Here is a 57360-nt window from a genome sequence, read left to right as displayed (position 1 = left end):
ACACCCAGCTCTTCTACCTGATGGCGCGCGGCGTCCCGGAGAACAAGGCGCGGGGAATGCTCGTCAACGCCTTCGTCGCTGAGATCGTCGAAGAACTGGAAGAGCACGAAGCGCTGGTCGAGGCACTCGAAGACGTCATCTCGACCTGGCTCGAAAAGCACGCCTAAGGCTATTGCGTAATTCCTTATTTCGGAAGCGATTTAGGGATAGAATTATGCAGCAGTTCAACATGTTACAGCGACCTTAGCGCGAGTTGAATGACGCGCGGCGCTGTAGCGAAATTGGATTGAAAGACATGGAACACTCCGTACCGGTGCCTGCCTACGACGTCGAAGCGATCCGCAAGGATTTCCCGATCCTGTCGCGAACCGTTTATGGCAAGCCGCTTGTCTATCTCGACAACGGCGCATCGGCGCAGAAACCACAGGTCGTGATCGACGCGGTGGCCCATGCCTATTCCAACGAATATGCCAACGTCCATCGCGGCCTGCATTTCCTGTCGAATGCCGCGACGGAAGCCTATGAGGCGGCGCGCGATAAGGTGCGCCGCTTCCTGAACGCCCCTTCGCCCGACAACATCATCTTCACCAAATCCTCGACCGAAGCGATCAACACGGTCGCCTATGGCTACGGCATGCCGAAGCTCGGCGAGGGTGACGAGATCGTGCTGTCGATCATGGAGCACCACTCCAACATCGTTCCCTGGCACTTCATCCGTGAGCGTCAGGGCGCCAAGCTTGTCTGGGCGCCGGTGGACGAGAACGGCGCGTTCCACGTCGAAGACTTCGTCAAATGCCTGACGGACCGCACCAAGCTCATCGCCATCACCCATATGTCGAATGCGCTGGGTACGGTGGTTCCGGTCAAGGAGATCTGCCGCATCGCTCGCGAACGCGGCATCCCGGTTCTGGTCGACGGCAGCCAGGGTGCCGTGCACATGCCGGTCGACGTCCAGGACATCGATTGCGACTGGTACGTGATGACCGGCCACAAGCTTTACGGCCCCTCCGGGGTCGGCGTGCTCTACGGCAAGATGGACCGACTGAAGGAGATGCGGCCGTTCCTCGGCGGCGGCGAGATGATCGAGGTGGTGACCGAAGATTACGTCACCTACAACGATCCGCCGCACCGCTTCGAGGCGGGCACGCCGCCGATCGTACAGGCGATCGGGCTTGGCTACGCGCTCGACTACATGGAAAAGCTCGGCCGCGCAGCGATCCAGGCGCATGAGGCAGACCTGACGGCCTATGCGCGCGAGCGTCTTTCGGCGGTCAATTCGCTTCGGATTTTCGGCGACGCGCCCGATAAGGGCAGCATTTTTGCCTTCGAGATCGCCGGCATCCATTCCCACGACGTCTCGATGGTCATCGATCGCGCCGGGGTCGCTGTTCGCGCCGGCACGCATTGCGCTCAGCCGCTCTTGAAACGCTTCGGTGTTACCTCCACATGCCGTGCATCTTTCGGCCTCTATAATACCAGGGCCGAAGTGGACGCGCTGGCGGACGCGCTGGAGCATGCACGCAAGTTTTTCGCCTAAGAAATTGGTAAAAGGTTCAAAGAGTTCTCGTAGTCTTTTGAACCAAAAGAGAAAGTCCAGGAGGCCGATATGAGCCTTGATGCAACGGAAGAAAAGGTCGATGTCCGCGAGGGCATCGTGCATTCGGCGATCCCGACCGAGGAACTGGCGCGCCTCAGCGACGATATCATCGCCGCACTGAAGACCGTCTACGATCCGGAAATCCCGGCCGACATCTTTGAGCTTGGCCTCATCTACAAGATCGACATCGAAGACGACCGGATGGTCAAGATCGACATGACGCTGACTGCACCGGGCTGCCCGGTTGCCGGCGAAATGCCGGGGTGGGTCGAGAATGCCGTCGGCGCCGTCGAGGGCGTATCGGGCGTCGAAGTCTCGATGACCTTCGATCCGCCATGGACACCGGACCGCATGTCCGAGGAGGCGCAGGTCGCTGTCGGCTGGTATTGAGCCGGCGCCGCATATTGATCCGTTAAGGCACGGATACTACATTTGATTCTGTAAGGCGCCGGGCCTTTACCCCGGTGACGACAAGGAGAATGAGCCCATGGGCTTTGCCGTAATGAGCCTGACCGATTCTGCCGCCGACCGCGTCCGTTCGATCGTCGAAGGCGCCGGTGCCGATGCCAAGGGCATTCGCGTCGGCATCAAGAAGGGTGGCTGCGCCGGCATGGAGTATGCCGTCGACCTGGTGACCGAGCCCAACCCCAAGGACGACCTGATCGAACATCAGGGCGCCAGGGTCTGGGTGGCGCCCGAAGCCGTGCTCTACCTGCTTGGCACGCAGATGGATTTCGAAGTCACGACGCTGCGCTCCGGATTTACCTTCAACAATCCGAACCAGACGTCCGCCTGTGGCTGTGGCGAATCGGTCGAACTGAAGCCCGCCGACCTCGCGGCTCTGGCCGCACAGGGCGATGCGGTGGTGCGCGCCAACTAAATTTCCTCCATTCTTTCAAACGGATAGGTTGGCCCGGTTTTCGCCGGGCCATTTTTCTGCTGAGATGCTTGAACATGGAACGGGGGATTGGGCATGGCGGCGTTCAATGAGGATCTCGTCTTCAAGGCGCTCTACGAGACGTTTCCCGATCCGGTGATCATCATCGACGCCGAGCGCGTCATCCGCTCCGCAAACAATGCCGCCCTGCGCCAGTTCGGCTATCCCGCCGAAGAATTCATCGATCGCTCGGTGCGGCTGATCTACGCCAACGACGCGGAATACGAGAAGCGCCTGCGGAACCGCGCGGCACGCGTGGACGAAACCGCGGCCCGGACGTCGAACTATCTCTATGTCAGGCGCGACGGATCGACATTTTCCGGCCACCTTCGCACGACGCCGCTGCTCGACGATCAGGGCGCGGAACTGGCGCTCATCGGCATCATCCGCGACGTTTCCGATCTCACGGAGGCTGTGAGCGAGCGGCAGAAGGCTTCCGATATGCTCAAGGCAGCGCTGGAAGCGATGCCAGAGGGCTTTGCCATTTTCGACCGGCAAGAGCGGCTGGTCGTTTATAACAGGGCGTATCAGGCAATTTGCGGGCCGGCCGGCGCGGCGCTGAAGCCCGGCATCACGGCCGAGGAGATCCTGCTTCTGGCGCGACAGGGCGGTCATTATCCCGATGCCTTGCCGGGCACCCGCGAGGGCGACGAATGGATCGCTTCGCGCCTGCGCGATTTCCGTCACCCCGATGGTCGCCCCAGGATATACCGCTATGCCGACGATCGTTGGCTGCGCGTGGAGAATATCAAGGCGAAGGACGGTAACACCGTCGTCGCGCGCGTGGACGTCACCGATCTCAAGCGCGCCGAGCTCGCGCTTGAGCGCCAGCGGCAGGAACTCGAGCACAAGAACGAGGCCCTCGATCAATTCACCGCGACGGTCTCCCATGACCTCAAAGCGCCGCTCAGACACATCTCCATGTTCTCCGAAATGATCGAGGACGATCTGGCGGCAGGAAGCCAGGCTGAACTCGCCGAGAATGCGCGTCATCTGCGCGACAGCGTGAAACGCATGAACCGGGTGATCGACAGCCTGCTCGACTATGCGCAGATCGCGCACCGGATCACCCATTGGACGGAGGTGCGGCTCACAGACATTGTTGCCGAGACGCTGACCATACTTGCCAGCGACGTACAGGACGCGCAGGCAACCTTCGAGGTTGGCGACCTGCCGGAAGTGGAAGGGGACCCGGAGCTTCTGCGCCGCCTGGTCCAGAACCTGATCGGCAATGCGATCAAGTATCGGCATGCCGACCGCCAACCGGTGATCCGCATTCACGGCGGCGTCGCCGATCAGATTGTTGAGCTGGTGGTTGAAGACAATGGCATCGGCATCGACCCGCGCTTTTCGACGCGGATCTTCGAAGTGTTCCAGCGGCTGCACAAGGACGAGACCGTCTATGGCGGCACGGGAATCGGTCTGGCACTTGCCAAGCGCATAGCCGAAAGCCACGACGGCTCGATCCGCCTTGACACCACCTTCCGCGAAGGCGCACGTTTCATCGTGCTTCTTCCGAGGCGGCTACGGAAGGCAAACTAGGGCGGAACAGGTGGTCTCGACGCCAAAGCGACTGCTCTTGGTGGAGGACGACGCGCACGACGCGCGCTTCGTCATGCGTGCCTTCGCACAGGTCGACGAGACCATCGATCTGGTGCTGGCGGCGGATGCGGACGACGCGATCTCCCGGCTTGCCCGCACCCATTTCGACTATGTGCTTCTGGATATCAAAATGCCCGGCAGCGACGGCATCGAGCTTCTGCGGCGCATCCGCAGGGGGCAGGCGACCGTCCTGATCCCGGTCATCGTGCTGACGTCATCCAGCAATCCGACCGACGTCCTCCATTGCTACCGCGCCGGCGCCAATGCCTATGTTGCCAAACCTGCTTCGGTCGCCGGCTACAGGCACTTTGCCGAGGCCTTCGTCCGCTTCTGGATTGAAAACACCATCCTGCCTCCCGGAATGACCACGCGTCGGTAAGTGCGCGCCTCCAAAAAACGCGGGCGGACGAACGCGTCACGTCCTGGTGTCGATCCTTGTAGATTTCGGGAATCAATCTGGATGAGGGCAGGCGCTGCGCGGTGCCACGGGCGCCAGAAGGCGCTGAGGAAACCGGCGGAGCGAGCGCCCCGCCGGCTTTATTGACGTTACTCTGCCGCTTCCGCGTAGCTTTCCAGCGGCGGGCAGGTGCAGACGAGATTGCGGTCGCCAAAGACGTTGTCGACACGGTTGACCGGCGACCAGTACTTGTCGACCCGGAAGGCGCCCGGCGGGTAGCAGGCCTGTTCGCGCGAGTAGGGACGATCCCATTCGCCGACCAGGTCTTCGACCGTGTGCGGGGCGTTCTTCAGCGGGTTGTTGACCTTGTCCATTCGGCCTTCCTCGATGGCGCGGGCTTCCTCGCGGATTGCCAGCATCGCATCGCAGAAGCGGTCGATCTCGGCCTTGGTTTCCGATTCCGTCGGCTCGATCATCAGCGTGCCGGCAACCGGCCAGCTCATGGTCGGCGCATGGAAACCGCAGTCGATCAGCCGCTTGGCCACATCGTCAACGGTGACGCCGGCGCTTTCGACCAGCGGACGGGTGTCGATGATGCACTCATGCGCCACGCGGCCCTTCGACGACTTGTAGAGCACTTCGTAGGCACCCTTCAGGCGGGCAGCGATGTAGTTGGCGTTGAGGATCGCCACCTTCGTCGCCTGGGTCAGGCCTTCGCCGCCCATCATCAGGCAGTAGCTCCAGGAGATCGGCAGGATCGAAGCCGAGCCGAAGGGAGCCGCCGAGACCGCACCCTCATGGCCGTCCGTTTCCGGATGGCCCGGCAGATAGGGTGCCAGATGCGCCTTGACGCCGATCGGGCCCATGCCGGGACCGCCGCCACCGTGCGGAATGCAGAAGGTCTTGTGCAGGTTCAGGTGGCTGACGTCGGAGCCGATGTCGCCGGGGCGGGCAAGGCCGACCATGGCGTTCATGTTGGCACCGTCCAAGTAGACCTGGCCGCCGTGCTTGTGCACGATCTCGCAGACCTCACGCACGTTCTCCTCGAACACGCCGTGGGTCGACGGATAGGTGATCATGCAGCACGAGAGGTTTTCCGCGTACTGCTCGGCTTTCGCACGGAAATCATCCATGTCAATGTCGCCGTTTTCGCTGACCTTGATGACGACCACCTTCATGCCGGCCATCTGCGCGGAGGCCGGGTTAGTGCCGTGCGCCGAGGTCGGGATCAGGCAGACGTCGCGATGCTCGTTGCCGTTGGCGATGTGATAGGCGCGGATCGTCAACAGACCGGCATATTCCCCTTGCGCACCCGAGTTCGGCTGCATCGAGATCGCGTCGTAGCCGGTGACGGCACAGAGCTTTTCCGACAGGTCCTCGATCATGTGCTGGTAGCCAGCCGCCTGATCCTTCGGCACGAAGGGATGGATCTCGGAGAATTCCGGCCAGGTGATCGGCAGCATCTCCGCGGTCGCATTCAGCTTCATCGTGCAGGAGCCGAGCGGGATCATCGCCCGGTCGAGCGCGAGGTCGCGGTCCGACAGACGGCGGATGTAGCGCGTCATCTCGCTTTCTGCGCGGTTCATGTGGAAGATCGGGTGCATCAGATACTCGCTTGTGCGCAGCAGCGGCTGCGGCAGGCGGTAACCCGGCTCGAACTGTTCAACCTTGAAGTCGCCGCCGAAGGCGCGCCAGACGGCTTCCAGCGTGACGGGGCGCGAGCGCTCGTCAAGGCTGATGCCGATCTTGGTCTCGCCGATCTTGCGCAGGTTCACTTCCTCGGCGACCGCGGTCTTGAGGATGATGCCCTGCAGCTTGCCGACTTCGACCGTGATCGTGTCGAAGAACACGTCTGGCTCGACGGTATAGCCGAGCTTTTCAAGGCCCATGGCGAGACGCACGGTCTTCTGGTGAACGCTCTGGGCGATCGCCTTGATGCCCTTCGGTCCGTGGAACACCGCGTACATCGAGGCCATGACGGCGAGCAGCACCTGGGCGGTGCAGATGTTCGACGTCGCTTTCTCGCGGCGGATGTGCTGTTCGCGGGTCTGCAGAGACAGGCGATAGGCGCGGTTGCCGCGCGCATCGACCGATACGCCGACGAGGCGGCCGGGCATGGAGCGCTTGTGCGCGTCCTTGACCGCCATATAGGCCGCATGCGGACCACCGTAGCCGACCGGCACGCCGAAGCGCTGGGTACAGCCGATAGCGATATCGGCGCCCATCTCTCCGGGCGACTTCAACAGCGCCAGCGCCAGCGGATCGGCGGCGACGGTGGCGATCGCGCCGGTCTGGTGCAGACGGGCGATCAGGCCGGTGAAATCGTTCACGTGGCCATAGGTGCCCGGATACTGGAAGATCGCGCCGAAGACGTCGACCGGATCGAGATCGGTGAAGGGATTGCCGATGACGATCTGCCAGCCGAGCGGCTCGGCGCGGGTCTTCAGGAGAGCGATCGTCTGAGGGTGGCAGTTCTCGTCGACGAAGAAGGTCTTGGCCTTCGACTTCGAGACGCGCTCGGCCATCGCCATGGCTTCGGCGGCAGCCGTGGCCTCGTCAAGCAGAGAGGCGTTGGCAACGTCGAGGCCGGTCAGGTCGCAGACCATGGTCTGGTAGTTGAGCAGCGCCTCGAGGCGGCCCTGGCTGATTTCCGGCTGGTAGGGCGTGTAGGCCGTGTACCAGGCCGGGTTTTCCAGGATGTTGCGCTGGATCACCGGCGGCGTGATCGTGCCATAATAGCCCTGGCCGATCAGCGACACGAGCTTCTGGTTGCGGTTGGCCGTTTCGCGCATCTTGTCGAGCGCCTCGCGCTCGGTCATCGGCGCGGCCCAGGCGAGCGGCGTCTTCTGGCGGATCGACGGTGGCACGGTATCGTCGATGAGCGCGTCGAGTGACGGGTAACCGACGACCTTCAGCATCTCGTCCATTTCGGCCGGCGACGGGCCGATATGACGCCGGTTGGCGAAGTCATACGGCTTGTAGTCGGTAAAGGTGAAATCCTTGGGCATGCTCATCAGGCGACGAGCTCCTTGTAGGCCGCTTCTTCGAGAAGGGCGTCGGCTTCGCTGGGATTGGCAAGCTTCAGCTTGAAGAACCAGGCAGCACCCTGCGGGTCGCTGTTGACGAGCGACGGGTCGTCGACGATCGCCTGGTTCACTTCGACGATTTCGCCGTCAAGCGGACAATAGACGTCGGAGGCTGCCTTGACGGATTCGACGGTGGCGGCGGTATCGCCCTTGGCGAAGGTCGAGCCGGTTTCCGGCAGCTCAACGAAGACGAGGTCGCCAAGCTGGCCGGCGGCGTGCTCGGTGATGCCGACGGTTGCGACACCAGCTTCGATCTTCAGCCACTCGTGTTCCTCAGTGAACTTCAACATGTGCGCTCTCTCCTGATCAGCGTTTGTAGGTTTGTTTGACAAAGGGCAGGGCGGCGACCGCTATGGGCAGGTACTTGCCGCGCACTTCCGCAAAGAGGGTGGTGCCGATTTCGATGTGGCCGGCATCGACGTAGCCCATGGCGACGGGGCCATCGACGGAGGGGCCGAAACCACCCGACGTCACCTGGCCGACAGGCGTCTTGCCCTCGGCATCGGCGAACAGATTTGCGCCGCCGCGCACGGGCGCGCGTCCTTCCGGCTTCAAACCAACGCGGCGGCGCGAAGCGCCATCGGCCAGCTGGCCGAGGATGCGATCGGCACCGGGGAAGCCTCCCTCACGGGCGCCGCCGGCCCGCCGGGCCTTCTGCATCGCCCACTCGATGGCGCCCTCGACCGGCGTGGTCGTGGTGTCGATGTCGTTGCCATAAAGACAAAGACCCGCTTCCAGACGCAGCGAATCACGCGCGCCAAGGCCGATCGGCTTGACATCGGGATGCTCGAGCAGCCGCTGTGTGACATCCACTGCGGATGCGACGGGAATGGAGATTTCGAAACCGTCTTCGCCGGTGTAGCCGGAGCGGGAAATGATGCAGGCAACATCATGCAGATCGGCTTCGGCGACGTCCATGAAGCGCATGGCCGAGACATCGGCCCACAATTCGCCCAGCACGGCTTCGGCATGAGGACCCTGCAGCGCGATCAGCGCGCGGTCGTCGAGCATGGTGACTTCGCAGGTGTCGGCAAGCCCCTTTTTCAGATGCTCGAAATCCGCATCCTTGCAGGCGGCGTTGACGACGAGGAACAGGTGGTCGCCACGGTTGGCGATCATCAGGTCGTCGAGGATGCCGCCTTCGGCATTGGTGAAGATCGCATAACGCTGCCGGCCTTCGCCAAGGCCGAGCACATCGACCGGCACCAGCTTTTCAAGCGCAAGCGCTGCGTCTTCGATCTTGCCGGACTTCGGCCGGACAATGACCTGGCCCATATGCGAAACGTCGAAGAGACCGGCGGCAACACGGGTGTGCTGGTGCTCCTTCATCACGCCATCGGGGTACTGCACCGGCATGTCGTAACCGGCAAAGGGCACCATGCGCGCGCCGAGTGAAAGGTGCAGCGCATGCAGCGGCGTATGTTTCAAATGGGGATTCTGTTCCAAATCCGGCCTCCAGGTCTGGCGCTCCCGCGCCGGCTCACACTTCCGGCGTCAATCGCCGTCGATTCGAGCCCCCTCTGTCCCTTTGCCTGAGATTGTTATCCCTTCGGCGAGCGTTGAAACGCTTCTCTCCAGAGTCCTACCGGCACCTTGCTGGTCCTTTGGCCTGAGAGTTTCCGGGGCGGTTGCTCCTTCGGCACCGGTTTGAACCGGCTTCTCCCAACAAGATCGTCTCCAGATAACGGCGAAGGCGGGAGCTTGGCAAGGGGGCGGTGTCGCGGTGAAACACATTTTTGTCGCACGACCAAAAGACGCAGCCAAGGCGGGTGCGGCAATTCTGTCTTTGCATTCTTCTCCGGTTGAGGATAACCCAAGTGAAATACCGGGGATGACCATGACAGGGCGCGAAGGCAAATTCGGGATAGCAGTGCGGCTGATCGCCGTATTCGCGCTCGTGTTTCTGACCTTTGCCCACAAGCCGCTCATCGCCAAAACGCTGACGCCGGACGAGATCGCCGCCTATCAGCTGCCTGACGGTTCGATCGCCGAAATCTGCTTCGGCATGAACGGCGTCGACCACCAGAGCGGCAAGGGCCAATCCATGGCCCCGGTTTGCGAAGCCTGCCGGCTCTCAGGTTCGATCCTCCTGCCAGTTCCGCCGACCGAGAGCGTTCGCGCCGGTGCCGGCGAATGGCAGTTATCGCCGGTTCTCGCTGAGAACGCCACGCCCCATCAGCATCTGCGCTTGCTGCCGCCTTCGCGCGGGCCGCCTGCGCATTCGTAATCCTCCTCTCGCATTCCCACTACAATTCGCCGCCTTCAAGCGGCTTGGACCACCGGAAACCGGGCAAAGGCCCGCGCGTGGTCAGGAGATTACGACATGAACACGACCAGACTGGCTTCGCTTTCGCTCGGCCTTACCCTTGCCGCAAGCGGCATTGCCCACGCGCACGCCACCTTCGAAAACGACACGGCGCCGGTGGAGAGCACCTTCAAGGCGGTGCTGCAGGTGCCACACGGCTGCGACGGCAAGCCGACGACGGAAGTGCAGATCAAGCTGCCCGAAGGCTTCGTCTTCGCCAAGCCGCAGCCGAAGCCCGGCTGGGAGCTCGAGGTGATCAAGGGCGATTACCAGAAAACCTATGACAATCATGGCGAGAAGGTCTCGTCCGGCCCGGTGGAAATCCGCTGGAAGGGCGGCAACCTCTCGGACGACTACTACGACACCTTTGTCGTACGCGGCAAACTCTCGGGCTTCGACAAGGAAACCGTGCTTGCGTTCCCGACCACGCAGCTTTGCGGAACCGAAGGCAAGGTCGTCTGGGATCAGGTTGCTGCCGAAGGCCAGAACGCGCATGACCTGAAGAGCCCGGCGCCGACCGTGACGGTAACCATGGCCGACGCTGCCGATCCTCATGCCGGCCATGGCGGGCACATGGCTGCTGCCGACGGGGCAGCGAAACTTGGCGACCTCGAGATATCAGGCGGCTCGGTTAAGGCCATGTTGCCGGGCGCCAAGGTCGGCGGCGGCTTCCTGACGATCAGGAATGGCGGGGCAGGCGAGGATCGGCTCGTGGCCGTCGAAAGCCCCGCGGCTGCTCGCGTCGAGATCCACGAGATGAAAATGGAAAACGACGTGATGAAGATGCGCAAGCTCGATGACGGCGTTGCAGTACCGGCCGGTGAAACGGTCGAGCTCAAGGCCGGCGGCCTGCATCTGATGTTCATGGACGTGAAGACGCCGTTCAAGGAAGGTGATGCCGTTCCCGTCACGCTCGTCTTCGAAAAGGCTGGCAAGGTCGATGCGGCATTCCCGGTTGGCTCGGCCAAGGGCGGCGAGGCGGCCGGCGGCCACAAGCATCACTGATTGAGATATTGCGACGCTCGCCTCAGGCGGCGTCGCTTTCATCCTCTTGGCCGGCCGGTTCATCCTGCCGGCCTTCGTTTTCGCGGCTCTCGGATCCGTCGTCGTCATCGCGCATGAATTCGAGATAGCGGCGCAGCGCTTCGGCTTCCGAACGTTCCGGCAACCGGCCATCGGCGCTCATGAGCATGAAGGAGAGGGGCAGGGCGCCCTTGGTCTTGGGGATCGAGACCGGCGTCAGTGCGGGCTCCTCGGCGCGCCGGATCGAAAGCAGCGTGATCGCTTCGTCGGTCGGACCGTCACCCCGCACGCGTGCAGACGGCTTCAGCGCTTCCGCTGCATAAGCCGCTGTCGTCGCGGATACTGTGACGACCTGTGTCACGTCTTTCCTGCTTTCCCGTCGTTCAATCCTTTCTTGTCGCTCAACTCCACTTGCAGGCGTGTAAAAGCCAGCACCTGCCTTTTAATAAAATCCTAACGACAGCCAGATTCGTGGCACTTGCGGTGAACGAATCCCGAAGCGCGAACCTGTACTTGCGATATCACTAAAGTTCGCGCACACTCGCCCAGATAGAAACGGGGAGGCTTCAAATGACCGAGCGAAGCGTGTTGGAAACCAGGATTCGGGCCCTCTACCTTGCCCGCAACGTCAACGACCTCGACACCATGATGGCGCAACTCGATCCAGACTTCAGCTTCCGCATCGTCGGAAACGGCAGGCTCGGCACGATGGCGCTCGGGGTCAACACGCCGGAAACGGTGCGCAGCAGTTTCCAGGCCCTCGTTGAGAACTGGGACCTGAGCGAGATGGAGATGGTTGGCGCTTACGCTGACGGCGATACTATCGTCGTCCACCGCGCCGGCGTCGTTTGCTTCATTCCATCGCAAACCCGTCAACGGACCGAAATCATCGACAAGTTCACGTTCCGTGACGGGTGGATCGTCGATCTGACGGAGTTCGTTGACACCTTGTTCGTCGCCGAAACGATCGGGCTACTGGACGCGCGGGACAGAGACTATTCGTCCTCAACTCTGGACAGGATGAGCCTTTGAACTTCCGGTTCCTGGGATCGGATGGCGTTCATCAACACGGCGAGGCGGCTGCGCAGGCCGTGGATCTGGTCGAGCAGCCGCATGGCGACATCAACGCCGTCGTCGTTGACGCCCATTGGACCTGTCAGATCCTGGATCAGACGGGCGCGGGCGAGGTCGGCGTCTTCGAAAAGCCAGCCGGAGTCGGCCTCGCGCGGCATCAGCCAACGCTGTTCGATCCAGATGCGCAAGACCTTCACCTCGATGTCGAGGTGTTCGCAGAATTCGCGGTCGTTCATGCTTGCCCTCCCATGCCTTTGCGCGGGTCTTCCGTCTTTCCGTCTGCCCAGCTTTCAACGAAGGCGGATAGCGCCGGATCGGGGGTCTGCGGCAGCACGATCTTCAGGCTGACATAGGCATCGCCATGGCCGCCGCCGGACTTGTGCAGGCCCTTGCCCTTCAAACGCAATGTCTTGCCGGTGTTGGAGTGCGGCGGGATCGTGACATTGACCGCCCCGTCGATCGTCGGAACCCGGATCTTGCCGCCGAGCACCGCTTCACTCAGTGAGATCGGCACCTCGTAGCGAACGTCGTCACCATCGGTTGCAAAAAGAGGATGCGGCCTGACGCGGATATCGATCAGCGCGTCGCCGGCCGGCGCACCGTTGAACCCGGGTTCGCCCTTGCCACGCAGCCGCAGCGTCTGGCCGTCGCGCGTGCCGGGCGGGATGGTGAGATCAAGCGCCGGTCCGCCGCCCGGCAGGCTGATCTCGGTCTTGGTGCCGTTGGCCGCGTCGAGAAAGCCGATCTCCATGGAAAAGTGCTGATCACGGCCGCGCTGGCGTTGCTGCTGGCCGCCGCTGCGACGGGAAAAGAAACTCGAGAATATATCGTCCGCATCCGCGAAATCCGAAAAGCCATGTGCGCTCTCGTAGCGTCCCGCCGTATCTCCAGACGAGGCATAGTCGCGGTAGTAGTGGCGGGGTGCAGTCTCCGCACCCGTCTCGTCAATTTCGCCGCGATCGTATTTGCCGCGTTTCTCCTCGTCACTGAGGAGGGCGTAGGCCGCCGAAACAGCCTTGAAGCGGTCCTCCGCTCCTTTGTCTCCCGGGTTAAGATCCGGGTGCAATTTCTTGGCGAGCTTGCGATAGGCGCTCTGGATGTCCTTTTGTGTCGCTTCGCGGCTGACGCCGAGCGTTTCGTATGGGCTCGTCATGCGGTCTCCCTCAGGCGGCATCGATTGAGGTCGCATCGCCGACGCTCTGCGTGCGTTGCGATCATGCGTCTTCAATCACTCGCCTAAGAGCATAGGGCGGATTTTCGCGCGCGACAGGGGCGGCGCACCATGCGTGACGCATTGTCGCCGGCGCGGCCGGTTGCGGCTCTGCACCTTCGACCATTTCGCGAATTCGCGATCTCTGATACAATCAACGCCGGGAAGTTTTCTTTGGGGTGCAACGTTGCCTCGAAGCTCGGGGAGGTCGAAATGTCCGTCCGCCTGCAACTCGCCATCATGGTCGGCCTGATGATCAATGCCATCCTGTTCGGGATCGGCATCGTAACGGTTTTGTCGATCCCGGTTCTCGCCGACAACGCGAAGTATTCGATCCCGGCCCTGGTCGTCGCCTGTTTTGTCACGACGCCGTTCGTCGCCTGGTTCATGGCGCCGCGGCTTCGCCTCAGATACTGGCAGGAGCGGGAGCAGGGGAACAAGCAGCAGCCGATCTAGCCCGCGCGCTCATCGATCATTGACCAAGATTTACACAAATTCATGGAGATTCTGGATGCGCGAGCGGCCAAGTGGTCGCCGGTACAAATTACATCTTCAACGATCAAGCGTTTTGCTATACCACCGGCCAGATGCCCCTTGTCCTGTAGGCTAATCCTTATATATCCACTAGACTCAAGGACATAGCCGCTGTTAAGGCCCGAAAGGAACCGACTTCATGAGAACGATCGTATTGCTGTTCGCACTCGTCACTCTGGCCGCCTGCTCGCAGACCGGCGGCGGTGGCACGCACTATGTTGGCGGTGACGGCGATTACTACCAGGGCATCGTCGCCCCCCGGTAACAGCGGTCGTTTTCCATCGATCACTTGGCTGCCGCGAGCGCGCCTTCGCCAGAGGGAAAAGGCTCGGCTAGTCTGGTGGGCCAGCGGCCGCCGGGCCCAAAGTGACAGGCTTTGGCCGCCCCTGCATCGCGCTTGATGTCGTCCCGAGCAAGGAGTGCGGTGCGAGGCGAAGCGGTCATGCTCGGCGATGGGTCCATGTCCAACGGCCATCCTCCTGACAATCCAGCACGGCTTCGTAGAGATCACGCGCGTCGCCTTCTTCGCCATTGTTGATGCAGGTAATCGCGTTCTTGGAGAGCAGGTTCAGCACCTTCCGAAACGTTTCATGACCGAGGGTTGCTTCAAGCCGGTCAAGAAAGACATATCGCGGTCTGGCGAGAAGCACCTTGGCGACAGCCAGGAGCTGTTGCTCGCCTAAGGACATCTCCCGGTCCTGTTCCTTCTCGAGCCCGAGCGCGTCGTGAACAAGGCCGTCGAGGCCAACGCTGCGCACGACCTCGAGCATTTGACTGTCGGAGGCATCGCCCGGGTTATCCGGAGGCAGAAGAATTTGCCGAAGCGACCCCGGCGGCAGATATGGGCGCTGCGGAAGAAACATCAGGTCGTTCGGGCGCAGGATCCGCCCGGCGCCGGCGGTCGGAATTCCGGCGGTTGCCCTGAAGAGCGCTGCACCTGCAGCCCCATGCGATCCCGATATCAACACCGGTGTTCCCGGCGGGATCGTTACCGACAGATCATGTAGCAATGCGTGGCCGCCAGCCGAGCCCAACGTCACGTGGTCGAAGGCCAAATCGCCATCTTGCTTGACCAGTTCGATGCCGGTCCCACCACCCCTTGTTCGGCTCTTTTCAATGGCTTCGAGCAGGGAACTCAGCCGGGAAACCACTGCAGCGAAATTTGAGATCGAATTGAATTGCCGAACGATCAAGGAGAACGCGCCCACGAGCATGGCAAAGGCCGCGCCTGATTGGGTGATCACTCCGAATTCGATTTCCCCCCGCATGAAAGCCGGAGCAATGATCAAGTCCGGGATGATCTGAATCATCCAATTGTAGCCGCTCGTAAAATAGGCCAGGTTCCGGTTGACCGCGGTAATGGTGAGGATGTTGGCGATCAGATCATCTAGGCGCTGCATCAATCGCGTTTTTTGCTGGCCTTCAACGCTGGCCACCATCACCGATTCAGCGTTTTCGCGCACATGCATGAGGCTGGACCTGAAGCTCGCTTCCTTGTCGAGTCGCTCATAGTTCAGGCCGATGAGAGGGCGCCCCAAAACGATCGTCATGTAGGAGCCGCAAGCCGCATATAGCACGGCTACGACAAACAGCAGGGGACTTATGGACCAAAGCACGCCTGAGAACGTCACCACCGTCAGTGTACTGCTGAACAACATGATGATGTAGGAGAGGGTGGTGACCGTGAATGCCTGGATGTCTTCGGATATCCGCTGGTCCGGGTGGCTCAGCGTCCCTGAGACCTCCAGGCGATAGTAGGCCTCATTCTCCAGATAGAGATCGACGGCGCGTCTCGTCAGGAACCCGCGCCAAAGCAGCGCCAGCCGTTCTTCGACAAAGCGCGCGATGACGCCGACAACGGTGAGGACGGCAAAGACGCAGACGTAAAAGACCGCTTGCCGAACGAACTCATCCATCTGGCGCTCGGCGATCGCAGTCATGAAATTGCGGCCGACGTAATTGTTCACCACGTTGAGGCCATTCAAGCCGAAGAGCAGAGCCATGAGCCCGGCAAACATCCACCTGGCCCTGCCGCCGACTTCGGATGTCAGGAAAAATCGGACAGCTCTTGCGAAACGAAATGCGGTCGTTCTGATCGGTACTGGCTGGCTGTCCATCTGAGTACCTTTTGTTGGTTTGGCCCTCAGAGCCAGCCGCCGGAAAAACCTGCACGCCTCAATCCCACCACCACAGGCGCGCACCGGCGCATGATGTTCCACAGCAAGCCTGTTCGGTAGTTCTCGATCATCAGGACGACCGGGCCCTGGTCGATGCCGAAGTGGTAGGGGCTGACCCACCAACCGGCTTCGGTTCCTTCCACCGGAAAGCTTCGGTTGAACGATGGCTTGAAGCCGTAAAGCCTGGTCATGCCGAGCTTCATGCGGGCGCAGTTCCAGATTGTCGGGATGACGATCTCCGGCGCGAACGGCAGCGAGGCGACGACGGCCCAGGGCGACACGGTTCCGTCATCCGGGCCGAAGGGCGCGCCGCGGGCGAGATAATCGAAAAACTCCCTTTCGCTGCCGTTCACGGTACGCTTGGTCCAACCCGGACCGTCGCTCGCCGTGAAGCCCCAGCAATGCTCGCCGTAGCCGACGAAATTCTGCGGATTGCGGATGGCATATTCCTGCTGGACGAATGTCGCGTGCCGGCTGTTCTGGAAATAGTCGCTGTTGTGCTCGCGCATGAACTCGTCACGGATCCCACGGAAATCGATCCACATATGCGAGAGCTGGTGGGTGAAGAGAGGGCCCGAATAGAGCAGCTCGCGACCATAAAGGTTCCGCCAGTCGTAGCTTTCGGTATAGGCGGCATAGGCTTCCGCCGGCAGCGGATGGGTCGGCGAGCCGAGACCGAGTATGTAGAGAAGCAGGCCCTCGTCGTAGCCGCGCCAGCGATAGGGAATGAAGCCGTTCTCCGGACGCCAGCCATGGGTCAGCGTAAGTCCATGATCGCAGGCCCAGTTCCAGTCGGCACGCTCATAGAGCGCATTTGCCGACCGTCGAATTTCAATTTCATCCGGCGTATCGCCATCAAAATAGGCGGCCACCGTCAGTGCACCAGCGAAAAGGAAGGCGGAATCGATCGTCGACAGCTCGCATTCCCAAACGCGCCTGCCGGTCTCGATATCCAGGAAGTGATAGAAGAAGCCTTTGTAGCCGGAAGCGTCCGGCTCCGGCCCCTGCGGACATTGCAGAAGAAACTGCAGCCGTCGACGCGCGATCTTTGCGGCGAACTTGCGAATGACAATGCCCCGCTCGATAAGCACGGGTATCGTCGCGAGCGCCATACCGATCGCCGCAATACTTGCGGGTGCATCTTCCTGTGTCTTGTCGCGCACCAGGCCGTTATCGGGATTGGTGCAATGCAGATAGTACAGAAGCGTCGTGAACTGGAGCCGGGCAAGATCCTGCTCGGTCGGCATCCGGTTCAGTTCGGGATCTGTCGACAACAATCCCGACATGGCTAGGCCACCACGAGGCGGACGTCGTGATCTCGTCCGTCGTCCACGAGTGGAACACTTCGGTCAGCGACCTTCCTGCCATCAAGGCTCAGCGAATAGTGCTTCTGTCCTCGTTTGGAATCTCGGCTCACCTTGATACGGTATGTTGATCTCCCATGCCGAAAATCAACATCGTATGTCGACCACCCGGTGGGAATGCACGGCTCGACAAAAAGCCGGGGCCCCTGACGGCGAATGCCGAGAATGGCCTCAAGACCAACGCGGTACAGCCAGCCCGCCGATCCCGTATACCAGGTCCAGCCACCGCGGCCGGTGTGAGGAGCGGCGCCATAGACGTCGGCGCTGACAACATATGGCTCGACCATGTAGCGGTCGGTGTCTTTGGGTGACAGGGCATGGTTGATGGGATTGAGCATGCTCCAGAGCTGAAACGCCCGATCGCCATCCCCCAGCAATGCTGTCGCCAGCGCCACCCACGTGGCCGCGTGGGTGTACTGGCCGCCATTCTCCCGAATTCCGGGCACATAGCCCTTTATGTAGCCGGGCTGCAGCGCGCCCTTGTCGAACGGCGGATCGAAAAGCTGTATCAAGCCGCTGTCGGTACGAACGAGCCGCTCCCAAACCGCGCGCATTGCCTGCGCGGCGCGCTCGGCATCTGCAGCACCCGAGATAACTGCCCAGGCCTGCGGGATCGCGTCGATCTGACACTCGTAGTTCGACTGGGACCCGAGGGGAGTGCCATCGTCGAAGTAGGCACGGCGATACCAGGCGCCATCCCAGGCGTGGGTCTCCAGGGATATGCGCAGGGTCTCGGCGCGCTCCTTGCACCATTTGGCCCGTTCGTCATCTGCCATCGCCGATGCGATGGCGGCAAAGGATCCAAGGACGGTCAGAAAGAACCATCCGTTCCATACGCTCTCGCCTTTGCCTTCCGCGCCGACCCGGTTCATGCCGTCGTTCCAATCGCCCGTTCCCATAAGCGGAAGCCCGTGGCTGCCTAGCCGCAAACCTCGGTCAAGTGCCAGACAGCAGTGCTCATAGACGGTCCCGCTCTCCTGGCTGGCCGGAGGCACCTCGTAGCGCTCCTCCTCCTCGTCCTCTAGAGGCGGCGAGACGATGAAAGGAACCTGTTCGCTGAGGACCCCGTAGTCTCCGGAGACCGATACATAGTGATGGACGACGTAGGGCAGAAAGTAGAGGTCATCCGTCATGCGTGTGCGCACGCCGGCACCCGATGGCGGATGCCACCAATGTTGAACGTCTCCCTCGGCAAACTGGCGCGAGGCAGCGCGAAGGATGTGCGTTCGCGCTTCATCGGGCGCGCAATGGACGAGGGCTGCGACGTCCTGGAGCTGGTCGCGAAATCCATAGGCGCCGCCGGATTGGTAGAACCCTGTTCGCGCCCAGATACGGCAAGCCAACACCTGATAGAGCAACCAGCGGTTCATCATGAGGTTGAAGGCCGTATCTGGCGTTCGGACCGTGACGGCGTTCAGCAAATGATCCCACTGTTGTGAAACGGCTGCCAGCGCGTTCCTGGCGCCCCTCGGTTCGGCATGTTCGCGGACGAGCCTGCGCATTTCCTCGCGGCTTTCGGCCTGCCCGAGCACGAATACCAGCTCGACGGTCACCGCCGGCGGGATTGAAACGCTGACCATGAGGGCTGCGCAGGGGTCGAGCAGAGAACCGGTTTGTCCCCCGAGATCGAAGCCTTCCAATCCCACCGGCTGAGCGATGAAACCGTTTCTGCCGAGGAACGCGCGCCGATCGCATGTGAACGATCGGACAGGCGCGCTTGAGGCGGCGAATGCGAGCGTTCCGGAAAAATCCCCTTCCCAGACGTTCCGGGCAACGATAGCACCGATCTCGCTGTCAAATTCGCATTCAACCCGGGAGCATGCGCTTTCGCGCAGCGTGCCGAGGACCCATTCAACGAAGTAGGTGGCGGTAAGGCGGCGAAGTCGTTTTCCGTCGTTGCGAATAGCAAGGCGGACAACCTTGATCGCTCCCGAGGCCGGCACGTGGACAGTCATTTCATGATGCAATGGTCCGCGACTGCTTTCGTAGCACGTGTAACCTTGACCATGCTTCGTCCTCGTCGTCGATGTCTGGCCGAGAGGCAAAGGCGTCGGCGTCCATAGCTCCGCCGTCTGCTCATCGCGCAAGTAGATAACTTCACTCGGCGGGTCCGAGACCGGGTCGTTAGACCAGGGCGTGAGCCTGTTCAGTTGGCTGTTGCCCGCCCAAGTGTACCCAAGACCGCTGTCGCTCGTCAGGCAGCCAAACGCGCTATTGGCAAGGACGTTACACCACGGCGTTGGCGTCGCATCCGCTCCGATCACATATTCGCGCCCGTCTTTGGTAAACCCTCCACGGCCATTCCAAAAAAGCAGGCCATCTCGTGGTGCCTCGTGACGCCTTTCGTGCGCGGCGGAAACATTCGTCCTGGTCTCGTTCAGCGTCGGAAAAGTGGTGGCCGATCTCGCCGAAAGTTGATCTGAAAGGGATCCTTGACTGCAGCAAAGGACGAGGCGCGCGGCGGCCGTGATCGCATTTTCTGCACTGGCCGAAACACTGGCCCTCGGTGGGAAATGAATACCCCCGGCTTTGCCGAGGGTTTGCTCCACATGGGCCGTCGCCTTGGCGCTCAACTGCAAGCTTTCGCTGGCTTCCCTTTCATCGAGGACCGCGAGATCGAAGGGAAATCCGCGACTGGCAAGGAATGCGTGGGCCTTGATGACATTGTCGACGAGAGAGTCCTCGCCTGTTTTGTCGATACGCAGCAGGAGAATTGGGATGGCTCCCGATAGTCCCGCCGATCCCAAGTCGTCGCGGTTCAGCCGCCTCGTGTCGGGCGTGCTGCCTTCCCTTAAGCCGGGAACAGAAAATGCCAGATGTGCTACGAGCCGATTGTAGACGGCCAACTCTTGAGGAGAGGGTGACCGGGGCGGGCCTTCATTGTTTTTCTCGGCATCCACCAACGTTTGGCGCGCGGCGTCGATATTGGCGAAGCGTCTTGCTATTGCGGCAGCGTCTACATCACTATCGGCTGCGCCCGTTACGAACGCGATCACTTCCGCTCCGGAGGGTTCCAGATCGACTGTCCGGCGCAGGCTGAAGATAGGGTCGAGCACGGGACCCGTCGTCCCTGATAGACGGCTCCCCGGCGCCAGGGCGTCAGGGTTTGACGCCGTCCGCCGCCGGCCAAGAAATCTGTAGCGGTCCGTTTCATATTCCACCGCATGGCCCTGGCGGCTTGACGCAGACACGTGCACCGCCCAGACGGGGCGCTCCGATGCACTGCGCGGCCGGCGCCGCGCGAACAAAGCGGTTGTTTCGGTGTCGAACCAGGTTTCGATGAAAAGCTTGGCAAATGCCGGATGTGCGCTATCGGCGCTTCGGCCATTCAGGCAGACTTCGGAATAGCTTGTCAGCTCAAGCTTTCTCGCTTTCTTACCCTTGTTGCAGAGTTTCAGCAAACGCACCTCGGCATCGCAATCCAGTGCGACCGACACGTCCCATCGAATATCGATGTCTCCGAGCAAACAGCGGTACTCGGCACGATCGCCGCGAAACGTGTGTTCGTAGATCGCATCCGGATGGCAGATCGGCTGCCGGCCAATCGACCAGACCTCACCGCTCTCAAGGTCGCGGATGTAGCAGAACTGGCCCCAGCAATCGCGTGTGCCGTCCTCACGCCAACGCGTGATATCGAGGCCGTGCCAGGTTTCATACCCGGCGCCGGCCTCGGTCAGAAGCACGTTGTAGTGCCCATTCGAAAGCAGGATCGTGTCAGGAGGCACGCCTGCCTGATGTGTCGCACTGACGTCAACCTTGCCAACTGGCCGGACCATCAGACCGATCCTTCATTGCGGGCTACACGTTGTCACCCTCGGTCGACGTCCTCGGCTTCGCCTGTTGCGCACCCTGAACGCCCCATTTCCAACCGCTGATCGACGGCATGTCGTCGCCATGCTTCTCGATATATTCCCGATGCTCGATCAGCTTGGCTTGAATTGCCTGCTTGAAATAGGCGGCGCGCGCCCCGAGTTGGGGCAGGCGGTCGATGACATCGCCGGCGAGATGGAAACGATCGAGCTCGTTGAGCACCACCATGTCGAACGGCGTCGTCGTCGTGCCTTCCTCCTTGTAGCCACGAACGTGCAGGTTGCCGTGGTTGGTGCGGCGGTAGGTGAGGCGATGGATCAGCCACGGATAGCCGTGGAAGGCGAAGATGATCGGCTTGTCCCTGGTGAAGATACCATCGAAATCACGGTCCGTGAGGCCGTGGGGATGTTCTTCCGCCGGTTGCAGTTTCATCAGGTTGACGACATTGACGACCCGCACTTTCACTTCCGGAAGATGCTCGCGCAACAATTGCACCGCGGCCAGCGTTTCGAGCGTCGGAGTGTCGCCGCAGCAGGCCATGACGACATCCGGTTCGCTGTCGGCATCGTTGCTCGCCCAATCCCAGATGCTGACGCCCATGCTGCAATGGCGCACGGCCTGTTCCATCGTCAGCCATTGCGGCCCGGGTTGCTTTCCCGCCACGACGACGTTGATGTAGTTGCGGCTGCGCAGGCAATGGTCGGTGACGGACAGCAGCGTGTTGGCGTCCGGTGGCAGGTAGACGCGGATGACGTCGGCCTTCTTGTTGACGACGTGATCGATGAAGCCGGGATCCTGATGGCTGAAGCCGTTGTGGTCCTGCCGCCAGACATGGGAACTCAGGAAGTAGTTTAGCGACCCCACCGGCCGGCGCCAGGGGATCTCGTTGCAGACTTTCAGCCACTTGGCATGCTGGTTGAACATTGAATCGATGATGTGGATGAAGGCTTCGTAGCAGGAGAAGAAGCCGTGGCGGCCGGTCAGCAGATAGCCTTCGAGCCAGCCCTGGCACTGGTGTTCGCTCAGCACCTCCATGATGCGGCCATCCGGTGAGAGGTGGTCGTCCTCCGGATAGATTTCGGCCATGTAGCAGCGATTGGTGACCTCCAGCACGTCCTGCCAGCGGTTCGAGTTGTTTTCATCCGGACTGAACAGGCGGAAGTTCTTGGCGTCCATGTTGGATTTCATCACGTCGCGCAGGAACTTGCCCATGACGCGGGCCGCTTCCACATTGGTCCCGCCGGGACGGGGAACCTCGACGGCATAGTCGCGGAAGGCCGGCATCTTCAGATCGCGCAGCAACAGGCCGCCATTGGCGTGCGGATTGTCGCTCATGCGGCGATGTCCCCTTGGCGCAAGTGCTGCGATCTCCGGCTTCAGCCGGCCTTGATCGCTGAAAAGCTCCTCGGGGCGATAGCTCTTCATCCATTGCTCGAGGATGCGGATGTGCTCGGGCTTGTCCATCTCGCCCATCGGCACCTGATGCGCCCGCCAGTAGCCCTCGCATTTCTTGCCATCGATCTCCGGGGGGCAGGTCCAGCCCTTCGGCGTGCGGAAGACGATCATCGGCCATGCCGGCCGCTTCAGATTGCCCCTCACGCGGGCATCGTCCCAGATCTGCCGGATCTCGGCCATCGCCGTATCGAGCACAGCGGCGAGTTGCTGATGCACGTTTGCCGGATCATGCCCTTCGACGAAGTAGGGCTTGTAGCCCATGCCCTCGAAGAACTTCTGCAGCTCGTCGCGCGGAATGCGGGCGAGGAAGCACGGATTGGCGATCTTGTAGCCGTTCAGATGCAGGATCGGCAGCACGCAGCCGTCGCGGGCAGGGTTCAGGAACTTGTTGCTCTGCCAGCCGGTCGCAAGCGGCCCGGTCTCGGCCTCGCCATCGCCGACGATGCAGGCGACGACAAGGTCCGGGTTATCGAAGGCGGCGCCATAGGCGTGGCTCAACGCATAACCGAGTTCGCCGCCCTCATGGATGCTGCCGGGCGTTTCCGGCGCCACGTGGCTCGGGATGCCGCCTGGAAAACTGAACTGCTTGAAGAGCCGCTGCATACCCTCGGCATCTTCACCGATGTTCGGATAGAACTCGGTGTAGGTCCCTTCGAGATAGGCATGCGCCACTAGCGACGGCCCGCCGTGCCCCGGCCCGATGATATAGATCATGTTGAGATCGTCGCGCTTGATCACGCGGTTGAGATGCACATAGAGCATGTTGAGGCCGGGCGAGGTGCCCCAGTGGCCGAGCAGGCGCGGCTTGATGTGTTCGCGTTTCAGCGGCTCGCGCAGGAGCGGATTGTCGAGCAGATAGATCTGGCCGACAGAAAGGTAGTTCGACGCGCGCCAATAGGCGTCCATCAGTCGGAGTTCGTCTGCCGATAATGGCGTTGTTGAATGCGAGCTCCCGGATGCCGTCTCTTTCATCGATACCGTTTCAGGCGAAACCATCTGAACCTCCCGATCATTAGGACATTGCCTGGATTTCTCCGACTTGCAGTCGTGCAAGCCACTGCAGTCTCTTGAATTCGCTACGGTCGTTGCTGTTTGCCGGCGACGGGCAGAATGATGGAACACCTGTCTTCGGACGACAGCGGCTGGGATCGTCTTGCCAACTCGGTGTCGCGAACACCTGCGTGTCGCGGCACAATTAAAAGGGGCGCTATTGCGGATATGGTTCCGAGAAATGCTCGACCACGCCCCGAACGCCGCGGACATTTTCGGCAACGATCCGTGCGGCCCTCCGGCACTCGGCCGTCTCCACGTTGCCCCAGAGATGAACGATGCCATCGGTCACGGCGACCTTCACATCCAGACCTTCGAGGCCGGTGTTCTCGCCGAGGCGCACAAGAATGCTGCGCCGGATCGCTTCATCACCCGCGGCCGTCTCGTCCTGCTTTGCTGACAACACCGCCTGCAACAGATCGGCGCGGCTGACGATACCGACCAGCACGCCGTTCCTGAGAACGGGAAGGCGCTTGATGCCACGTTCCTGCATCAGCGCCGCCACCCGCGCGAGCGGCGCATCCTCGTCGATGGTAACGGGATCGGCTGTCATGGCGTCGCCCACCCTCCAGGAGGATCGGCGTATATAGGCGTGGGCCCTGTCATCGGCCGCAAGCGTCACGTCCGCCAGCGGTCCGCCGCCACCGAGTTCCGTCCGCCGGATCAAGTCGCCCTCGCTGATCAGCCCAATGAGACGGCCTTCATCGTCAACGACCGGAAGGCCGCTGACGTGGCTGTCGAACATGATCCGGGCTGCCTGTCTGACGCTGTTGTCAGGCGAAAGCCCGACGATCTTTGTCGTCATCACATCTTTGACGCGCATGTCGATCCAACTCCGAAAAGGACCTTGGTACCGTCATTAGCGGGCGTAAGGTAAACCTATCGCGGCGGTTCGACAACCTGTTCGTGGGGGAGATGTTCGAGTTGGGCGCTGGCGCTGGCAGAACCCATGCTGCAGCTTCTAGTCGAGCGCAAACACTCGTGCACAGCCCGATTGGATTTAACTAGCTCTCGACGCGCGCGGTTGTGTTCTGGTGGAGCCGAAGGGAGTCGAACCCTCGACCTCCGCAGTGCGATTGCGGCGCTCTCCCAACTGAGCTACGGCCCCATTACATCCAGTCAACACGACACGCGCCGAGCATGTCAATACACTTGAGACGACGCGCCTGGTTGGACATCATTGCGCGAAGCGACGCGCTCGATCGGTTCGTCGGGCGATCCGTTTCAAAACCGTTTCTTCGAAAGTAGCGGGCAGACGCGCCATTTCCGCTCGGGGCCCTCATCGACGCGCGCCGCTGTATGTTACAGTAGGTCACGCCCCCAAGCGCGGGGAGCCATTGTCGAACTATGCTCGCGGGTTTACGCTGATGCGTAACGAAAGCACCGCCCGAACCTCGGCCGCGAACGTCCATGGCGCCCGGATGAATGTGGAATTCTTCTGTATCCGACATGGGCGCCTGCCGGCTCCGCACTTCCCTTAATGGGCCTCTCCGTAGGCCCGGCGATTTGGAGGAGGATTAGCAATGGCCCAGACGATGAAGGCCGCCGTCGTTCGGCAGTTCCGCACGCCCCTTGTGATCGAGGAGGTGGCGGTGCCGACGCCGCAACCTGGGCAGATCCTCGTCAAATATGAAGCAACGGGCGTCTGCCACACCGACCTCCATGCAGCAAATGGAGACTGGCCGGTAAAGCCTAGCCCGCCGTTTATTCCGGGACACGAGGGCGTCGGCTATGTTTCGGCAGTGGGTGCCGGTGTCAAAAGAGTGAAAGAGGGGGACAGGGTCGGCGTTCCCTGGCTTCACAGCGCATGTGGTTACTGCCCGCATTGCCGCACCGGTTGGGAAACACTGTGCGCATCACAGTCGAACACCGGATATTCCGTCGACGGAACATTTGCCGAGTATGGACTGGCGGATCCCGACTTCGTCGGCAGCCTGCCCACCGGGCTGGAGTTCGGCCCTGCTGCGCCGGTTCTTTGCGCCGGAGTGACCGTTTACAAGGGATTGAAGGAAACGGAAGTCCGCCCCGGCGAATGGGTCGCCGTCTCCGGCATCGGTGGCCTTGGCCACATGGCTGTGCAGTACGCAAAGGCGATGGGCATGCATGTCGTCGCCGCGGACATCTTCGACGACAAGCTGGCACTTGCAAAGCAGCTAGGCGCCGACATTACAGTCAACGGCAAGGCGAAGGATGCCGTAGAGCAGGTAATCAAGGCGACCGGCGGCGTGCATGGGGCGCTCGTAACTGCGGTTTCACCTGCTGCAATGGAACAGGCGTTCGGATTCCTGCGATCACGGGGCACGATGGCGCTCGTCGGCCTTCCCCCTGGGATGATCTCCGTGCCGGTATTTGAAACGGTGCTCAAGCGCATAACGCTGCGCGGATCGATCGTCGGCACCCGCCAGGATCTGGAGGAATCGCTGCAGTTTGCCGCTGAAGGCAAGGTCGCGCCGCATTTCTCATGGGACAGCCTCGAGAACATCAATGAGATCTTCCACCGGATGGAGGCCGGCAAGATCGACGGGCGCATCGTCATGAGCCTGCAGTAGCTGGCCCAGCCGTGCCCGTCCGGTCGAGAGGCCCCGCTTCGTTTCCGCCAAAGGAACGGTGCCGCATCGATCGATGGGAATAGCGGGCCCATGCCCGGAGTGGAGAATGTATTGCGCACCCAAACTGCGCGCCTCCTCAAATCGCCGTCCTCAAGGGCCGTTTGGCGAAATGCCCGGAGACCTTTTGCAGAAAGGAAATGGCAATGAGCAAGGGCATGTTCTCGGATCAGCACGGTCTGTCCAGACGAGATCTCCTGCTGGTGGCAGGGACTGCGGCGGCCACGCTCGCCACATACAGCCAGGCTGCCCGGGCAGCACCGGGCGGAGGCACCCTTGTGATCGATGAGGTGAAGCAGGGCGAGGACGTCTTTGCCTATATCAGCAGGATCAAGGGCGGTTTTGACGAGACGACCTATCGGCAGGTGCTGGGGTGTGCGAACGCGTTCAAGGAAGGAGATCAGACGATCGGGGTGGTGGCGGAAAATGACACATCGCGAACGAACGCCCGGACCCTTCTGGCAAGCACGAAGATCGGAGACCTTCACCAGCGCCCGCTGCTTGAGGACGATCTGCAAAGGCTGATCTGGCAGACAACGGACCAGGCCCAGCACGAAAAGGTCAAAGACTGGACCATGGGCCAGCTGAAGGAGTTTCTCCTGACTGCATCGGAAGAAGAGATCAAAGGCATCATGAATGGGCTGACCAGCGATACGATCGGTTGCGTGCCGAAACTGATGAGCAACGAAGAGCTTATCTCCGTCAGCCAAAAGATCTTCAACGTCATGCCCGGCACCAAGTTGGGGGCCAAGGGGTATATGGGCGCGCGTATTCAGCCGAATTCGCCAACCGACCACCCCGACGACATCATGTGGCAGGTCTTCGACGCATTCTCCTATGCGACTGGCGACATCGTCATCGGCACCAACCCGGTGGACAGTACCGTCAACAGCGTCGTCACGGTGGAACGTGCCCTCAAGGATATCGTCGATACCTTCAAGCTTGTTGACGTCATTCCCTGGTGCGTGCTCGCCCACATCGACGTTCAGGCCGAGGTGAGCGAGAGCTTCCCCGGAACGGTTTCCACGGTGTTCCAGAGCCTCGCAGGAACGGATGATTGCAACAAGATCTTCGACATCACCAATGAGAAGATCCTGAAATATGCAAGCGCGAAGGCAGGGGAAAGATATGGCCTCTACTTCGAGACCGGGCAGGGCTCGGAATTCACCAACGGCGTGGCAAACGGCGTCGACATGATGGTGCTTGAGTCTCGAAAGTATGGCTTCAGCAGAGCGGTCAGCATGGAGCTTGCGAAGGTGCAGCCCAAGGGCGCATGGCTCCATGTCAACGATGTTGCCGGCTTCATCGGGCCGGAGGTCTTCAAGAGTCGCGAACAACTCGTACGGTGCTGCCTCGAAGACATGGTCATGGGCAAGCTCCATGGGCTGACCATCGGCCTCGATATCTGCACCACCCTGCATATGACTGTCAGCCTGGACGATCTGGATTGGTGCCAGGACCAGATCATGCCGGCCAATCCGGCCTACCTAATTGCTCTGCCCACCAAAAATGACCCGATGTTGAGCTATCTCACGACCGCGTTTCAGGATCACGTGCGCGTACGGGAGAAATTTGGCTTCAAGGTCAACGATGCGATGTGGGATTTCTACAAACGCATCGGGATCGTCGGCAACGACAACAGCTACACGTCAAACTACGGGGATCCCCTCTGGGTCTACTATCAGTACCGCCTCGCCAAGGGTGACAAGCGGCCAAAGGAAACTGTCTACGCCGAAGGCAGGCAGATGATGATGGAGGTCGAAGCGAGAGGCGTCGACCTGGCGACGGGCCACGGAGAGAAGATCTGGGATCTCAACCCTGCGCTCGCGACGAAAGTAAGGGGTCTATATGACGACGCCAAACAATCTCTTTGGGCCGAACTTACGCCGGAGTTTATCGCTGCCGTGCCCGGCGTCGTCCCGGTTCGCACCCTGTCCAAGGACCGAAACGACTACATTGCGCACCCGACCACCGGTGAAACGCTGAGCCCGGATTCCATCAAGGAGATTGAGCGGGTAAGGGCTTCGTGGAAGGCCGACATGCCCAAAGGTCAGATCGTCATATCGGACGGTCTCAATGCCAAGGCCATCATGGATGACGGGCATCTAGCGCCTTACCTCGAAGAGATGCGAAGGTTGCTTGGAGACGCCGGTGTCACGGTGAGCGACAAGAACATCCTGGTGACCAGCGGCAGGGTGCGGGCCGGCTACAGGATCGGCGAGATGCTCTTTAAGGATGCCGACCCCAACAGTTTCCGCGGAATTCTCCACATCATCGGCGAGCGGCCCGGAACCATGCACCACGCCTACTCGGTCTATATCACCGTCGCCAAAGGCAAGCGTTGGGCTGAGAAGGACATCGATCACGACATGACGAAACTGGTCAGCAACGTCGCCGATACCGCGCTTGCACCTAAAGAGGCGGCGAGGGAGACCCTGACCATCATCCGGGAGATCATCGGCAAGGATGTGAACGGCAGCCGACGATATGGATGATCGCGCATCGTGCTGCAGGACAGCAGAGCGGTATCTGCCCTGGGAGCGGCAACAGCGGCGTCAGCTTTGCACACAAGCACGACAGGACGCGCTGACTGACCGAGTCACGTCCCATCCACGAAAAAACCCAGGGGCACGGCTCAAACGCCCCTGGGCAAAATTCTGGTCGGGGGACAGTCACGCGTTCCATGAAAACCGCGTGACTGATTGATACGTCACCACAACCACCACCATCTCGGTGGAGCAGGTTAGCTGCAGCCGCTCGTCGCACCGCAGGTGTCGCACTTCTCGCAGGTGCCGTTGCGCACCATCGTGAAGTTCTGGCACTCGGTGCACATGTTGCCGGTGTAGCCCTGCATGATCGAGCGGGCGCGGCGCTCGGCCTCCACCTTTTTGGCGTCCGTCTTGGCCGATGCCGCTTCGGCGGCTGCCTTGTCGGAGAAGAGAGCCGTCACTTCCGTAACCGTCTCAGCCGTTTCCTCGGCAATCTCTTCGGCCAATTCCGCCGCACGTTCTTCGTAATCGCGCTTGAAGGCGACGATTTCGGAGGTCGCGATGGCGGTTGTCGTCTCGATCTTGCGCACCGTGTTGCCGGCGATCGCCGTTACGGTTGCGCCAGAAGAGGCGCGGGCAGGAGCAGCCGTTGCCGAGCCCTTCGGCTCGCCGGCGCGTTCGGCCGTGCCACCGACGATGGTCGGCTTGTAGCCACGGGTCCAGCCTGTCGAAATCAGGTTGGTCTTGCCTTCCTGGATCCCCTTGCCGAGCGCCGTGTTGCTGAAATCGGACGTGTCGACATGGGCGAGGTCGTGGCGGCCGAGATAGGAGACGGCGAGTTCGCGGAAGACGTAGTCGAGGATCGACGTCGCGTTCTTGATCGCATCGTTGCCCTGGACCATGCCGGCCGGCTCGAACTTGGTGAAGGTGAAGGCCTCCACATATTCTTCGAGCGGCACGCCATATTGCAGGCCGAGCGAGATGGCGATGGCGAAGTTGTTCATCATCGCACGGAAGGCAGCGCCTTCCTTGTGCATGTCGATGAAGATCTCGCCGAGGCGGCCATCACCGAATTCGCCGGTGCGCAGATACACCTTGTGACCACCGACAACGGCCTTCTGGGTGTAGCCCTGGCGGCGGTTCGGCAGCTTTTCGCGGGCGCGGATCACCTTTTCGATGACGCGCTCGACGATCTTTTCGGTGATGGTCACGGCCTGGGCGGCGGCCGGCGCCTGGATCAGATCCTCCAGCGCATCCTCGTCCTTGTCGTCCTCGATCAGCGAGGCGTTCAGCGGCTGCGACAGCTTGGAACCATCGCGGTAAAGGGCGTTCGCCTTCAGCGCCAGCTTCCAGGAAAGCATGTAGGCGTTCTTGCAGTCCTCGACGGTCGCCTCGTTCGGCATGTTGATCGTCTTGGAGATGGCGCCCGAGATGAACGGCTGGGCAGCCGCCATCATGCGGATGTGGCTTTCGACCGAGAGGTAGCGCTTGCCGATCTTGCCGCAGGGGTTAGCGCAATCGAAGACCGGCAGGTGCTCGTTCTTCAGGAACGGCGCGCCTTCAAGCGTCATCGCGCCGCAAACGTGGATGTTGGCTGCTTCGATGTCCTTCTTCGAGAAGCCCATATGGTCGAGGAGGTTGAAGTCCATCGCGCCGAGCTGCTCGTCGGTGACCTTCAGCGTGCCCTTGAGGAAGTCGGCGCCCAGCGTCCACTGGTTGAAGACGAACTTGATGTCGAAGGCACTCTTCAACGCGGCGTTGACCGCTTCGACCTTCTCGTCGGTGAAGCCCTTGGCCTTCAGCGTTGACGGGTTGATTGCCGGCGCCTGGTTCAGGTTGCCATGGCCGACGGCGTAAGCCTCGATCTCGGCGATCTGGCTTTCGCTATAACCGAGCGAGCGCAGCGCTTCCGGTACGGCACGGTTGATGATCTTGAAGTAGCCGCCGCCGGCGAGCTTCTTGAATTTCACCAGCGCGAAGTCGGGCTCGATGCCGGTCGTATCGCAGTCCATGACGAGGCCGATCGTGCCGGTCGGCGCGATGACGGTTGCCTGGGCGTTGCGGTAGCCGTGCTTTTCGCCGAGTTCCAGCGCCTTGTCCCAGGCGCTCATGGCGTGGATGACGAGGTCATGGTCCGGATTGTCGCCATGGATGAGGGCGACCGGGTTGACCGAGAGCGCCTCGTAGCCGGTCGTCTCGCCATAGGCGGCGCGGCGATGGTTGCGGATGACGCGCAGCATGTTGTCGCGGTTCGGGGCAAAGCCCGGGAACGGACCCAGCTTCTCGGCCATTTCGGCCGAGGTGGCGTAGGAAACACCAGTCATGATCGCCGTCAGCGCGCCGGCGATGGCGCGGCCTTCGGCGCTGTCATAGGGAATGCCCGAGGACATCAGCAGGCCGCCGATGTTGGCATAACCGAGGCCGAGCGTGCGGTATTCGTAGGAGAGTTCGGCAATCTCGCGGGACGGGAACTGCGCCATCATGACCGAGACTTCAAGGACGACGGTCCACAGGCGGACGGCGTGCTCGTAGTCGGCGATGTTGATGCGCTTGGTCGCCGCATCCTTGAACATCATCAGGTTCAGCGAGGCGAGGTTGCAGGCGGTGTCGTCGAGGAACATGTACTCCGAGCACGGGTTCGACGCGCGGATCGGGCCGGCGGCCGGGCTCGTGTGCCAGTCGTTCATCGTCGTGTTGAAGTGCAGGCCCGGATCGGCGGACGCCCAGGCGGCGTAGGAGATCGACTCCCAGAGGTCACGGGCCTTCAGCGTCTTCATCACGCGGCCGTCCTTGCGGGCGGTCAGCTGCCAGTCGCCATCGGCTTCGACGGCGCGCAGGAAGTCGTCCTTGATCGAGACCGAGTTGTTGGAGTTCTGGCCGGAAACCGTGAGATAGGCTTCCGAATCCCAGTCGGTGTCATAGGTCTTGAATTCGAGGTCCTTGTAGCCCTGCTTGGCGAACTGGATGACGCGCTGGACGTAGTTTTCCGGAACCAGCGCCTGCTTGGCGGCGCGGATCTCGCGCTTCAGCGCCGGGTTCTGCTTCGGGTCGTAGCAGGCGTCGTCGGTGCCGTCGCAGTTGACGCAGGCCTTCATGATCGCCTTCAGATGCTTGGCGACGACCTTGGAACCGGTGACAAGCGCAGCGACCTTCTGCTCTTCCTTGACCTTCCAGTTGATGTATTCCTCGATATCCGGATGGTCGATATCGACAACGACCATCTTGGCGGCGCGGCGGGTGGTGCCACCCGACTTGATGGCGCCGGCGGCGCGGTCGCCGATCTTCAGGAACGACATCAGGCCGGAGGACTTGCCGCCGCCCGAGAGCTTTTCGCCTTCGCTGCGCAGATGCGAGAAGTTGGAGCCGGTGCCCGAGCCATACTTGAACAGGCGCGCTTCACGCACCCAGAGGTCCATGATGCCGCCTTCGTTGACGAGATCGTCAGCGACCGACTGGATAAAGCAGGCATGCGGCTGCGGATGCTCGTAGGCCGACTTCGACTTGGTCAGCTTGCCGGTGAAGGGATCGACATAGAAGTGGCCCTGGCCGGGGCCATCGATGCCATAGGCCCAGTGCAGGCCGGTGTTGAACCATTGCGGCGAGTTCGGCGCGACGCGCTGGGTGGCGAGCATGTAGGCGAGTTCGTCCTGGAAGGCGGAGGCGTCTTCTTCCGTGTCGAAGTAGCCGCCCTTCCAGCCCCAATAGGCCCAGGTGCCGGCCAGGCGATCGAAAACCTGGCGGGCATCGGTCTCGGAACCGTAGTGTTCTTCCTTGGGCAGAGCCTTCAGCGCATCCGTGTCAGGGACCGACCGCCAGAGGAAGGAGGGGACGTCGTTCTCCTCGACGCGCTTCATCTTGGCCGGAACGCCGGCCTTGCGGAAATACTTCTGGGCGAGAATGTCGGCCGCGACCTGGCTGAACTGAGCCGGAACGTCGATATCGGCTAGGCGGAAGACGATCGAACCATCAGGGTTCTTGATCTCACTCGTAGCCTTGCGGAATTCGATCTCCGCATAGGCGGATTGCCCGGCCTTGGTGAAACGACGTTCGATCTTCATTGTCCCTGGTCCTTCGTGTTGCCTAGCGCCCGCCACAGGCGCAATTGTCCCCGCCCGGCCGCGAGGGTCATCCCGCAGCCAGTCTCAGCTTCCGTCCTTGGAGAGAAACCCATAACTGGGTGACCCTGTATCTTGTGAGATAGGCTGGCTGCAAGCACTAAATATAGTGTTAACAGCATCTTTATGCCAGCCAAATATTGCCCCAGCAGGCCCAAAAAATCGCACAGAAATCCTCACGGCGACCGCATGGTGAAATCCATGACTGCCGCCTGTCAGAACCGACGATTTGGTGAGATGAACCGGGCGCTAAACAATCCGGTCCGCCGCCGTCGCAACGTGAAATCCATTAACCGTGAATCGTCCGGGGGCGTCAAGGGGTGGTTTGTGACGGAAGTTTGAGCGCTAGATGTTGTGTGGACCGACTGTGGAAAACGGGGACATCGGCCAACCCCATGAAAATCAGGCACTTCCAGAGGTTGCCTGTGAGACTAACGCAACGGTCAGCGCCAGATCAAAAAATTGACGGGTAAAAAACCGCATAAAAACCATCCCCAACGGTACCCTCGGTTGCGCTTAGGAAAACGATATGGGGTGGCCGTGGTGATTCGCGCCTTACGCCTTGAGGCCGCTCGCCTTTTGGGTCGCGAACGGAGTATCGGCACTACCTATAGTGCTCTACACCATCCCGCTCCCGGCCGACGATACTGGCGCAGGTGCAAAGACTGGCAGGTTCGTGAGGGGTGAGCGGGATCAGCGGCACGCACTGATCCCGCCTTGGAACTCAATCGACGCGCTTCTGCAACTCGCGGGCACCATTCGGCGCATTCACCTTGCCCTCGGTGATGAAGTAGGCAAACACATCGCGCGGCTCTTTCTTGGCCTTGCGGTCCGGGGCGCTCTTCTCAAGCCCACTCGGTTCGTCGCCACTGGCAAAGCTCTTGGCGCGCTCGGCCCAGAGGTCGAGCTTGTCGGCCGCATAGCAGGTCTCGATATCGTCGCTGCCCTTCTGCAGACGCAGATAGACGAAGTCGGCGGTGACATCGGCGATCATCGGATAATCCGCATGTTCGGCGAGCACCACGGCAACGCCGTATTTCTCCAGCAGCGCCACGAACTCCAGAACCTGGAAGGTGGGATTGCGGACCTCGACCACATGGCGGAGCGGCAGCCCATCCTGTTTTGCCGGCAGAAGTTTCAGAAAACCCTCGAAGTCGTCAGGTTCAAACTTCTTCGTCGGCGCGAACTGCCAGAGGATCGGTCCGAGATGAGGCCCAAGCTCGGTCAAGCCCTGCGTCAGGAATCGCTCCATGGATTCACCGGCTTCCGAGAGAACCTTGCGGTTGGTGACGAAGCGGCTCGCCTTCAACGAAAAGATGAAATCCTCGGGCACTTCGGAGGCCCACTTGGCGAAGGTCTCGGGCTTCTGCGACGAATAATAGGTGCCGTTCACCTCGATCGCGCGAAGCTGCTTGCCGGCGTATTCGAGCTGGCGCTTCTTTGCCAGCGTGCTCGGATAGAAGGTGCCCTCCCAGGGCTCGAAGGTCCAGCCGCCGATGCCAACGCGGATCTTTCCGGATTTTGCCATGCCATCCTCCTCAACAACGGTCGTCGCTTGACCGCGTGCTTTCAGTCTTTGATCGATTTCGTCATGTCCACGAGTGTCCACCCTGGACGATAGGGATTGGGTCGGCGACCCGTTTCTTGAAATCCATAGGCGCGATAGAGCGCGATGTTTCGCTCCATTCGTGAATTGGTGTAGAGCCGCACCTCCGGCAAGCCCCACTCGACCGCCTTGCTGTCCAGGAATTTCAGCAGTTCAATGCCCAGCCCCTGACCCTGACAGGCTGGCGCAACTGCAATGCTGAAAATCAGCAGGTGATCGGCGTGCCGCTCGAAAACGGCAAGGGCCGCGACAACGTCATCCTGCTCCCGAAGCCAAATCTCGCTGCGAAGAATGCGGGGCGCGTAGTCTTCGGTTACCGGGAGCGGCGGCCCGCCAAGCAGCGCCCGATAGGGCTCGTAGGCCGCCTCCGTGACGCTTTGCATCGCAGCCAGATCTTCCAAACGCGCAGGCCGCATCACAACGCGCTCACCTCTTCCGGTCGCTGATAGGCGCCGAGGCGTTCACTCCGCCGCCTCGACCTTTTTCATCGGCCGGCGATCGAGAAGTTCCTTCAGGAACTGGCCGGTATAGGAACGCTTCTCCTTGACCACCTCCTCAGGTGTGCCCTTGGCGATGACCTCGCCGCCACCATCGCCGCCCTCGGGACCGAAGTCGATGACCCAGTCGGCGGTCTTGATGACTTCGAGATTGTGCTCGATGACGACGACGGAATTGCCCTGGTTGACGAGCTCATGCAGAACTTCAAGAAGCTTGGCTACGTCATGGAAATGCAGCCCGGTCGTCGGCTCGTCGAGGATATAAAGCGTACGGCCTGTCGAACGTTTCGACAGTTCCTTGGCGAGCTTAACGCGCTGGGCTTCGCCGCCCGAGAGCGTGTTTGCCTGCTGACCCACCTTGATGTAGCCGAGGCCGACCTGGTTGAGCGTCACCAGCTTGTCGCGCACGGCCGGGACGGCGGCAAAGAACTCGACGCCTTCCTCGACCGTCATGTCGAGCACGTCGGCGATCGACTTGCCCTTGAAGTGCACATCGAGCGTTTCGCGGTTGTAGCGCTTGCCGTGGCAGACGTCGCAAGTGACGTAGACATCCGGCAGGAAGTGCATCTCGATCTTGATGACGCCGTCGCCCTGGCAGGCCTCGCAGCGGCCGCCCTTGACGTTGAAGGAGAAGCGGCCCGGCTGGTAGCCGCGCGTCTTTGCCTCCGGCAGACCGGCGAACCAGTCGCGGATCGGCGTGAAGGCGCCGGTATAGGTCGCCGGGTTCGAACGCGGCGTGCGGCCGATCGGCGACTGGTCGATGTCGATCACCTTGTCGATATGCTCGAAGCCGTCGATACGGTCATGCTCGGCCGGGTTCTCACGCGCCCCCATGATGCGGCGGGCGGCGGCCTTGTAGAGCGTTTCGATCAGGAAGGTCGACTTGCCGCCTCCGGAAACGCCGGTCACGGCGGTGAAGACGCCGAGCGGGATCGAGGCGGTGACGTTCTTCAGGTTGTTGGCGCGCGCGCCGACGACGGTGATTTCCTTTTTCTTCTTGGGCTTGCGGCGCTCGCTCGGAACCGCGACCGCAAGCTCGCCGGACAGATACTTGCCGGTCAGCGACTTCGGATTGGCCATGACGTCGGCGGGCGCCCCTTGCGCAATGACCTCACCGCCATGGATGCCAGCGGCCGGACCGATATCGACGACATAGTCGGCCGTCAGGATCGCATCCTCGTCATGTTCGACGACGATCACGGTGTTGCCGATGTCGCGCAGGTGGCGAAGGGTCTCGAGCAGGCGGGCGTTGTCGCGCTGGTGCAGGCCAATCGACGGCTCGTCGAGCACGTAGAGCACGCCCGTGAGGCCCGAGCCGATCTGCGACGCAAGCCGGATGCGCTGGCTTTCACCGCCCGAGAGCGTGCCGGAGTTGCGCGAAAGGCTGAGATATTCGAGGCCGACATCGTTGAGGAAGCGCAGGCGGTCGCGGATTTCCTTGAGGATGCGAACCGCAATCTCATTCTGCTTGGTGTTAAGATGCGCCGGCAGCGCTTCGAACCAGTCGCGCGCGATGCGGATCGACATCTCGGTGACCTGGCCGATGTGCAGCTTGTCGATCTTGACCGCAAGCGCCTCAGGCTTCAGCCGGAAGCCGGCGCAGGCCGGGCAGGGCGCCGCCGACATGTAGCGCTCGATTTCCTCGCGCGCCCAGGCGCTGTCGGTCTCCTTCCAGCGACGCTCCAGATTGGGCACGATGCCCTCGAAATTCTTGGTGGTGTTGTAGGAACGGGCGCCGTCCTCGTAGTGGAAGACGATCTTCTCTTCCGTCCCGTGCAGGATCGCATTCTGCGCTGCGGAGGACAGTTCGTTCCAGCGATTGCCGAGCTTGAAACCGAAGGCCTTGCCGAGCGCTTCGAGCGTCTGGTTGTAGTAAGGCGAGGAGGACTTGGCCCAGGGCGCAATCGCGCCGTCGCGCAGCGTCCGGTGCTCCTCGGGCACGATCAACGCCACGTCGATCTTCTGCTGGCTGCCGAGACCATCACAGGTCGGGCAGGCGCCAAAGGGATTGTTGAAGGAGAACAGACGCGGCTCGATCTCGGAGATCGTGAAGCCGGAGACCGGGCAGGCGAATTTTTCCGAAAACAGCACGCGCTCATGAGTCTCGTTGAGCGACTTGTTGGCCGAGCCGCCGGCGGCCGTTTCTTCCGGCGGCAGCGGCTTGTCGGCAAACTCGGCCACGGCAAGCCCATCGGCCAGCGTCAGACAGGTCTCCAGGCTGTCGGCGAGGCGCGAGGCAAGGTCCGGCCGGACGACGACACGGTCCACCACCACATCGATGTCGTGCTTGTATTTCTTGTCGAGCGCCGGTACTTCGGCGATCTCGTAGAAGGTGCCGTCGACCTTGACGCGCTGAAAGCCCTTCTTCATCAGCTCGGCGAGTTCCTTCTTGTATTCGCCCTTGCGGCCGCGAACGAGCGGCGCAAGAATGTACAGGCGCGTGCCTTCGCCGAATTCCAGCACGCGGTCGACCATCTGGCTGACCGTCTGGCTTTCGATCGGAAGGCCCGTCGCCGGCGAATAGGGCACGCCGACGCGCGCGAAGAGCAGGCGCATATAGTCGTAGATTTCGGTGACCGTGCCGACCGTCGAGCGCGGGTTACGCGAGGTCGTCTTCTGTTCGATCGAGATCGCCGGCGACAGGCCGTCGATCTGGTCGACATCCGGCTTCTGCATCATCTCGAGGAACTGACGCGCATAGGCAGACAGGCTCTCGACATAGCGGCGCTGCCCTTCGGCATAGATCGTATCGAAGGCGAGCGAGGACTTGCCGGAGCCGGAAAGTCCGGTCATCACGATCAGCTTGTTGCGCGGCAGATCGAGGTCGATGCCTTTCAGATTGTGCTCGCGCGCACCACGAATGGAGATGGTCTTGAGTTCACTCATCGGAAGCCAGCTTTTGCATGTCGGTTGAAAGCCCCCTATGTAATGACGCTAACGCCCATGTCGAGGCGCAATCGGCAAAACAGGCGGCCAATTCGAGTCGGTTGACAGGATCATAGCCAAATACTAGAACAAAGAAAGAACAAATCGCCCATAAAACGACCAAATCTGTTGTGGATTATGTGCGAGGCGGGGCGTATCGGCGGCATCGGACCGCTAAGATGCGCGCTCTTGAAATTCCAAGCTGGGCCGGCGGCCCGGTGAAACCACGGGAAAAGCAACATGGCTGGAAGCGTCAACAAGGTAATCTTGATCGGAAATGTCGGGGCAGACCCGGAAATCCGGCGCACGCAGGACGGCCGGCCGATTGCCAACCTGCGCATCGCAACCTCGGAATCCTGGCGCGACCGCAACAGCGGCGAGCGCAAGGAAAAGACCGAATGGCACACGGTCGTCGTCTTCAACGAGGGCCTCTGCAAGGTCGTCGAACAATATGTGAAGAAGGGCGCCAAGCTCTATATCGAAGGCGCGCTGCAGACGCGCAAGTGGCAGGACCAGAACGGCAACGACCGTTATTCGACCGAAATCGTGCTGCAGGGCTTCAACTCGACGCTGACGATGCTGGACGGTCGCGGCGAGGGCGGCGGCTCCGGCGTCAGCCGCGGTGGCGGCGGCGACTTTGGCGGCAGCAACTACGGCGGTGGTGGCGGCGGTGGTTACGACGACTACGACCAGTCGCGCCAGTCTTCCGGTGGCGGCCGTTCGGGCGGTGGCCAGGGCGGTCAAGGCGGCCAGGGCGGTGGCTTCTCGCGCGACATGGACGACGACATTCCGTTCTGATCGCCCATCGATCAGTGTCGATCAGTATTGACGCAAAACGCCATGTCCTCTGGGACATGGCGTTTTTTGTTGTCCGTTCTCTTTGTCGCTCGTTCGGCGACAAAGGCGATCAGCCGCGGCTCTAAAGCGCCATTGCCGATTTGACGCCGTCGACAACGAACTGCACCGCCAGCGCCGCCAGGATGACGCCGAGCAGGCGCGTCAGGATGGCGCGGCCGGTGACACCGAGAAACCGGTCGATGCGCTCGGCGATGACGAGCGCAAGGAACAGGCTGAGCATAGACAGCGCGATGACGATCAAGAGTTGCGTGCGCTCGACCGCCGTCGGGAACGAGCCGGCGAGCAGGATCGTCGCGGAGATCGCGCCTGGCCCGGCAATCAGGGGAAGCGCGAGGGGAAAGACCGCGATGTTATGGATGTGATCCTTGGTGGTCGCGTTCTCGCCGGTCTTTTCCTTGCGTTCCTGCCGCTTCTCGAAAATCATCTCGAAAGAGATCCAGAACAGTAGAAGACCGCCGGCGATGCGGAAGGCGCCGATCGAGATGCCGAGCAGCCCGAGGATGCCGTTGCCGAACACGGCGAAGGCGGCAAGGATGAAGAAGGCGATCAGCGAGCCGCGCGTGGCCACCTGAAAGCGCTCCTGTCGGCTGAGACCGACCGTCAGACTTAGGAAGATCGGCGCGAGGCCGGGCGGATCGAGCGTGACGAGAAGCGTGGTGAGTGCATTGACCAGGAGGTCGACATTGAACATCCGTTTCCCCTTCCGGATTTCGCCCCGGGTTTTCCCGGTGGCATGAAGGCATTGTTAGGCAAGCGGCACGGGCTTGGGAAGAGGGCGGCAAACAAAGTCTCAGCAATGACTTAATGAGCAATCCCTTGCGGCAATCGGACCGCAAATGCGCGGCGTCGCGGCGATTGGCGGCAGGGGTCTTCCGATTTCCCGCGCGATGCCCTAGAAAAGCCTGCTCCGGCGGCAAAAGACTGTTCACAACTGCCGCATGGCTCTTCGGCTCCTGATCTGGACTGTCGAACGAATCATGCAGCGAATCAAAGCGTTACAGTGACATCTTCACAGGTTGGCGGGTGAACGGCGCGAAGGGCCGCAAATTGGCGCTTCCCGTGGCAATCCGCTATAAATATCCGACTGATTCTGAACAAAGATCGTGATCACCATTGACTGAGCAAAGCACTCCCGGCGGCGGAAAAACTCCGCCAGGCATCGAGCCGATTTCCATCATCGAGGAAATGCAGCGGTCCTATCTCGATTACGCGATGAGCGTCATCGTCAGCCGCGCGCTTCCCGACGTGCGTGACGGTCTGAAACCCGTGCACCGCCGCATCCTCTACGGGATGAGCGAGCTCGGCATCGACTGGAACAAGAAATACGTCAAATGCGCCCGCGTCACCGGGGACGTGATGGGTAAGTATCACCCGCACGGCAACGCAGCGATCTACGATGCGCTGGCGCGTATGGCGCAGGACTGGTCTCTCCGCCTGCCGCTGATCGACGGCCAGGGCAACTTCGGTTCGGTCGACGGCGACCCGCCGGCAGCCGAGCGCTACACCGAATGCCGCCTGCAGAAGGCGGCCCATACGCTGCTCGATGATCTCGACAAGGAAACCGTCGATTTCCGCGACAACTATGATGGCACGCTGAGCGAGCCGTCCGTCGTTCCGGCGAAGTTCCCCAACCTGCTCGTCAATGGCGCCGGCGGTATCGCCGTCGGCATGGCGACGAACATCCCGCCGCATAACCTGGTCGAAGTCATCGACGGCTGCATGGCGCTGATCGACAATCCGGCGATCGAACTGCCGGAATTGATGGAGATCATCCCGGGCCCGGACTTCCCGACCGGCGCATTGATCCTCGGCCGCTCCGGCATCCGTTCGGCCTACGAGACCGGCCGCGGTTCGGTCATCATGCGTGGCCGTGCGCATGTCGAGCCGATGCGCGGCGACCGCGAGCAGATCATCATCACCGAGATCCCCTTCCAGGTGAACAAGGCAACGATGATCGAGAAGATGGCCGAACTCGTGCGCGAGAAGCGCATCGAGGGCATCTCGGATCTGCGCGACGAATCGGACCGTCAAGGCTATCGCGTCGTCATCGAACTGAAGCGCGACGCCAATGCCGACGTCATCCTGAACCAGCTCTACCGCTACACGCCATTGCAGACCTCGTTCGGCTGCAACATGGTGGCGCTGAACGGCGGCAAGCCGGAACAGATGACGCTGCTCGATATGCTGCGTGCTTTCGTCTCCTTCCGCGAGGAAGTCGTTAGCCGGAGAACGAAGTACCTGCTGCGCAAGGCGCGTGACCGCGCCCACGTCCTTGTCGGTCTCGCAATTGCCGTTGCCAACATCGACGAAGTGATCAAGCTGATCCGGCATGCGCCCGATCCGCAGACCGCACGCGAACAGTTGATGGAACGCCGCTGGCCCGCCCATGACGTCGACAGCCTCATCCGGCTGATCGACGATCCGCGCCACCGGATCAATGAAGACAACACCTACAACCTGTCGGAAGAGCAGGCCCGCGCCATCCTCGACCTGCGCCTCCAGCGCCTGACTGCGCTCGGCCGCGACGAAATCGGCGACGAACTCAACAAGATCGGCGAGGAAATCAAGGATTACCTCGACATCCTGTCCTCGCGCCTGCGCATCATGACCATCGTCAAGGACGAGCTCATCGCTATCCGTGACGAATTCGGCACCCCGCGCCGAAGCGAGATCATGGAAGGCGGCCCTGACATGGACGATGAGGACCTCATCGCCCGTGAAGACATGGTCGTGACCGTCTCGCATCTCGGCTACATCAAGCGCGTGCCGCTGACGACCTACCGGGCGCAGCGCCGCGGCGGCAAGGGCCGCTCGGGCATGGCGACCAGGGACGAGGATTTCGTTACCCGGCTATTCGTCGCCAATACCCATACGCCTGTTCTGTTTTTCTCCTCGCGTGGCATCGTCTACAAGGAGAAGGTCTGGCGCCTGCCGATCGGCACCCCGCAATCGCGCGGCAAGGCGCTGATCAACATGCTGCCGCTGGAGCCCGGCGAGCGCATCACCACCATCATGCCGCTGCCCGAGGACGAGGCGACCTGGGAAAACCTCGACGTCATGTTCTCGACGACCCGCGGCACGGTTCGCCGCAACAAACTGTCGGACTTCGTCCAGGTCAACCGCAACGGCAAGATCGCGATGAAGCTCGAGGAGGAGGGCGACGAGATCCTCTCCGTCGACACCTGCACGGAGCATGACGACGTCATGCTGACGACGGCGCTCGGCCAGTGCATCCGCTTCCCGGTCGACGACGTGCGCGTCTTTGCCGGCCGCAACTCGATCGGCGTTCGCGGCATCAACCTCGGCGACGGCGACCGCATCATCTCGATGGCGATCCTTGGCCATGTCGATGCTGAGCCGTGGGAACGGGCAGCCTATCTGAAGCGTGCAGCCGCCGAGCGGCGCACGACGAACGGCGAAGAGGAAGAAATCGCTCTGGTCGGCGAGGAAGTCACCGACGGTGGCGAACTCAGCAACGAACGCTTCGAAGAACTAAAGGCACGCGAACAGTTCGTGCTGACGGTCTCGGAGAAGGGCTTCGGCAAGCGCTCGTCGTCCTACGATTTCCGCACCTCGGGCCGCGGCGGCAAGGGCATCCGCGCCACCGATACCTCGAAGACGACGGAAATCGGCGTACTCGTTGCAGCCTTCCCGATCGAAGACAACGACCAGATCATGCTCGTCTCCGATGGTGGCCAATTGATCCGCGTGCCGATCAATGGCGTCCGGCTCGCGAGCCGCGCGACCAAGGGCGTCACCATCTTCTCGACCGCCAAGGACGAGAAGGTCGTTTCGGTCGAGCGCATCAGCGAGCCTGACGGCGACGAGGAAGGCGAGGAGGCGGCTGTCGAGAACGGAGCGCCGGAAACGCCAGCTGAATCCGAGGGTTAACTGCCCACGCGATAGAAGCGCCAAGGATTTTGAAAGCCCGCCATCGTGGCGGGCTTTTCTATTGGTGGCGCACGCGTCCCTTTGCGAGCGACGCAACTTGCCCACGAGATCGAAGCGCGTTACACGCGAACCATGGAAAATGTCGTCAACGCTTCGATTATTCGCACCATTCTTCGAATGGTGGGTTGACGCGCGCTCCTTTTCCAAAAGCAGCAACCCGCCGCAAGGCGGGTTTTGTTTATCCGTCTTGCGCAAACCCAAGAGACGGACATGTCAGATCACGAACTGAAACAGGTTATCCAAGCTGCCGACCGTGCAATCACGGGGGAAGATTTTGAGAGCTTGATGGATTTCTACGCCGACGACGCGACACTGGTCGTCAAACCCGGTCTCAACGCGACCGGAAAGTCCCAGATCCAAAAAGCGTTCGTGGCGATCGCCGCCCATTTCAAGAACCAGATGAAAGTCCCCCAGGGCGAGATGAAAGTGATCGAAGGTGGCGACACCGCGCTCGTCATCATGGAAACGGTGCTCGATACGGTGGACGCGGAGGGCGCCGATGTCTCCATCGTGAGGCGGGCGACCTATGTCTTCCGCAAGACGGATGCCGGCAAATGGCTTTGCGTCATCGACAATTCCTACGGCACAACGCTGCTTGATGGGTAGTCGCCGCGCTAGATCATTTCAGTGTTTCATTGAAACACTGAAATGACCTAAGTCTTTGAAATTACGCAATTCCGGACGGAAAACCGTTTCGCACTTTTCCTGGAGTTGCTCTAAGTGGAAGCATCCCCGTCCTGGGCCGCGGGTGCGACACCGCGAATGTAGTCGCGCAGCCCCTTGGCGAGCGCATCGAAAGTGACGCGGCAGCGCGGCGCCGTCTTCAGGTTCTCGTGCATCACCAGCCAGGTGTCGAGCTTCATCTCGAAGAGGCCAGGCAGCACCGGCAGAAGGTCGGGGTCGCGCGCCGCCAGTCCGTTCTGGCAGATGCCGATGCCGAAGCCGGCGCGGATCGCTGCGAACTGGGCAAGGTTGCTGTCGGCCTTGAGCGCAAACCGTGCCGTCGGCAGTTCTGGCGAACGTGCGATGATCGCCCGGATCGCCGCGGTTTCCCGGTCGTAGCCGATCAGGCTGTGATCCGCGAGGTCGGTCAGTGCCCGAGGCATGCCGCGCCGCGCGATGTAGCGGCGGTGGGCGTGAAAACTGATGGGGACGACGCCGAGATGGCGGGCGATCAATGCATCCTGCGCGGGCGCGACCATACGCACCGCGATATCGGCCTCCTGGCGCAACAGGTCTTCGACCGCATCGGAGGCGGAGAGTTCGATCATCAGCTCCGGATAGGCCTCGTGCAGCTTCGCCAGGATCGGCGGCAGGACCTCGATGCCGATGACCTCGCTGGCGCTGATGCGCACAGTACCGCTGACGGCATCACGCTGGCTGGACGCGGCACGCAAGAGTGCCGCAGATGTCGCGGAGAGCGTCTCGGCATAGGGCCGGAGCGCCAGCGCGGCATCGGTCGGCAGCAGGCCATGCGGGGAGCGCACGAAGAGCGGATAGCCAAGTGCCGCTTCCATGGCGTCCACGTGCCGGCCGACGGTCGGCTGCGTCAAGCCAAGCTCGCGGGCGGCCGCCGATAGCGACCCCTCCCGCAGCACAGCGAGAAACGTTCTGTAGAAATCCCAGCTCAAATCTATTCTGCTCATATATTTCAGTATATCTGATCAAGATTTTTTGGCAATTCCGTTTAGCTCTGCTTTGCGTGATCCTGTCTTCATCGAAACGGATGGAGCGAGACATGGCCGAGATGCAGGAAAGAACAAAGAGCGCGCTGGTGCTCGGCGCGACGGGCGGTATTGGCAGCGCCGTGGCACGCGGGCTCAGCAGGCGCGCCTGGCAGGTGCGCGCCTTGAACCGAAACGCCGAGAAGGCAGCTCAGGCGGAGCCGGCGTTCGACTGGCGGCAAGGCGATGCCATGGACGCACGCGACGTTCGCGCTGCGGCGGAAGGGGTCGATCTGATCGTGCATGCCGTCAATCCGCCCGGCTACCGCAACTGGGGAACCCTGGTGCTGCCGATGCTCGACAACACCATCGCGGCTGCGAAAGCCTCAGGCGCGCGCATCCTCCTGCCGGGAACGATCTATAATTTCGGCCGGGATGCCTTTCCCATTCTGACCGAGGACGCCCCGCAGAACCCTGACACCGACAAGGGCCTGATCCGCAAGGAGATGGAGCGTCGCCTGAAGGGCGCGTCCGAGGCAGGCATCGGCGTCATCATCGTTCGGGCAGGAGACTTCTTCGGCCCGGGAGCCGCCAACAACTGGTTTTCGCAAGGGCTGGTAAAGCCCGGAAAACCGGTGACGGCGATTTCCTATCCCGGCCGTGAAGGCACCTCCCACCAGTGGGCCTATCTGCCCGATGTCGCGGAAACCATGCTCCGCCTCGTGGAGCGTGCCGAAAGCCTGCCGCGCTTTGCCGTCTATCATATGCGCGGCTTCCTCGACCGGAACGGAACGGAGATGGTGGCGGCGATCCGCCGCGTCGTCGGCAAGCCGGAGCTACCCGTCAGGGCTTTTCCCTGGTGGCTGATCGGCCTTGTCTCGCCTTTCGTCCCGCTGTTCAGGGAACTGCGCAAGATGCGCTACGTTTGGCGCGAACCTCTGAGAATGCCGAACGAGCGACTCCTGGCGGTTCTCGGCGAAGAGCCGCATACACCGATCGACGAGGCGGTCGCGACGACGCTCAGGGGACTTGGTTGCATGCCGATAGAGGCAGAGGGCAGCACGGTCACCGGTGACCGCGTTCTCGCGTAGTGGAATTGCCCGGCGAAGCCGCTACGGCTAGCGGCACGGATGGCGCGTCGAACCGTCAGTTCCTGAAGACAAGGCAGGCGCCACCGCTCTTGCGAATGGTGGCGCAGAGCTTGTTTGCTTCCGCCTGGGTCTCGCGGCCGATGCGTGCGGCGTAGCGGATCCTGAGGCCAAAGCTGGCATTGCGCTCCCTGAGCAGGAGGGCCTTCTCGCTGCGGATCGGTTCCGGCAGGCGCTTGGCAGCACGCACAAACAATCGCTGCGCCACCGACTTCTGGAAGTGCGCGGCGAGTTGCACGCCCCAGGGCGCCCATTCGGCTTCGTCGATCACCTCGATATCGCGAAGGTTGCGGGTGCTGGCGAGCGCCACGCAACCATCGAGAAAGGTCTTGCCCTTGTCGAGCGTCAGGTCGAGCGTCTTCGGTGGATTGTCGCGCCAGTCCTCGACGCTGTAGGCGGTGATCGCCAGGACGTAGTTGCGCGTCTCAGTCGGCAGCCAATCGACCTCGAGAAAACGCTCCAGCCCGTTTTCTCCGGCATTGTAGGCGGCGGCGGCAAAGCCGAGATTGCCATAGCGCGACTTGAGCTCGTTCAGATATTCCGCGGACTTGCCCAGCGCCTCGACGACATCGAAGCTGTTGTTGAGCCCCCGCATCTTCGCCGTTCCAGGCATGAACTGCGCGATCCCTTCGGCCCCCTTGGGGCTGACCGCATTCGGCCGGAACAGGCTTTCACGCCAGATCAGGCGGGCGAAGAAGGCCGCGGGCAGGTCGTTCACCGTCGCGTAATGGTCGATCACGCCGCAAACATCGCGGGCGAAGTTCTCCTTGCTGATGCAGAGCGCCTTCGCGGGATCGATGACAGACTGCCCTGAATAGACGCATTTCGGTTGGGGGAGGAGCTCATCGATACGAGCGGCCGCGGGGACCGCTCTGTATGCCGGAAGGCTGACAAGCAGCGCCAGCGCCGCTCTCGCGACCCGTGCCCAAGCGCCCGCTCTCACCTTCCGCCGAAGACCCACGTTTAAGTGTTTCCAGAAACAGTCCTTGCGCGTTCATAGCATCTAAGACCGCCTCGACAAACGGTCATTGTCGAGACGGTCTAGCGCGGCGAACCTGTCGGGAGCACCAATTGCATGAATGTCAGATCGAGCCAGCGGCCGAATTTCGTGCCGACTTCGCGCATGCGGCCGGTGTCGACAAAGCCCAGTTGGGCATGAAGGCGGATCGAGGCCGTGTTCTCCGATTCGATGCCCGCGATCATCACGTGTTTGCCCAGCCGCTCAGCCTCGGCGATCAGCGCGACCATAAGCTTGCGGCCAATGCCACCGCCGCGCCGATCCTTGTGAACATAGACGGAGTGCTCGACCGTGTGGCGATAACCGTCGAAGGCGCGCCAATCGCCAAAGGACGCATAACCGACGACGTCGCCTTCATCGGAGACGGCCACCAGCACCGGATAGCCCGCGTCCACGCGCGCCTTCAGCCAGGCCGTCCGATTGGCGACGTCGACCAAGGTCTCGTTCCAGATCGCCGTCGTGTTTGCCACGGCGTCGTTGTAGATCTCGCAGATGACTGGCAGATCGTCTTGGATGGCCGCTCGGATCAGCATGCTTGCTCCTCACATTCGTTCACTATATGACTACGATATGGATACTAAAGTAGACAGCCTGGATCAACGGCTCAGTGAACGAATTCGGCTCGAAAGAGAAGCGCGCGGCTGGTCGCTGAGCGAGCTTTCGGAGCGCTCGGGTGTCTCGCGCGCAATGATCCACAAGGTCGAGCGGGGCGACAGCAGCCCGACGGCAACATTGCTCGCCAAGCTTGCGGGCGCGTTCGGGCTCACCATGTCCAGCCTGATCGCGCGCGCAGAAATGAGCCAGGGCAGGCTGTCGCGACGCCGGGACCAATCGGTCTGGCGCGATCCACAAACAGGATATCTCCGGCGCCACGTGTCACCGATGTCGGAGCTGCCGCTCGAACTGGTCGAGATCGAGCTTCCGGCAGGCGCCGACGTGTCGATCCCGGCATCCGCCTATGCGCTTCATCGTCGATGGATATGGGTGAAGCAGGGCAGCCTGACCTTTGTGGAAGGCCTCGATACCCATGTTCTCGGCGAGGGGGATTGCCTGGAGCTTGGCCCGCCGCAGGATTGCGTTTTCCGCAACGCCAGCGGCGAGACCTGTATCTACGCCGTCGTCCTGTTGAGGACCGGCTGAACTTAACGGTCGAGCTCGGCGATTGCGATCTGCGCCATCGCCAGGTCGCTCTCCACGCCGAAGTCGTCACCATCCTCCAGGAACCAGGCGGCGGAAAGCCCGGCATAGGCCAACACCCAATTCAGGATGCGGCGCGGGTGAAGGCCGGTCTCCTCGGCGACGATGGGCAGGTGCCGCTGCAGCCGGCCCGGCGCGGTGACCAGGGGCAGCTCCGGATTGCAGAACAGGTTGGCATAGTCGTAGCCGCGATCGCCAAGGACGCGCTTCGGGTCGATTGCCAGCCAGCCGCGGTCGCCGAAATCGAGGATGTTGGCGTGATGCACGTCGCCATGCAGCACGACAGGTGGTTCCGGATCGGCAAACAGGCCTTTCGCCGCCTCGAGCGCACGCGCAAAAAGGCCGCCTTGAGCAGGAGCGGCCGCCTCAAGTGAAGCGAACCATTTGTCGAGCGGCACGAGATCCTGGGGAACGGGTGTCGAACGCGGAGCATGAAGCTCGGCAACGGTGCGGCAGATGATGCGCGTCACGTCTTCATCGCTTCCCGTCATCGCCATGTGAAAGAGGTTGCGCTGGCTGTCCGTGCGCTCCATCAGGACGGCATCGCCATCGGACTCATAGACTTTTGCCGCACCGTGCCCGTTCCAGTAGAGCATCGGCAGGCGACCGAACTTTTCCTCGGGATCCTGCGCGACTTTCAGCATCGCCGACTGGTTGCGGTAGCGGACGGGTTGAAGATGGCTGGAAGGCGTGACGATAATTTCGCCGTCAGGCTGCAATGACCATTTTTCAAAATATCTAGAAAACATAAGGAGTTAATTTCCCAATGGACAAATGCCCCGTCGGGTGACGGGGCATCGGCCATGTGGGAGCGTCAGGCAACCTGTTCAAGGGCCGGATAGTCGGTGTAGCCCCTGGCGCCACCACCATAGAAGGTCGTCTGATCCGGCGGGTTGAGCGGCGCGTCGAGCTTCAGCCGCTCGACGAGATCCGGATTGGCGATGAACGATTTGCCGAAAGCGACGAGATCGGCTTCGCCGTCCTTGATCGTCTTCACCGCCAGCGCTCTGTCATAGCCGTTGTTGGTCATCCAGGCAGCCTTGCCGCCAGCCGCGACATAGGCGGAACGCAGAGCGTCATAATCGAAAGGCCGGTCGCCCTGCTGGTGGTCACGTGGGCCGCCCGTCGCGCCTTCGATGATGTGGATGTAGGCGAGGGGATAGCGAGCGAGATTCTTGACCACATAGCCGAAGAGCGTTTGCGGCTCCGGATCGAAAACGTCGTTGGCCGGCGTCACGGGCGAAAGGCGGATGCCGACACGTCCGGCGCCAATTTCCTTCGTCACGGCATCCATGACCTCAAACAGGAAGCGGGCTCGGTTGTCGATCGAACCGCCGTAGGCATCCGTGCGGTGGTTCGAACCGGAACGCAGGAACTGGTCGATGAGATAGCCGTTGGCCGCATGGATCTCGATGCCATCGAAGCCGGCGTCGATCGCAGCGCGCGCAGCCATGCGGTAGTCCTCGACGATACCTCCGATCTCGGCGACATCAAGCGCGTGCGGTTCGGAGGTTTCGGCAAAGGAACCGGTACCGTCAGAATTGATCAGATAGGTCTTGGACTTGGCACGGATTGCAGAGGGCGCAACCGGCTTCAAACCATCCGGCTGCAGCGAATTGTGCGAGATACGGCCGACATGCCACATCTGGACGACGATCCGGCCACCCTTCGCATGCACCGCATCCGTCACCTTGCGCCAGCCTTCCAGTGCCTCCGGCGTATAGAGACCGGGCACGTCGGCATAGCCCTGGCCCTGCTGGGTGATCGCCGTTCCCTCGGTGATCAGCAAGCCGGCCGTCGCGCGCTGCTCGTAATAGGTGACGTTCAGTGTGTTCGGAACGGCGCCGGGAGAACGATTGCGTGTCAACGGCGCCATGACGATGCGGTTCTTCAGCGCGATGTCGCCAATGGTGATGGGGTCGAAAAGCGAGGCCATGGGAGGTCCTTTCATGGAGGTCTGCTTGGGAGGAGCTGTTTGCTTTTAGAGATCGCCGATGCTTTTGAGGAAGGCGGCAATCGCCTCTTCATCGCGGCGGTAGAAGATCCACTGGCCAACCCGGCGCGTTGTCACGAGGCCGGCGCGCTGAAGCACTGCGAGATGCGAGGAAACGGTCGACTGCGACAGGCCGCAGCGTTCGAACTGACCGGCGCATACGCCGAGATCGAGCGGATGTTCCTGTGTTGGGAAATGGAGCTGAGGCTCCTTCAGCCAGGCGAGGATGTTCACCCGCACTGGATGGGCAAGCGCCTTCAATATCTCGTCTCGATCCATTGTATATCGCCATATCGTGTTTTATCGATAGATGTATCGCCAAAACTCGATATTCAAATCACAAGACCGTGAACACCATGACGGCAAAAAAAGAGGGCCTCAAGAAAACTTGGGCCCTTGTAGTTGTGAAGGTAATAAGAACCTCCAGAGGGGAACAGCTAATGCGGTGGCGGGGGAGGAGGAGCCACCAAGAATGCATCAGCTGCATTTTGATATGGGAAGCGAAGTATCGGCTTTCAATAGCCGACTGTGATTTTCGTCACGGCTCGCTCGTCTTCAAACAGTAGACAAAAAAAGAGGGCCACAAGATGACTTGGGCCCTTATAAGTTGTGAAGGTAATTAAACCTCCAGAGGGGAACAGCTGCTGCGGTGGCACTGGGAGGAGAAGCCACCAAAGATGCATCAGCTGAGTTTGGTATGCTGCTTTTTTGGGCGGGCAGCAATCATTTAATATGCATGACAGCCATGTCATGTGCGCATCCCTGCCCATTTCTGCATCGCACAAAGAAAATGCGCCGCATAAAATAGAGGGCGCATTCAAAATATCAAATTAAAAACATATAGTTACGGGAACAGCCAAGAAATGCTCACAAAAAGAGCATTTGCCGATTGAATGTCAGAAGTTCCAGTTCCGGGCCTTGGCGACGATGTAATCGCGGAAGACCTTGAGCTTGGCGGCATTCTTCATCTCGTCCGGATAGCAGAAATAGGTATCGAACGAGGGGATGTCGGCGCTGATCGGAAGCTGTATGAGGCCCGGATCGCGGCCAACGATATAGTCAGGCAGCATCGCAACGCCGATGCCCAGGAGGCAGGCCCGCTTGATCGAGGTCTGGCTGTTGATCTGCAGGTGCGACACGCGCGGATTGTCGGAATCGCGGCCGGCGATTTCGAGCCAGTTGACGTCGAGCAGATAGTTCGGCGCCGGCTCACCGAAGGTGATGATGCGGTGATTGTCGAGATCCTCGACCGACTGCGGCTCGCCGTATTTGTTGATATAGGAGGGTGCTGCATAGACGTGCATGTGCACCGTGAACAGCTTGCGCTGAATGAGGTCCGACTGCTGCGGCTGGCGCAGGCGGATGGCGCAGTCCGCATGGCGCATGTTCACGTCGAGCTCTTCATTGTCGAGGATGAGCTGGACTTGCACGTCCGGGTGCAGCGACATGAACTCCTGGATCTTGTCGGTGAGCCAGCCCTGGCCGAGGCCGACGGTCGTGGTGATGCGCAGCTTGCCGCTTGGCTTGTCCGTGGTTTCGCTCAGCTGGACCTTGACGCTTTCGAGCTTCATCAGCACTTCGTGCGCCGTCCGGTAGAGGATCTCGCCCTGTTCGGTGAGGATCAGGCCGCGCGCATGGCGGTGGAACAGCTTGATGCCGACGTCCTGCTCAAGTGAGCTCACCTGCCGGCTGATCGCCGATTGCGAAAGATGGAGCTTGTCTGCCGCATGCGTGAACGACCCAGCCTCGGCCGCCGCGTGAAAAATGCGCAGTTTGTCCCAGTCCAGCGACATGAAGTCCCCCATAAGAAACCACTCCGGAAGACGGGGTCCTGTCTTCCGGATGTGGCTGATGCGTCTGTTCCCACACGGGGCTAGGTGCCTCAGCGGCACCACCCCGATTCGCAGCTTCTATTCGGCTGCAATTGCGACGGGCATATGACCCGCCAGGTATTTCTCGGTCTCGAGCGCTGCCATGCAGCCCATGCCGGCCGCCGTCACCGCCTGACGATAGATGTCGTCCGTCACGTCGCCTGCGGCAAAAACGCCGGGCACATCGGTCGCCGTCGAATCGGCCGCAGTCCACAGATAACCGTTGGACTTTTGCCGAAGCTTGCCTTTGAAAAGTTCGACCGCCGGGGCGTGACCAATCGCGACGAACACCCCGTCGGTGACCATGTCGGAGGTTTCGCCGGTCTTGGTGTTGCGCAGCTTCACGCCGTCGACCGAGGCGGGCATCGGCGGCTTGGCCGGTGCGCCCAGATATTCGACGACCTCGTGGTCCCAGATCACCTTGACATTCGGCTTGGCGAACAGGCGCTCCTGCAGGATTTTCTCGGCGCGGAAGGAATCGCGGCGGTGCACAACGGTGACGGTCTTGGCAAGGTTCGACAGGTAAAGCGCTTCTTCGACGGCCGAGTTGCCGCCGCCGACGACGATGACATCCTTGTTGCGATAGAAGAAACCGTCGCAGGTGGCGCAGGCCGAGACGCCGAAGCCCATGAAGGTCGGCTCGGTCTCGATCCCGAGCCACTTCGCCTTGGCGCCGGTGGCGATGATCAGGGCGTCCGCCGTCCAGTCGGTGCCGCTATCGGTCTTGATGCGGAACGGGCGCACGGACAGATCGACGTCGGTCACGAGATCGTTGACGATCTCGGCGCCGACATGGGTCGCCTGCTTCAGCATCTGCTCCATCATCCACGGGCCCTGGACCGGATCGGCATAGCCCGGATAATTCTCCACGTCGGTGGTGATCATCAACTGGCCGCCCTGTTCCAGGCCGGCGATCAGCACCGGCTCGAGCAGGGCGCGCGCCGTATAGATGGCGGCCGTATAACCGGCGGGGCCGGAGCCGATGATCAGCACTTTCACGTGACGGGCAGTCATAGTCTTGTCCTTCGTTCACGGGGAGAGGGAACGCTCTCGTCCGATTCCATTGCGTCAATGGGAAATAGTTCCATAGTTTAGGTATTCCCTACCATGACTTTCAAGGGCGTCGGCCCTGATACACACAAGTGCTTGAGCGCCAAGCCTAGTTTTGCCACCAGATGACGCGTTTGTGCACCAGGTTCGGCCATCTGATCCGTCTTTACCGAGCCATGCGCCGGGAACAGTGCGACAGCGGAATGAATGCCGCATCGGGCCAAGCCGATGCCGCTTCTGACGGTGGCGGCCCATTTTTGCGGTAAGACCGGTGTCAGCCATGCCATTTTCCCGCGAATAGTCGGCGGGACTGCTTGTTGTCCAGCGGGTTTGGCGATATTTCACGCGGATTCACTTTGCTGGAGAAGCATATGGGGTTGAATGCCGGCCGTGCTTGGTTCCATCGCGCTGCGCTCGGCCACGCACCGACTCGAGACGACCTCGCCCTTTTGGGGCGCGCCTTGCCGAGAATCTCGACCGAGATGATCGCGGCTGCGCCGGGATAGGGGACGCACCAGTCAATATCGCCGGCCATCGGGGCCAGCTCAACCATCAGCAAATACAAAGTTTTTGACTTTGCCCTCGCGCAAAAAGTCACCACGCAAAAAGGACGAACGTTCATGACGAAACAAGTCGAGCTCGACGCAATCGATCTCAAGATCCTTCGCGAGCTCCAGCGTGATGGCCGGATGACCAATGTCGATCTAGCCCAAAGGGTCGGCATCTCTGCGCCGCCGTGCCTCAGGCGCGTGCGCAAGCTCGAGGAAACAGGCGTCATCAAGGGCTATCACGCGCTGCTGAATGCACCGGCACTCGGCTTCGATCTCGTCGCCTTCTGTATGGTGGGTCTGAAGCGCCAGTCGGAAGCTGACCTGAAGGCTTTTGCCGCGGCAACGGCCGAATGGCAGATCGTCCGCCAAGCCTGGACAGTTTCCGGCGAAAGCGACTTTTTGCTGCATTGTGTCGCCGAGAATCTGACGGCTTTCCAGGATTTCGTCATCGAAGTGCTGACGGCCAACGAACGGGTAGACACGGTGCGCACGATGCTGACCATTCGCCAGGTCAAGGATATCGGCCTCGTTCAGATCTAAGGCCCGCCCATGAACAAGCTTCCGCTTTCCGCCTTCATCATCTGCCAGAACGAAGAAGCCTACCTCGGCAATTGCATCGAGAGCCTCGAGCAATGCGCGGAAATCGTCATCGTCGATTCCGGCTCGACCGACGGCACGCCGGCACTCGTGCAGTCCTATATCGACGAGGGCTGGCCGATCCGTTTCCTGCATGAGCCGTGGCGAGGGTATGCCGGTCAGAAGCAGTTTGCGCTCGACCAGTGCACGCAGCCGTGGTGCCTCAACATCGATTCCGACGAGCGCCTGGACGAGCCACTGAAGGCGCTGCTGCCATCGCTGCTCGATGCACCGGCGGAGACGGTCGGCTGGCGCGTCGCCCGCAGGCCCTATCTGATCGGTTACGGCTACACGCCCGAGCGCGTCCACGAAAGGCGGAACCTCAGACTGATCCGCCAGGGCAGGGGACGCTACGACCTCAATCAGAAGGTCCATGAGGGGATCGTTCCGGACGGTGCCGTCAGTGCCGCACGCAAGGGAAGCCTGCTGCATTACCGGCCGCTGATCATCGACGAGCAGATCCTCAAGGAAAACAAATATTCGACGCTGAAGGCAGACCAGCAGTTTGCGGCCGGAAAGTCCGCGCGACCCTACAAGATGCTGTTCAGCCCACCGCTCTATTTCTACCGGCTCTATTTCCGCAATGGCCTTTGGCGCTGCGGCTTTCCGGGTTTCATCGAAGCGACGACGGGGGCGGTCTACGCCTTCCTGACCGCAGCCAAGATCTATCAGAGGCACGCGCTGAAGCGCCGTCCGAACCATGACGACATGGATCGGCGCCAGACCAGCCCGTGAGGTTCCCATGAAAATCATGCACTTTCATTTCGGCAAGGACGGCGGCGCAGAGCGCTTCTTCGTTCATCTGGTGAATGCGCTTGGCGAGCGCGGCGTCGAGCAGACCTCGGTCATCCGGCCCGGACGCATCTGGCGGAAGGATATCGAAGGTGCAACGCGCATCATCGAAAGCAATTTCCGCAACCTGTCGCTCGACCGGATCCTTTTGCCGATGAAGGTCAGCAGCATGGCGCGCCGCGAGAAGCCGGACGCGCTCTTTGCCTGGATGCCGCGCGCCAGCCGCCTCATGCCGAACTACAAGGGCTGCATCAAGATTTCCCGCCTCGGCGACTATCCGCTGCGTCTCGACTATTTCCGCAATACCGATTGTCTCGTCTGCAACACGCCCGGAATTGCCGAGCATGTGCGCAAGATCGGCTGGAAACGCGACGTCGAAGTGATCTCCAACTTCACCGGGACGGAACGCGTCGCGCCAGTCAGTCGCGCCACGCTCGACACGCCGGAGAATGTGCCGGTCGTCATGTCGATGGGGCGGTTCGTGCCGCGCAAGGGCTTCCACACCCTGATCCAGGCGATCGCCAAGGTGCCGGACGCCTATCTCTGGCTGATCGGCGACGGCGAGGAGCGGGAAAACCTCGAGAAACTTGCGGCCGACCTCGGGGTGGCAAAGCGCGTACGCTTTGCTGGCTGGCAGAAGGATACGCGGCCTTTCCTCGCTGCCTCGGACATTTTCGTCATGGCATCGAGCCATGAACCGCTCGGCAATGTCATCCTCGAGGCCTGGGCCCAGGGCACGCCGGTCGTCTCCAGCCGTTCGGAAGGGCCGCAATGGTTCATGCGCGACGGCGAGAACGGCTTGATGGTCGATATCGGCGACGCCGACGGTTTCGCCCAGGCGATCGACCGCATCGCGAGCGACGCGTCACTGGGCGAACGCCTCGCCGAACGCGGCCACGAGACCTTGATGAACCAGTTCTCAAAACAGGCGATCACTGACGCCTACTTGAAGCTCTTCGCTTCAAAACGCTGAGCTAATTTCGCTCGCGCGGCTGCCACACGAATGGCAGCCGATCAGGAACGCATCAGCCGTTCGTAGACGGCGTTGATCGCACGGGCCTCGCCCTCGATGGCGAAGGAGGCGCAGGTGAGCCCCAGGCCGTTGGCGCCTGCCATCGTGCGGCGGCGATCATCATCCATGAAGCCGGCAGTCGCCTCAACCATCGCCTGCAGATCGTTTGCCGCAATGACCGTACCGGTTTCCTGCTCGCCGACGACGACCAGTTCCGAAAACGCACCGACATCGGTCGCAATAACCGGCACACCGGTTGCCATGGCTTCGAGCGGCGTCAGGCCAAAACCTTCCCAGCGCTGCGGCGCGATGAAGAGATCAAGCGCGCGATACCAATCGGGAATGTTGGTGTGCTCGCCGACGAAACGAATGCGGTCCGTCAGCCCGGCCTTTGCGACCCGTTCCTTCAACTCGTTCTCGAACGCCACATGCGGGCCGGTCGCGCGCCCCGCGACGATGGCGCTCCAGCCCGGCCGGCAGGGGAGCAACGCGATCATGCTATCGACGAAGAGATCGGTTCCCTTCTGCTTACGCACCCGTCCGAAGCAGCCGACATATTTCTGCGCCGGATCGAGCCCGAGCGCAGACTTGGCGGCGACTGTATCCGCCGGCGGCTGGAAGCGTTTCGTGTCGATGCCGTGCAGGATGACCGTGTTCGGCACTTCGAGATAGGCGGCGGTCTTGCCGCTCGTCGCAATCACCGCATCCATCCTGGAGATCAGGAACTTGCTCCAGCCGGTGTGGCGCCGCTGCGAAGCCGAGGTGAAGACGATCTTCAGCTTCATACCGAGCAGATCGCGCAGCACGATTGCCGGCAGCATCTCGACGTTACGGCGTGCATGCCAGACCCGGCAGGGGCGGCCATCCGGTGCGCTCCACAAGCGCAGGAGATCGCGGAATCGGATCGAGGGCAGGGTGTCCGGCAGCCCCGGGCCAAGCACGGCGACCTTTTCGCCAAGCGCGCGCTGGATCGGAACCAACTGGATAATGGTGGACGTCACGCCCGAGAGGCGGCGCTTGAAATTGGGAGCGATGACCTCGACGTTCCGGATATCGGCCACGAAAGCGCACTCCTTGCGCGAGCAACGTTCGTCTTTTGGAAAGAGAGAAATGGGGCGAAGGGAGGCTTCGCCCCTGCCGGGGCTGATCAGCCCCAGTTGACCGCGAGAATTTCGTAGGCCTTGGAGCCGCCGGGGGCGTTCACTTCGATGGAATCGCCGACTTCCTTGCCGATCAGGGCGCGCGCGATCGGCGACGAGATCGAGATGCGGCCAGCCTTCACGTCGGCTTCCTGGTCGCCGACGATCTGATAGGTCTTTTCTTCTTCGGTGTCTTCGTCGACCAGCTTGACCTTGGCGCCGAACTTGATCTTGGAGCCGGACATCTTCGAGAGATCAATGACTTCCGCGCGGGCGATCAAGTCTTCGAGCTCGGTGACGCGGCCTTCGTTGTGGCTCTGCGCCTCCTTGGCGGCATGGTATTCGGCATTTTCCGACAGGTCGCCATGTGCACGGGCTTCGGCAATCGCCTCGATGATTCGTGGTCGTTCTTCCTGCTGGCGCCAGCGCAGCTCCTCCTGCAGGTTGACGAATCCACCCTGTGTCATCGGCACTTTTTCGACCATTTCATTGTCCTTCATCAAGCACGAGGCGCCGCCCTTTGGGCGGCGCCAACGCAAAAGAAAACGGTCTCCGGCGCGTAAACACCGGAACCGTCCGAAACTTCGAACCTTCGTTATAGCAGAAACGGAAGCGCGAAAG

47 protein-coding genes, 1 tRNA gene and 1 riboswitch (1 of these 49 only partly in view) are annotated in these 57360 nt (G+C 61.4%); of the genes, 21 read left to right on the top strand and 27 right to left on the bottom strand.

What is annotated here, in order from left to right:
• From sufD to ACN9MO_RS07670, 6 genes are all read left to right on the top strand, one after another.
• A protein-coding gene (gene sufD, locus ACN9MO_RS07695; protein ID WP_057250220.1) for a Fe-S cluster assembly protein SufD crosses the window boundary here: on the top strand, positions 1–167 show its end. It extends 1114 nt beyond the left edge of the window; only the last 167 of its 1281 coding nucleotides appear in the window; its start codon lies off the left edge, out of view; its stop codon occupies positions 165–167.
• A gap of 128 nt (positions 168–295) precedes the next feature.
• Complete coding sequence (locus ACN9MO_RS07690; protein ID WP_057250222.1) at positions 296–1537, top strand: cysteine desulfurase; 1242 nt, start codon at positions 296–298, stop codon at positions 1535–1537.
• Positions 1538–1606: 69 nt separating this feature from the next.
• Entirely contained in the window at positions 1607–1987 is a 381-nt protein-coding gene (locus tag ACN9MO_RS07685) for an SUF system Fe-S cluster assembly protein (protein ID WP_057250224.1), read from the top strand.
• A 97-nt stretch (positions 1988–2084) separates the two neighbouring features.
• Positions 2085–2477: a Fe-S cluster assembly scaffold SufA gene (gene sufA / locus ACN9MO_RS07680; RefSeq protein WP_057250226.1), complete on the top strand. Its 393-nt coding sequence runs from the start codon at positions 2085–2087 to the stop codon at positions 2475–2477.
• A gap of 93 nt (positions 2478–2570) precedes the next feature.
• The gene (locus ACN9MO_RS07675) at positions 2571–4076 is read left to right on the top strand and encodes a sensor histidine kinase (protein WP_057250228.1); all 1506 of its coding nucleotides are present in this window, start codon (positions 2571–2573) and stop codon (positions 4074–4076) included.
• Between the two features lie 10 nt (positions 4077–4086).
• Positions 4087–4515 carry a response regulator gene (locus ACN9MO_RS07670; protein WP_113132341.1) on the top strand — a complete coding sequence of 143 codons (429 nt, stop codon included), beginning with the start codon at positions 4087–4089 and terminating at the stop codon, positions 4513–4515.
• Positions 4516–4682: 167 nt separating this feature from the next.
• Here ACN9MO_RS07670 and gcvP read toward each other — a convergent pair whose 3' ends face one another.
• The 3 genes from gcvP to gcvT are packed head-to-tail and all read right to left on the bottom strand — an operon-like array spanning position 4683 to position 9065.
• Positions 4683–7547 carry an aminomethyl-transferring glycine dehydrogenase gene (gene gcvP, locus ACN9MO_RS07665; protein ID WP_057250233.1) on the bottom strand — a complete coding sequence of 955 codons (2865 nt, stop codon included), beginning with the start codon at positions 7545–7547 and terminating at the stop codon, positions 4683–4685.
• The gene (gene gcvH, locus ACN9MO_RS07660) at positions 7547–7909 is read right to left on the bottom strand and encodes a glycine cleavage system protein GcvH (protein WP_057250234.1); all 363 of its coding nucleotides are present in this window, start codon (positions 7907–7909) and stop codon (positions 7547–7549) included. Before gcvH ends, gcvP begins: the two co-directional genes overlap by 1 nt.
• Positions 7910–7925: 16 nt before the next feature.
• Positions 7926–9065 (bottom strand): glycine cleavage system aminomethyltransferase GcvT, encoded by a 1140-nt coding sequence (gcvT, locus tag ACN9MO_RS07655; protein ID WP_057250236.1) that lies wholly within the window; start codon positions 9063–9065, stop codon positions 7926–7928.
• Positions 9066–9206: 141 nt separating this feature from the next.
• A riboswitch (glycine riboswitch) is annotated at positions 9207–9294 on the bottom strand.
• A 162-nt stretch (positions 9295–9456) separates the two neighbouring features.
• On the opposite strand from gcvT, the gene ACN9MO_RS07650 reads away from it, so the two are divergent.
• Both ACN9MO_RS07650 and ACN9MO_RS07645 read left to right on the top strand, forming a co-directional pair.
• Complete coding sequence (locus ACN9MO_RS07650) at positions 9457–9846, top strand: hypothetical protein (RefSeq protein ID WP_057250347.1); 390 nt, start codon at positions 9457–9459, stop codon at positions 9844–9846.
• A gap of 96 nt (positions 9847–9942) precedes the next feature.
• A complete protein-coding gene (locus ACN9MO_RS07645) occupies positions 9943–10929 on the top strand; it encodes a DUF1775 domain-containing protein (RefSeq protein ID WP_057250238.1) in 987 nt (328 codons plus the stop codon).
• A 22-nt stretch (positions 10930–10951) separates the two neighbouring features.
• On the opposite strand, the gene ACN9MO_RS07640 is transcribed toward ACN9MO_RS07645, so the two are convergent.
• Positions 10952–11308, bottom strand: a complete 357-nt coding sequence (locus ACN9MO_RS07640) for a hypothetical protein (RefSeq protein ID WP_057250240.1) — start codon at positions 11306–11308, stop codon at positions 10952–10954.
• 209 nt (positions 11309–11517) lie between these two features.
• Here ACN9MO_RS07640 and ACN9MO_RS07635 point away from each other — a divergent pair, with 209 nt between their 5' ends.
• Positions 11518–11979: a nuclear transport factor 2 family protein gene (locus ACN9MO_RS07635; RefSeq protein ID WP_057250242.1), complete on the top strand. Its 462-nt coding sequence runs from the start codon at positions 11518–11520 to the stop codon at positions 11977–11979.
• On the opposite strand, the gene ACN9MO_RS07630 is transcribed toward ACN9MO_RS07635, so the two are convergent.
• A complete protein-coding gene (locus ACN9MO_RS07630; RefSeq protein ID WP_057250244.1) occupies positions 11943–12257 on the bottom strand; it encodes a chaperone modulator CbpM in 315 nt (104 codons plus the stop codon). The two genes, ACN9MO_RS07635 and ACN9MO_RS07630, sit on opposite strands and share 37 nt — an antisense overlap.
• A complete protein-coding gene (locus ACN9MO_RS07625; protein WP_057250246.1) occupies positions 12254–13174 on the bottom strand; it encodes a DnaJ C-terminal domain-containing protein in 921 nt (306 codons plus the stop codon). The genes ACN9MO_RS07630 and ACN9MO_RS07625 overlap by 4 nt, the downstream gene beginning before the upstream one ends.
• A gap of 270 nt (positions 13175–13444) precedes the next feature.
• Between ACN9MO_RS07625 and ACN9MO_RS07620 the strand changes: the two genes are divergently transcribed.
• Together ACN9MO_RS07620 and ACN9MO_RS07615 are read left to right on the top strand one after the other, a co-directional pair.
• Positions 13445–13687, top strand: a complete 243-nt coding sequence (locus ACN9MO_RS07620; RefSeq protein ID WP_057250349.1) for a hypothetical protein — start codon at positions 13445–13447, stop codon at positions 13685–13687.
• 217 nt (positions 13688–13904) lie between these two features.
• The gene (locus ACN9MO_RS07615; protein WP_255571446.1) at positions 13905–14030 is read left to right on the top strand and encodes a hypothetical protein; all 126 of its coding nucleotides are present in this window, start codon (positions 13905–13907) and stop codon (positions 14028–14030) included.
• Positions 14031–14205: 175 nt separating this feature from the next.
• Here the strand turns inward: ACN9MO_RS07615 and ACN9MO_RS07610 are convergent, their stop codons facing one another.
• The 6 genes from ACN9MO_RS07610 to ACN9MO_RS07585 all read right to left on the bottom strand — a co-directional run bounded on the left by ACN9MO_RS07610 (position 14206) and on the right by ACN9MO_RS07585 (position 24729).
• Complete coding sequence (locus ACN9MO_RS07610) at positions 14206–15882, bottom strand: ABC transporter ATP-binding protein/permease (RefSeq protein WP_057250248.1); 1677 nt, start codon at positions 15880–15882, stop codon at positions 14206–14208.
• Between the two features lie 26 nt (positions 15883–15908).
• A complete protein-coding gene (locus tag ACN9MO_RS07605) occupies positions 15909–17228 on the bottom strand; it encodes a glucoamylase family protein (protein ID WP_057250250.1) in 1320 nt (439 codons plus the stop codon).
• A 2-nt stretch (positions 17229–17230) separates the two neighbouring features.
• The gene (locus ACN9MO_RS07600) at positions 17231–21082 is read right to left on the bottom strand and encodes a GH36-type glycosyl hydrolase domain-containing protein (RefSeq protein ID WP_113132340.1); all 3852 of its coding nucleotides are present in this window, start codon (positions 21080–21082) and stop codon (positions 17231–17233) included.
• Positions 21083–21104: 22 nt separating this feature from the next.
• Positions 21105–23567: a phosphoketolase family protein gene (locus tag ACN9MO_RS07595; protein WP_082615814.1), complete on the bottom strand. Its 2463-nt coding sequence runs from the start codon at positions 23565–23567 to the stop codon at positions 21105–21107.
• Between the two features lie 211 nt (positions 23568–23778).
• Positions 23779–24444 (bottom strand): CBS domain-containing protein, encoded by a 666-nt coding sequence (locus ACN9MO_RS07590; protein WP_057250254.1) that lies wholly within the window; start codon positions 24442–24444, stop codon positions 23779–23781.
• A gap of 209 nt (positions 24445–24653) precedes the next feature.
• Positions 24654–24729: transfer RNA gene (locus ACN9MO_RS07585), tRNA-Ala, on the bottom strand.
• Between the two features lie 415 nt (positions 24730–25144).
• Here ACN9MO_RS07585 and adhP point away from each other — a divergent pair.
• Together adhP and ACN9MO_RS07575 are read left to right on the top strand one after the other, a co-directional pair.
• On the top strand, positions 25145–26170 hold the full coding sequence (gene adhP / locus ACN9MO_RS07580) for an alcohol dehydrogenase AdhP (RefSeq protein WP_057250256.1): 1026 nt from the start codon (positions 25145–25147) through the stop codon (positions 26168–26170).
• Positions 26171–26373: 203 nt separating this feature from the next.
• Complete coding sequence (locus ACN9MO_RS07575; RefSeq protein ID WP_057250258.1) at positions 26374–28722, top strand: ethanolamine ammonia-lyase; 2349 nt, start codon at positions 26374–26376, stop codon at positions 28720–28722.
• A gap of 248 nt (positions 28723–28970) precedes the next feature.
• Here the strand turns inward: ACN9MO_RS07575 and ACN9MO_RS07570 are convergent, their stop codons facing one another.
• From ACN9MO_RS07570 to uvrA, 4 genes are all read right to left on the bottom strand, one after another.
• Entirely contained in the window at positions 28971–32774 is a 3804-nt protein-coding gene (locus tag ACN9MO_RS07570; RefSeq protein ID WP_425987011.1) for a vitamin B12-dependent ribonucleotide reductase, read from the bottom strand.
• Between the two features lie 781 nt (positions 32775–33555).
• Positions 33556–34359 (bottom strand): DUF72 domain-containing protein, encoded by an 804-nt coding sequence (locus ACN9MO_RS07565; protein ID WP_057250261.1) that lies wholly within the window; start codon positions 34357–34359, stop codon positions 33556–33558.
• Between the two features lie 41 nt (positions 34360–34400).
• Positions 34401–34853 (bottom strand): GNAT family N-acetyltransferase, encoded by a 453-nt coding sequence (locus tag ACN9MO_RS07560; protein WP_057250263.1) that lies wholly within the window; start codon positions 34851–34853, stop codon positions 34401–34403.
• 45 nt (positions 34854–34898) lie between these two features.
• Positions 34899–37820, bottom strand: a complete 2922-nt coding sequence (gene uvrA, locus ACN9MO_RS07555) for an excinuclease ABC subunit UvrA (RefSeq protein ID WP_057250264.1) — start codon at positions 37818–37820, stop codon at positions 34899–34901.
• Positions 37821–38099: 279 nt separating this feature from the next.
• Here uvrA and ACN9MO_RS07550 point away from each other — a divergent pair, with 279 nt between their 5' ends.
• The gene (locus ACN9MO_RS07550; RefSeq protein WP_057250266.1) at positions 38100–38657 is read left to right on the top strand and encodes a single-stranded DNA-binding protein; all 558 of its coding nucleotides are present in this window, start codon (positions 38100–38102) and stop codon (positions 38655–38657) included.
• A 121-nt stretch (positions 38658–38778) separates the two neighbouring features.
• On the opposite strand, the gene ACN9MO_RS07545 is transcribed toward ACN9MO_RS07550, so the two are convergent.
• Positions 38779–39408 (bottom strand): MarC family protein, encoded by a 630-nt coding sequence (locus tag ACN9MO_RS07545; RefSeq protein WP_057250268.1) that lies wholly within the window; start codon positions 39406–39408, stop codon positions 38779–38781.
• Between the two features lie 422 nt (positions 39409–39830).
• Here ACN9MO_RS07545 and gyrA point away from each other — a divergent pair, with 422 nt between their 5' ends.
• Together gyrA and ACN9MO_RS07535 are read left to right on the top strand one after the other, a co-directional pair.
• Positions 39831–42608 (top strand): DNA gyrase subunit A, encoded by a 2778-nt coding sequence (gene gyrA / locus ACN9MO_RS07540; RefSeq protein ID WP_057250270.1) that lies wholly within the window; start codon positions 39831–39833, stop codon positions 42606–42608.
• A 270-nt stretch (positions 42609–42878) separates the two neighbouring features.
• Complete coding sequence (locus tag ACN9MO_RS07535) at positions 42879–43274, top strand: YybH family protein (RefSeq protein ID WP_057250272.1); 396 nt, start codon at positions 42879–42881, stop codon at positions 43272–43274.
• Between the two features lie 110 nt (positions 43275–43384).
• On the opposite strand, the gene ACN9MO_RS07530 is transcribed toward ACN9MO_RS07535, so the two are convergent.
• Positions 43385–44314 carry a LysR family transcriptional regulator gene (locus tag ACN9MO_RS07530; RefSeq protein WP_093235863.1) on the bottom strand — a complete coding sequence of 310 codons (930 nt, stop codon included), beginning with the start codon at positions 44312–44314 and terminating at the stop codon, positions 43385–43387.
• A 92-nt stretch (positions 44315–44406) separates the two neighbouring features.
• Here ACN9MO_RS07530 and ACN9MO_RS07525 point away from each other — a divergent pair, with 92 nt between their 5' ends.
• Positions 44407–45423, top strand: coding sequence for an NAD(P)H-binding protein (locus tag ACN9MO_RS07525; protein WP_082615815.1), 1017 nt, complete (start codon positions 44407–44409; stop codon positions 45421–45423).
• A 55-nt stretch (positions 45424–45478) separates the two neighbouring features.
• On the opposite strand, the gene ACN9MO_RS07520 is transcribed toward ACN9MO_RS07525, so the two are convergent.
• Together ACN9MO_RS07520 and ACN9MO_RS07515 are read right to left on the bottom strand one after the other, a co-directional pair.
• Positions 45479–46441: a lytic transglycosylase domain-containing protein gene (locus ACN9MO_RS07520; RefSeq protein ID WP_058324173.1), complete on the bottom strand. Its 963-nt coding sequence runs from the start codon at positions 46439–46441 to the stop codon at positions 45479–45481.
• Positions 46442–46521: 80 nt separating this feature from the next.
• Positions 46522–47031 carry a GNAT family N-acetyltransferase gene (locus ACN9MO_RS07515; protein ID WP_058328215.1) on the bottom strand — a complete coding sequence of 170 codons (510 nt, stop codon included), beginning with the start codon at positions 47029–47031 and terminating at the stop codon, positions 46522–46524.
• 37 nt (positions 47032–47068) lie between these two features.
• Between ACN9MO_RS07515 and ACN9MO_RS07510 the strand changes: the two genes are divergently transcribed.
• The gene (locus ACN9MO_RS07510; RefSeq protein WP_058328306.1) at positions 47069–47638 is read left to right on the top strand and encodes a helix-turn-helix domain-containing protein; all 570 of its coding nucleotides are present in this window, start codon (positions 47069–47071) and stop codon (positions 47636–47638) included.
• 2 nt (positions 47639–47640) lie between these two features.
• Here ACN9MO_RS07510 and ACN9MO_RS07505 read toward each other — a convergent pair whose 3' ends face one another.
• The 5 genes from ACN9MO_RS07505 to trxB form a co-directional block, all read right to left on the bottom strand.
• Positions 47641–48444, bottom strand: a complete 804-nt coding sequence (locus ACN9MO_RS07505) for an aminoglycoside phosphotransferase family protein (protein WP_113132339.1) — start codon at positions 48442–48444, stop codon at positions 47641–47643.
• A gap of 65 nt (positions 48445–48509) precedes the next feature.
• Positions 48510–49631: an alkene reductase gene (locus tag ACN9MO_RS07500; RefSeq protein WP_057250282.1), complete on the bottom strand. Its 1122-nt coding sequence runs from the start codon at positions 49629–49631 to the stop codon at positions 48510–48512.
• 45 nt (positions 49632–49676) lie between these two features.
• Positions 49677–49967: an ArsR/SmtB family transcription factor gene (locus ACN9MO_RS07495; RefSeq protein ID WP_057250285.1), complete on the bottom strand. Its 291-nt coding sequence runs from the start codon at positions 49965–49967 to the stop codon at positions 49677–49679.
• Positions 49968–50584: 617 nt separating this feature from the next.
• On the bottom strand, positions 50585–51481 hold the full coding sequence (locus ACN9MO_RS07490) for a LysR family transcriptional regulator VtlR (RefSeq protein ID WP_034791460.1): 897 nt from the start codon (positions 51479–51481) through the stop codon (positions 50585–50587).
• A 117-nt stretch (positions 51482–51598) separates the two neighbouring features.
• Positions 51599–52573: a thioredoxin-disulfide reductase gene (gene trxB, locus ACN9MO_RS07485; RefSeq protein ID WP_057250287.1), complete on the bottom strand. Its 975-nt coding sequence runs from the start codon at positions 52571–52573 to the stop codon at positions 51599–51601.
• Positions 52574–53229: 656 nt separating this feature from the next.
• On the opposite strand from trxB, the gene ACN9MO_RS07480 reads away from it, so the two are divergent.
• Genes ACN9MO_RS07480 through ACN9MO_RS07470 form a run of 3 tightly spaced genes read left to right on the top strand, consistent with a single transcriptional unit; the run spans position 53230 to position 55561 of the window.
• Positions 53230–53700 carry an Lrp/AsnC family transcriptional regulator gene (locus ACN9MO_RS07480; RefSeq protein ID WP_053247447.1) on the top strand — a complete coding sequence of 157 codons (471 nt, stop codon included), beginning with the start codon at positions 53230–53232 and terminating at the stop codon, positions 53698–53700.
• A 9-nt stretch (positions 53701–53709) separates the two neighbouring features.
• A complete protein-coding gene (locus ACN9MO_RS07475) occupies positions 53710–54531 on the top strand; it encodes a glycosyltransferase family 2 protein (protein WP_057250288.1) in 822 nt (273 codons plus the stop codon).
• Positions 54532–54538: 7 nt separating this feature from the next.
• Entirely contained in the window at positions 54539–55561 is a 1023-nt protein-coding gene (locus ACN9MO_RS07470) for a glycosyltransferase (RefSeq protein WP_057250290.1), read from the top strand.
• 41 nt (positions 55562–55602) lie between these two features.
• Here ACN9MO_RS07470 and ACN9MO_RS07465 read toward each other — a convergent pair whose 3' ends face one another.
• Together ACN9MO_RS07465 and greA are read right to left on the bottom strand one after the other, a co-directional pair.
• Positions 55603–56661 (bottom strand): glycosyltransferase family 4 protein, encoded by a 1059-nt coding sequence (locus ACN9MO_RS07465; protein ID WP_057250291.1) that lies wholly within the window; start codon positions 56659–56661, stop codon positions 55603–55605.
• Between the two features lie 86 nt (positions 56662–56747).
• Positions 56748–57224, bottom strand: coding sequence for a transcription elongation factor GreA (greA, locus tag ACN9MO_RS07460; RefSeq protein ID WP_058324180.1), 477 nt, complete (start codon positions 57222–57224; stop codon positions 56748–56750).
• Between the last annotated feature and the right edge of the window lie 136 nt (positions 57225–57360).

Source organism: Ensifer sp. R-19 (assembly GCF_049905105.1).
Lineage (GTDB): Bacteria > Pseudomonadota > Alphaproteobacteria > Rhizobiales > Rhizobiaceae > Ensifer.
The sequence above is the reverse complement of the archived record's forward strand: the minus strand, read 5'-3'. Positions and strand labels throughout refer to the sequence as shown.

What these genes read in the sequence shown, in the direction of transcription:
- ACN9MO_RS07690 (WP_057250222.1), top strand. Translation starts at nt 296, where the DNA reads ATGGAACACTCCGTACCGGTGCCTGCCTACGACGTCGAAGCGATCCGC.
- ACN9MO_RS07685 (WP_057250224.1), top strand. Translation starts at nt 1,607, where the DNA reads ATGAGCCTTGATGCAACGGAAGAAAAGGTCGATGTCCGCGAGGGCATC.
- sufA (WP_057250226.1), top strand. Translation starts at nt 2,085, where the DNA reads ATGGGCTTTGCCGTAATGAGCCTGACCGATTCTGCCGCCGACCGCGTC.
- ACN9MO_RS07675 (WP_057250228.1), top strand. Translation starts at nt 2,571, where the DNA reads ATGGCGGCGTTCAATGAGGATCTCGTCTTCAAGGCGCTCTACGAGACG.
- gcvP (WP_057250233.1), bottom strand. Translation starts at nt 7,547, where the DNA reads ATGAGCATGCCCAAGGATTTCACCTTTACCGACTACAAGCCGTATGAC.
- gcvH (WP_057250234.1), bottom strand. Translation starts at nt 7,909, where the DNA reads ATGTTGAAGTTCACTGAGGAACACGAGTGGCTGAAGATCGAAGCTGGT.
- ACN9MO_RS07650 (WP_057250347.1), top strand. Translation starts at nt 9,457, where the DNA reads ATGACAGGGCGCGAAGGCAAATTCGGGATAGCAGTGCGGCTGATCGCC.
- ACN9MO_RS07645 (WP_057250238.1), top strand. Translation starts at nt 9,943, where the DNA reads ATGAACACGACCAGACTGGCTTCGCTTTCGCTCGGCCTTACCCTTGCC.
- ACN9MO_RS07635 (WP_057250242.1), top strand. Translation starts at nt 11,518, where the DNA reads ATGACCGAGCGAAGCGTGTTGGAAACCAGGATTCGGGCCCTCTACCTT.
- ACN9MO_RS07630 (WP_057250244.1), bottom strand. Translation starts at nt 12,257, where the DNA reads ATGAACGACCGCGAATTCTGCGAACACCTCGACATCGAGGTGAAGGTC.
- ACN9MO_RS07625 (WP_057250246.1), bottom strand. Translation starts at nt 13,174, where the DNA reads ATGACGAGCCCATACGAAACGCTCGGCGTCAGCCGCGAAGCGACACAA.
- ACN9MO_RS07620 (WP_057250349.1), top strand. Translation starts at nt 13,445, where the DNA reads ATGTCCGTCCGCCTGCAACTCGCCATCATGGTCGGCCTGATGATCAAT.
- ACN9MO_RS07615 (WP_255571446.1), top strand. Translation starts at nt 13,905, where the DNA reads ATGAGAACGATCGTATTGCTGTTCGCACTCGTCACTCTGGCCGCCTGC.
- ACN9MO_RS07610 (WP_057250248.1), bottom strand. Translation starts at nt 15,882, where the DNA reads ATGGACAGCCAGCCAGTACCGATCAGAACGACCGCATTTCGTTTCGCA.
- ACN9MO_RS07605 (WP_057250250.1), bottom strand. Translation starts at nt 17,228, where the DNA reads ATGTCGGGATTGTTGTCGACAGATCCCGAACTGAACCGGATGCCGACC.
- ACN9MO_RS07600 (WP_113132340.1), bottom strand. Translation starts at nt 21,082, where the DNA reads ATGGTCCGGCCAGTTGGCAAGGTTGACGTCAGTGCGACACATCAGGCA.
- ACN9MO_RS07595 (WP_082615814.1), bottom strand. Translation starts at nt 23,567, where the DNA reads ATGGTTTCGCCTGAAACGGTATCGATGAAAGAGACGGCATCCGGGAGC.
- ACN9MO_RS07590 (WP_057250254.1), bottom strand. Translation starts at nt 24,444, where the DNA reads ATGCGCGTCAAAGATGTGATGACGACAAAGATCGTCGGGCTTTCGCCT.
- adhP (WP_057250256.1), top strand. Translation starts at nt 25,145, where the DNA reads ATGGCCCAGACGATGAAGGCCGCCGTCGTTCGGCAGTTCCGCACGCCC.
- ACN9MO_RS07575 (WP_057250258.1), top strand. Translation starts at nt 26,374, where the DNA reads ATGAGCAAGGGCATGTTCTCGGATCAGCACGGTCTGTCCAGACGAGAT.
- ACN9MO_RS07570 (WP_425987011.1), bottom strand. Translation starts at nt 32,774, where the DNA reads ATGAAGATCGAACGTCGTTTCACCAAGGCCGGGCAATCCGCCTATGCG.
- ACN9MO_RS07565 (WP_057250261.1), bottom strand. Translation starts at nt 34,359, where the DNA reads ATGGCAAAATCCGGAAAGATCCGCGTTGGCATCGGCGGCTGGACCTTC.
- ACN9MO_RS07560 (WP_057250263.1), bottom strand. Translation starts at nt 34,853, where the DNA reads ATGCGGCCTGCGCGTTTGGAAGATCTGGCTGCGATGCAAAGCGTCACG.
- uvrA (WP_057250264.1), bottom strand. Translation starts at nt 37,820, where the DNA reads ATGAGTGAACTCAAGACCATCTCCATTCGTGGTGCGCGCGAGCACAAT.
- ACN9MO_RS07550 (WP_057250266.1), top strand. Translation starts at nt 38,100, where the DNA reads ATGGCTGGAAGCGTCAACAAGGTAATCTTGATCGGAAATGTCGGGGCA.
- ACN9MO_RS07545 (WP_057250268.1), bottom strand. Translation starts at nt 39,408, where the DNA reads ATGTTCAATGTCGACCTCCTGGTCAATGCACTCACCACGCTTCTCGTC.
- ACN9MO_RS07535 (WP_057250272.1), top strand. Translation starts at nt 42,879, where the DNA reads ATGTCAGATCACGAACTGAAACAGGTTATCCAAGCTGCCGACCGTGCA.
- ACN9MO_RS07530 (WP_093235863.1), bottom strand. Translation starts at nt 44,314, where the DNA reads ATGAGCAGAATAGATTTGAGCTGGGATTTCTACAGAACGTTTCTCGCT.
- ACN9MO_RS07525 (WP_082615815.1), top strand. Translation starts at nt 44,407, where the DNA reads ATGGCCGAGATGCAGGAAAGAACAAAGAGCGCGCTGGTGCTCGGCGCG.
- ACN9MO_RS07515 (WP_058328215.1), bottom strand. Translation starts at nt 47,031, where the DNA reads ATGCTGATCCGAGCGGCCATCCAAGACGATCTGCCAGTCATCTGCGAG.
- ACN9MO_RS07510 (WP_058328306.1), top strand. Translation starts at nt 47,069, where the DNA reads ATGGATACTAAAGTAGACAGCCTGGATCAACGGCTCAGTGAACGAATT.
- ACN9MO_RS07505 (WP_113132339.1), bottom strand. Translation starts at nt 48,444, where the DNA reads ATGTTTTCTAGATATTTTGAAAAATGGTCATTGCAGCCTGACGGCGAA.
- ACN9MO_RS07500 (WP_057250282.1), bottom strand. Translation starts at nt 49,631, where the DNA reads ATGGCCTCGCTTTTCGACCCCATCACCATTGGCGACATCGCGCTGAAG.
- ACN9MO_RS07495 (WP_057250285.1), bottom strand. Translation starts at nt 49,967, where the DNA reads ATGGATCGAGACGAGATATTGAAGGCGCTTGCCCATCCAGTGCGGGTG.
- ACN9MO_RS07490 (WP_034791460.1), bottom strand. Translation starts at nt 51,481, where the DNA reads ATGTCGCTGGACTGGGACAAACTGCGCATTTTTCACGCGGCGGCCGAG.
- trxB (WP_057250287.1), bottom strand. Translation starts at nt 52,573, where the DNA reads ATGACTGCCCGTCACGTGAAAGTGCTGATCATCGGCTCCGGCCCCGCC.
- ACN9MO_RS07480 (WP_053247447.1), top strand. Translation starts at nt 53,230, where the DNA reads ATGACGAAACAAGTCGAGCTCGACGCAATCGATCTCAAGATCCTTCGC.
- ACN9MO_RS07475 (WP_057250288.1), top strand. Translation starts at nt 53,710, where the DNA reads ATGAACAAGCTTCCGCTTTCCGCCTTCATCATCTGCCAGAACGAAGAA.
- ACN9MO_RS07470 (WP_057250290.1), top strand. Translation starts at nt 54,539, where the DNA reads ATGAAAATCATGCACTTTCATTTCGGCAAGGACGGCGGCGCAGAGCGC.
- greA (WP_058324180.1), bottom strand. Translation starts at nt 57,224, where the DNA reads ATGGTCGAAAAAGTGCCGATGACACAGGGTGGATTCGTCAACCTGCAG.